General features: G+C 71.2%; 43 protein-coding genes and 1 pseudogene (1 of these 44 cut by a window edge). 19 read left to right on the forward strand and 25 right to left on the reverse strand.

The window, feature by feature from the left end:
- Positions 1-300, reverse strand: partial view of a DUF5937 family protein gene (locus DI272_RS00530; RefSeq protein ID WP_109493167.1) — the 5' end (the start) only. The gene continues 786 nt to the left of window position 1, outside the view; only the first 300 of its 1086 coding nucleotides appear in the window; the start codon lies at positions 298-300; its stop codon lies beyond the left edge, outside the window.
- A 102-nt stretch (positions 301-402) separates the two neighbouring features.
- On the opposite strand from DI272_RS00530, the gene DI272_RS00535 reads away from it, so the two are divergent.
- Entirely contained in the window at positions 403-1644 is a 1242-nt protein-coding gene (locus DI272_RS00535) for an MFS transporter (RefSeq protein ID WP_109493168.1), read from the forward strand.
- A 271-nt stretch (positions 1645-1915) separates the two neighbouring features.
- Here the strand turns inward: DI272_RS00535 and DI272_RS00540 are convergent, their stop codons facing one another.
- Together DI272_RS00540 and DI272_RS00545 are read right to left on the reverse strand one after the other, a co-directional pair.
- Positions 1916-3508, reverse strand: coding sequence for an oleate hydratase (locus tag DI272_RS00540; protein WP_109493169.1), 1593 nt, complete (start codon positions 3506-3508; stop codon positions 1916-1918).
- Between the two features lie 671 nt (positions 3509-4179).
- Positions 4180-5649, reverse strand: a complete 1470-nt coding sequence (locus DI272_RS00545; protein ID WP_109493170.1) for an MFS transporter — start codon at positions 5647-5649, stop codon at positions 4180-4182.
- Positions 5650-5795: 146 nt separating this feature from the next.
- On the opposite strand from DI272_RS00545, the gene DI272_RS00550 reads away from it, so the two are divergent.
- Positions 5796-6362, forward strand: coding sequence for a TetR/AcrR family transcriptional regulator (locus tag DI272_RS00550; protein WP_109493171.1), 567 nt, complete (start codon positions 5796-5798; stop codon positions 6360-6362).
- Positions 6363-6405: 43 nt separating this feature from the next.
- Here DI272_RS00550 and DI272_RS00555 read toward each other — a convergent pair whose 3' ends face one another.
- Both DI272_RS00555 and DI272_RS00560 read right to left on the reverse strand, forming a co-directional pair.
- On the reverse strand, positions 6406-7371 hold the full coding sequence (locus DI272_RS00555; RefSeq protein ID WP_219933833.1) for a phosphotransferase family protein: 966 nt from the start codon (positions 7369-7371) through the stop codon (positions 6406-6408).
- Between the two features lie 66 nt (positions 7372-7437).
- On the reverse strand, positions 7438-8436 hold the full coding sequence (locus tag DI272_RS00560; protein ID WP_109493172.1) for a hypothetical protein: 999 nt from the start codon (positions 8434-8436) through the stop codon (positions 7438-7440).
- Positions 8437-8658: 222 nt separating this feature from the next.
- Between DI272_RS00560 and DI272_RS00565 the strand changes: the two genes are divergently transcribed.
- Positions 8659-8943, forward strand: coding sequence for a hypothetical protein (locus DI272_RS00565; protein WP_258314401.1), 285 nt, complete (start codon positions 8659-8661; stop codon positions 8941-8943).
- A 129-nt stretch (positions 8944-9072) separates the two neighbouring features.
- Here DI272_RS00565 and DI272_RS00570 read toward each other — a convergent pair whose 3' ends face one another.
- Positions 9073-10842, reverse strand: coding sequence for a tannase/feruloyl esterase family alpha/beta hydrolase (locus DI272_RS00570; protein WP_109493174.1), 1770 nt, complete (start codon positions 10840-10842; stop codon positions 9073-9075).
- Positions 10843-11378: 536 nt separating this feature from the next.
- Between DI272_RS00570 and DI272_RS00575 the strand changes: the two genes are divergently transcribed.
- The 3 genes from DI272_RS00575 to DI272_RS00585 all read left to right on the forward strand — a co-directional run bounded on the left by DI272_RS00575 (position 11379) and on the right by DI272_RS00585 (position 15208).
- A complete protein-coding gene (locus DI272_RS00575) occupies positions 11379-12326 on the forward strand; it encodes a 5-dehydro-4-deoxyglucarate dehydratase (RefSeq protein ID WP_109493175.1) in 948 nt (315 codons plus the stop codon).
- A gap of 168 nt (positions 12327-12494) precedes the next feature.
- Positions 12495-13835: a gluconate:H+ symporter gene (locus tag DI272_RS00580; protein WP_109493176.1), complete on the forward strand. Its 1341-nt coding sequence runs from the start codon at positions 12495-12497 to the stop codon at positions 13833-13835.
- 35 nt (positions 13836-13870) lie between these two features.
- Complete coding sequence (locus tag DI272_RS00585) at positions 13871-15208, forward strand: enolase C-terminal domain-like protein (RefSeq protein ID WP_109493177.1); 1338 nt, start codon at positions 13871-13873, stop codon at positions 15206-15208.
- A 58-nt stretch (positions 15209-15266) separates the two neighbouring features.
- Here DI272_RS00585 and DI272_RS00590 read toward each other — a convergent pair whose 3' ends face one another.
- Positions 15267-15863, reverse strand: a complete 597-nt coding sequence (locus tag DI272_RS00590) for an isochorismatase family protein (RefSeq protein WP_109493178.1) — start codon at positions 15861-15863, stop codon at positions 15267-15269.
- Positions 15864-15959: 96 nt separating this feature from the next.
- On the opposite strand from DI272_RS00590, the gene DI272_RS00595 reads away from it, so the two are divergent.
- Entirely contained in the window at positions 15960-16952 is a 993-nt protein-coding gene (locus DI272_RS00595) for a GlxA family transcriptional regulator (protein ID WP_109493179.1), read from the forward strand.
- Positions 16953-17161: 209 nt separating this feature from the next.
- On the forward strand, positions 17162-17980 hold the full coding sequence (locus DI272_RS00600; protein ID WP_109493180.1) for an SAM-dependent methyltransferase: 819 nt from the start codon (positions 17162-17164) through the stop codon (positions 17978-17980).
- Positions 17981-17995: 15 nt separating this feature from the next.
- Here DI272_RS00600 and DI272_RS00605 read toward each other — a convergent pair whose 3' ends face one another.
- Both DI272_RS00605 and DI272_RS00610 read right to left on the reverse strand, forming a co-directional pair.
- Positions 17996-18916: a helix-turn-helix transcriptional regulator gene (locus DI272_RS00605; RefSeq protein WP_109493181.1), complete on the reverse strand. Its 921-nt coding sequence runs from the start codon at positions 18914-18916 to the stop codon at positions 17996-17998.
- A gap of 133 nt (positions 18917-19049) precedes the next feature.
- Positions 19050-19280, reverse strand: a complete 231-nt coding sequence (locus tag DI272_RS00610) for a DUF397 domain-containing protein (RefSeq protein WP_109493182.1) — start codon at positions 19278-19280, stop codon at positions 19050-19052.
- 193 nt (positions 19281-19473) lie between these two features.
- Between DI272_RS00610 and DI272_RS00615 the strand changes: the two genes are divergently transcribed.
- Both DI272_RS00615 and DI272_RS00620 read left to right on the forward strand, forming a co-directional pair.
- The gene (locus DI272_RS00615) at positions 19474-19935 is read left to right on the forward strand and encodes an ATP-binding protein (RefSeq protein WP_258314402.1); all 462 of its coding nucleotides are present in this window, start codon (positions 19474-19476) and stop codon (positions 19933-19935) included.
- 1 nt (position 19936) lies between these two features.
- Positions 19937-20464 carry a hypothetical protein gene (locus DI272_RS00620; RefSeq protein ID WP_258314403.1) on the forward strand — a complete coding sequence of 176 codons (528 nt, stop codon included), beginning with the start codon at positions 19937-19939 and terminating at the stop codon, positions 20462-20464.
- Between the two features lie 165 nt (positions 20465-20629).
- Here DI272_RS00620 and DI272_RS00625 read toward each other — a convergent pair whose 3' ends face one another.
- Positions 20630-21910 carry an LAETG motif-containing sortase-dependent surface protein gene (locus tag DI272_RS00625; RefSeq protein ID WP_109493183.1) on the reverse strand — a complete coding sequence of 427 codons (1281 nt, stop codon included), beginning with the start codon at positions 21908-21910 and terminating at the stop codon, positions 20630-20632.
- A gap of 194 nt (positions 21911-22104) precedes the next feature.
- On the opposite strand from DI272_RS00625, the gene DI272_RS44085 reads away from it, so the two are divergent.
- The 3 genes and pseudogenes from DI272_RS44085 to DI272_RS00635 all read left to right on the forward strand — a co-directional run.
- Positions 22105-22296: a hypothetical protein gene (locus DI272_RS44085; RefSeq protein ID WP_146238294.1), complete on the forward strand. Its 192-nt coding sequence runs from the start codon at positions 22105-22107 to the stop codon at positions 22294-22296.
- A gap of 103 nt (positions 22297-22399) precedes the next feature.
- Complete coding sequence (locus tag DI272_RS00630) at positions 22400-22888, forward strand: pyridoxamine 5'-phosphate oxidase family protein (protein ID WP_109493184.1); 489 nt, start codon at positions 22400-22402, stop codon at positions 22886-22888.
- Positions 22885-23470: pseudogene (locus tag DI272_RS00635) on the forward strand (permease); the annotation flags it as partial. The gene DI272_RS00630 and the pseudogene DI272_RS00635, both read left to right, overlap by 4 nt.
- 101 nt (positions 23471-23571) lie before the next feature.
- On the opposite strand, the gene DI272_RS00640 reads toward DI272_RS00635, so the two are convergent.
- Positions 23572-24222: a TetR/AcrR family transcriptional regulator gene (locus tag DI272_RS00640; RefSeq protein WP_109493185.1), complete on the reverse strand. Its 651-nt coding sequence runs from the start codon at positions 24220-24222 to the stop codon at positions 23572-23574.
- 195 nt (positions 24223-24417) lie between these two features.
- Here DI272_RS00640 and DI272_RS00645 point away from each other — a divergent pair, with 195 nt between their 5' ends.
- Both DI272_RS00645 and DI272_RS00650 read left to right on the forward strand, forming a co-directional pair.
- Positions 24418-25851 carry an MFS transporter gene (locus DI272_RS00645; RefSeq protein ID WP_109493186.1) on the forward strand — a complete coding sequence of 478 codons (1434 nt, stop codon included), beginning with the start codon at positions 24418-24420 and terminating at the stop codon, positions 25849-25851.
- Positions 25852-26308: 457 nt separating this feature from the next.
- Positions 26309-27157, forward strand: coding sequence for an esterase family protein (locus DI272_RS00650; protein ID WP_109493187.1), 849 nt, complete (start codon positions 26309-26311; stop codon positions 27155-27157).
- A 119-nt stretch (positions 27158-27276) separates the two neighbouring features.
- Here the strand turns inward: DI272_RS00650 and DI272_RS00655 are convergent, their stop codons facing one another.
- Complete coding sequence (locus tag DI272_RS00655; protein WP_109493188.1) at positions 27277-27714, reverse strand: VOC family protein; 438 nt, start codon at positions 27712-27714, stop codon at positions 27277-27279.
- A gap of 174 nt (positions 27715-27888) precedes the next feature.
- Positions 27889-28953: an NAD(+)/NADH kinase gene (locus DI272_RS00660; RefSeq protein ID WP_109493189.1), complete on the reverse strand. Its 1065-nt coding sequence runs from the start codon at positions 28951-28953 to the stop codon at positions 27889-27891.
- A 279-nt stretch (positions 28954-29232) separates the two neighbouring features.
- Here DI272_RS00660 and DI272_RS00665 point away from each other — a divergent pair, with 279 nt between their 5' ends.
- Entirely contained in the window at positions 29233-31155 is a 1923-nt protein-coding gene (locus DI272_RS00665; RefSeq protein ID WP_109493190.1) for an SMI1/KNR4 family protein, read from the forward strand.
- Here the strand turns inward: DI272_RS00665 and DI272_RS00670 are convergent.
- The 7 genes from DI272_RS00670 to DI272_RS00700 all read right to left on the reverse strand — a co-directional run bounded on the left by DI272_RS00670 (position 31141) and on the right by DI272_RS00700 (position 37183).
- Positions 31141-31956 carry a family 1 encapsulin nanocompartment shell protein gene (locus tag DI272_RS00670; RefSeq protein WP_109493191.1) on the reverse strand — a complete coding sequence of 272 codons (816 nt, stop codon included), beginning with the start codon at positions 31954-31956 and terminating at the stop codon, positions 31141-31143. The two genes, DI272_RS00665 and DI272_RS00670, sit on opposite strands and share 15 nt — an antisense overlap.
- Positions 31937-33049: a Dyp-type peroxidase gene (locus tag DI272_RS00675; RefSeq protein ID WP_109493192.1), complete on the reverse strand. Its 1113-nt coding sequence runs from the start codon at positions 33047-33049 to the stop codon at positions 31937-31939. The genes DI272_RS00670 and DI272_RS00675 overlap by 20 nt, the downstream gene beginning before the upstream one ends.
- Positions 33046-33498, reverse strand: coding sequence for a hypothetical protein (locus DI272_RS46125; protein WP_375138017.1), 453 nt, complete (start codon positions 33496-33498; stop codon positions 33046-33048). The genes DI272_RS00675 and DI272_RS46125 overlap by 4 nt, the downstream gene beginning before the upstream one ends.
- 26 nt (positions 33499-33524) lie before the next feature.
- On the reverse strand, positions 33525-34229 hold the full coding sequence (locus DI272_RS00685) for a YoaK family protein (RefSeq protein ID WP_109493193.1): 705 nt from the start codon (positions 34227-34229) through the stop codon (positions 33525-33527).
- A 207-nt stretch (positions 34230-34436) separates the two neighbouring features.
- Entirely contained in the window at positions 34437-35270 is an 834-nt protein-coding gene (locus DI272_RS00690; RefSeq protein ID WP_109493194.1) for an alpha/beta fold hydrolase, read from the reverse strand.
- A gap of 240 nt (positions 35271-35510) precedes the next feature.
- Complete coding sequence (locus DI272_RS00695) at positions 35511-36407, reverse strand: aminoglycoside phosphotransferase family protein (protein ID WP_109493195.1); 897 nt, start codon at positions 36405-36407, stop codon at positions 35511-35513.
- An 89-nt stretch (positions 36408-36496) separates the two neighbouring features.
- Positions 36497-37183, reverse strand: a complete 687-nt coding sequence (locus tag DI272_RS00700; RefSeq protein ID WP_109500600.1) for a TetR/AcrR family transcriptional regulator — start codon at positions 37181-37183, stop codon at positions 36497-36499.
- A gap of 53 nt (positions 37184-37236) precedes the next feature.
- Between DI272_RS00700 and DI272_RS00705 the strand changes: the two genes are divergently transcribed.
- Together DI272_RS00705 and DI272_RS00710 are read left to right on the forward strand one after the other, a co-directional pair.
- On the forward strand, positions 37237-38355 hold the full coding sequence (locus DI272_RS00705) for an NAD(P)/FAD-dependent oxidoreductase (protein WP_109493196.1): 1119 nt from the start codon (positions 37237-37239) through the stop codon (positions 38353-38355).
- 117 nt (positions 38356-38472) lie between these two features.
- The gene (locus DI272_RS00710; RefSeq protein WP_109493197.1) at positions 38473-39285 is read left to right on the forward strand and encodes an SAM-dependent methyltransferase; all 813 of its coding nucleotides are present in this window, start codon (positions 38473-38475) and stop codon (positions 39283-39285) included.
- A 75-nt stretch (positions 39286-39360) separates the two neighbouring features.
- Here DI272_RS00710 and DI272_RS00715 read toward each other — a convergent pair whose 3' ends face one another.
- Positions 39361-39576, reverse strand: coding sequence for a hypothetical protein (locus DI272_RS00715; protein ID WP_109493198.1), 216 nt, complete (start codon positions 39574-39576; stop codon positions 39361-39363).
- Between the two features lie 171 nt (positions 39577-39747).
- Between DI272_RS00715 and DI272_RS00720 the strand changes: the two genes are divergently transcribed.
- Complete coding sequence (locus DI272_RS00720; RefSeq protein ID WP_109500601.1) at positions 39748-40647, forward strand: NAD-dependent protein deacetylase; 900 nt, start codon at positions 39748-39750, stop codon at positions 40645-40647.
- Positions 40648-40677: 30 nt separating this feature from the next.
- Here the strand turns inward: DI272_RS00720 and DI272_RS00725 are convergent, their stop codons facing one another.
- The 4 genes from DI272_RS00725 to DI272_RS00740 form a co-directional block, all read right to left on the reverse strand.
- Positions 40678-41223: a kinase gene (locus DI272_RS00725; RefSeq protein ID WP_109493199.1), complete on the reverse strand. Its 546-nt coding sequence runs from the start codon at positions 41221-41223 to the stop codon at positions 40678-40680.
- A gap of 112 nt (positions 41224-41335) precedes the next feature.
- Positions 41336-43456, reverse strand: a complete 2121-nt coding sequence (locus DI272_RS00730) for a PQQ-dependent sugar dehydrogenase (protein WP_109493200.1) — start codon at positions 43454-43456, stop codon at positions 41336-41338.
- A 117-nt stretch (positions 43457-43573) separates the two neighbouring features.
- Positions 43574-44737, reverse strand: a complete 1164-nt coding sequence (locus DI272_RS00735; protein ID WP_109493201.1) for a sugar phosphate isomerase/epimerase — start codon at positions 44735-44737, stop codon at positions 43574-43576.
- A 206-nt stretch (positions 44738-44943) separates the two neighbouring features.
- Entirely contained in the window at positions 44944-46113 is a 1170-nt protein-coding gene (locus DI272_RS00740; RefSeq protein WP_258314404.1) for an inositol-3-phosphate synthase, read from the reverse strand.
- Positions 46114-46690 lie beyond the last annotated feature (577 nt).

A 46690-nucleotide genomic window follows, 5' to 3' on the forward strand; every position in this document is an offset into this window, starting at 1 on the left:
CACATACGTCTCGTCGTCGATCCGGTCCACGTCGTCCAACTCCTCGGCGAGGGTCGGTCGGGGGCGCGCGGGAATCAGGAAGTCGGCCTGCGAGGAGCGCCAGAGGAACTCGGCCTCCCTGAGCCGTTCGGCCAGCTCGGGTCGCAGTCCGGCCCAGACGTCCGCGGCCCAGCCGGCGAGCTGCGGGTGGTGCCCCGGTTCGGCCAGCACGTGCAGCATCGCGGTCAGCTCGGCCAGCGGGGAGGCGGCGAACCGCACGCGGTCGGACGAGAGACCGCTGATGTCGATCTTCAGCGTCATCCCGCCATCATCACCGTTCGAACAGCCTGGTAGGGGTGTCGATTGACGATGTGCGTCAACCGACGTGCTCCGCCCCGGCAGCCGAACGCACCGTCTGACGCCATGACAACCATCTCCGGAATCCGGCCCCGCGCACTCGTCCGCGCCTCAGGCGGGCCCCGCTATGTCGTCGCCCTGGCCGTGGACGCGCTGGGCACCGGCCTGCTGCGGCCCTTTCTCCTGCTCTACGGCGTTACCGTGCTGAGGCTGTCCGCTCCGGTCACCGGTGCCGCCATGACGGTCGGCATCGTCGCGGGTCTGGGCTGCATGCCCGCCGTGGGCCGATGGCTGGACCGCGGCGCACGCAGCACGGTCGTGGCGGCGTCGATGCTGGTGCGGGTGCTGGGTGTGGCGTTGCTGCTGGCCGCCCCGGCGGGGTGCGTCTGGCTCTTCGCGACGGCGGCGCTCTTTCTGGGCATCGGCAACCAGGCCTGGCCGGCCGCCCATGCCACGCTCGTGGCCACGGTCGCCCAGGGCCGGGAACGAGACACCGCTCTCGCGGGGGCCCGCGCCCTGCGCAACGCCGCCCTCGGTGTCGGCGCGCTCCTCGCGGCCGTTTGCCTGGCGGGCGGCACCACCGCACTGCGGGCGCTGGCGGCGGTCACCGCGCTCGCCTACCTCGCCGCGGCCGCGCTGGCGTGGTCGGTCCACGTGCACGCCCGTCCGGCGACGGGGGCCCCGGCCAAGGCCCGGCACGACGAGCCCGCGCCGCGGATGCTCGACCTCTTCGCCGCCAATGTGGTCTACGTCTTCTGCCTCAACGTTCCCGAGGTCGCGCTCCCGCTGGTCCTGGTGACGCAGCTCCACGCGTCGCCGGTGTGGTCGGCAGCCGTCTTCGTGCTCAACACGGCACTGGTCGTCACGCTGCAAGTGCCGGTGACCGTCCTCATGTCCCGTTTCTCCCGGCGGGCCGTGCTGGCCTTCTCCGGCGTGGTGCTGGCCGCGTCCTACCTCGGCTTCCTCGCGGCCGGTTCACTGGGGCCCGGCTGGGGCGCCCCGGCCATGGTCGCGGTGTCCGTGGTCTGCACCGTCGGCGAGATCATCTATGCCGGCAGTGCGACCGCGCTCGTCACCGCACTCGCCCCGGCCCATGTGCTGGGACGTGCCCTCGCCCGTTTCCAGCTCTCCACGGGCTTCGGCCTCGCCGTCTCCCCGGCGGTCATCACCACGCTCGCACCCCGCGGACCAGCCGCCCTCTGGGGCAGCCTCGCCGCAGCGACCCTGCTCTCCGCGGCCGGCGTCGCCACCGAGAAGGACCAGGGAACACGGCTCGCACGCTCTCCTCGCTGTCCAGCTTCCCGATGAGGACGTCGGCCGACAGATCCACCGGCGATACGCGGTACTCGGCACCCCGGAGGGCACCGCTCACTACCGGGTGACTCATGGCGGTGACAGCCACTCCCAGCTTGACGGGGGACGGGCGCGGCTCCACGGGGCCCTGCCGCCTTCGAGGAAGGCGAATTCCGGGTCTTCGTCGGCTTCGCTTTCCCGGTGCCCTCGGCGATCTGGCAACTCAGGGTTACCCCGCTCCCCCGAACCACCCGACTCGCTCTTCTGCGGCGTTCGACAACTCGCCTCAGCCGAACGCGGCCTTGAGGACGGTGAGTGCCGTTCGCGGGTCGGCGAGGGGCTGGTAGATGCCGGGGATCTCGTGGTCGTCGAGGCCGAGCAGGGTGTGGACCGCGTGCATCGCGCCGCGCACGGAGTACTCGACGGTGAAGACCACGTCTTGCGGGATCTCCGTGAACTGGCCCAGGAAGGCGAAGTTGGCCGCGCCGCGCGGGATCACCGGCGGCCGGTCGTGGGTGGTGCGTGGGGCGAACTGGCTGGTGATGTACGGCAGCATCACCGGGATCACGGTCGTGGTCGCCGCGACCTGCTCCTCGATGTCCGACAGGCCCAGATGGCCGAGGAGTTCGGTGAGGATCTCCCGGCCGGTCGCCTCGGCCATCGGCTTGCCGATGAAGTCGCCCTCGTTATCGATGAACAGGCCATAGCCCCAGAGGGTGTAGACATCCTCGGGCTGCCCTTCGAAGTGCGGGGCGTGCGGCACCACAAGGGACATGAGCCAGTTGGAGTCCTTGAAGGTCATCAGCGCGCCGGTGCCGGGCAGGTTGCCGGACAGCTCCTCGATGCGGTGCAGGAGCAGCGGGCTGCGCATGGTGAGGGTGAAGGACTCCCACTTCGCCTCGTCGACGTTACCGTTGAAGGCCGCCGGCCGGCCGAAGTCGTGGGCCTTGGCGGCGATCGCCTCCCACAACCGCCAGCCGCCGTCGCGCTTGTCGCGGATCAGAGCGGGGGCGCTGTCGTCGCTGCCGTAGGCCGCGTCGGCGGTCATCGACCCCAGAGTGAGGAACGCGTAGTCGGTGTCGGTGAGTTCGTGGACGTCCGGCTGTCCGGCGCGCTCGAGGTGCAGACGCCGAACTCGCCGGATGCCGTTCGCCTCCTCGGTGAAGTCCACGTCGGTGACCCGCACGCCGTGTTCGAAGACCACGCCGCCGGCCTCCAGCCAGGCGCGCAGCGGGCGGATGATCGAGTCGTACTGGTTCAGCCGGGTGCGGCGCACCCCGGACAGGGTGTGCATGCGCGGGAACTCCTGCATGAAACGCAGGAAGTAGCGCTTGAGCTCGATGGCGCTGTGCCAGTTCTGGAAGGCGAAGGTGGTGCGCCACATCGTCCAGAAGTTGGTCTCGAAGAAGTGCGGCGAGAAGAAGTCCTCGATCCGGCGGGCCCCGATCACGGTCTCGGGCAGCATCAGCAGCCGGGTCAGTTCCAGTCGGTCGCGGCTGTCGAGGCCGTAGTCGGCAGCGTCCAGGATCGTGGCGCCCTTGCCGATCAGGCGGGCCTTGGCGTCGGTGGGCCACTTGGCGTTGAAGTCACGGATCTCCTCGCGCACCGAGACGGTCGGGTCGGTGAGCGTGGGGATCGTCTCCAGGAGGTTCCACAGGCAGGTGTACGCCTCCTCCTCCAGCATGCGCCCGCCGCGGGTGACGTAGCCGGCGCTGTCGCCACCGCCGTCCATGGAGCCGCCGGCCACCGGCAGTTCCTCCAGGACGTGGATGTGCTCGCCGGGGAAGCCGCCGTCGCGGATCAGGAAGGCGGCGGCCGCCAGGGAGGCGATGCCGCCGCCGACGAGGTAGGCGTGCGACTGGTGCGGAGCGTCGGTCATGACGTCCCTCCGATCTGCCGCCGGTGTCTCACGGGCGGCCGGCAGTGTTCTCGGGCCGCGCCCGCCGGTGAGCCACAGGTGTGTGAGGTCGGCGGCGGGCGGGGCGGCGCCGGCTCGGTCCGGCCGAGCGTGACGCCCGTGCCGTCCAGTCAACTCGCGGGGTGTTCGAGCAGGCAGGGGCCAGATGTCCCTGCCGGCGCGCCGAGGGGCCCGGACCTGGTGCGGGTCGTCGACCCGACGGCCGCGCGGCGCGGTTCCACCCGGTCCTCGGGCTGAACGGTGCCCGCGCTCGCCGCCGCCCTCGCCGAGGCGGCGCAGGGAACTGCCTCGGCGAGGGCGGCGTATCTGAGCCCCCGCCCCCTCCACACCACCACGGCCATCGCCCTCGGCACCGGCGGTCAGGCCTCGCCGATCGCCGTACCGAAGCCGCCGGTCTTGCGGGAAGCCGCAACCTTCCCTGACCGGGTCCCCGATAGCTCGACGGCACCGGATCGTCTCCCGAACAACCTCAGTCCAGGTGTCGGAACCCTCCCGGACCGGGACCCCCGAACGGCTCGACGACGGCGAGTCTCCTCCCGATCAACGCCAGTCCAGGTGCCGGAGCCTTCCCGCACCAGGTCTCCCCATAGCTCAACGACGCCGGGCCGTCCCGACCAAGGTCGGTGTCGTCGTCAACGACCGCTCGTGGACACCTCGTTCGGCGTCCTGACGGACCCCGGGCCGGTGGCACGGTGCGGCGCCGCGGAGCCTTCCGCGGGCTGGGACCTGGCCAGCCACAGACCGGTGATCACGGCGGTGGCCAAGGTCACCGCGCCCGCGGCCACGAAGGCGTCGTCGAGTCCGGTCTCGAGGGAGGCGCCGCCGGACTGCCGGGTGCGGACGACGGCTCCGAGCACCGCCACGCCGAGCACCGCGCCGATCTGCCGGGTGGTGCTGCTGATGCCGGAGGCGAGGCCGCCTTCTTGCGGGCTGACCGCCTGGATGGCGGCGCCGGTCAGCGGGGACATGGTCAGGGCGAAGCCGACACCGATGACTCCCAGCCGCCACCAGACATTGCCGTAGCCGGTGCCGGCGTGCACCGTGCCCAGCGCCATCAGCCCGCCTCCGGCCAGGGCCAGGCCGATGGTGACCACGACACGGAAGCCGTAGCGGGCTGCGAGCCGGCCCGCGAACGGGCTGACGATCACCATGGCGAGGGAGACGGGAAGGGTCTGCAGGCCGGCGCGCAGGATCGAGCTGCCCTGGACGTACACGAAGAACTGGGAGAAGAAGAACGACGAGCCCATGAGCGCGAACCCCACCACGATCATGGCGGTGTTGGACACGGTGAACAGTCGCTGCCGGAACAGCCGCAGCGGCAGCATCGGCGCGGTGCGACGCGCTTCGACGGCGACGAAGGCGGCGAGGAGGAGCGCCGCGGCGGCGAAGCTGCCCAGGATGACCGGTGCGGTCCAGCCGCGCGCGCCACCTTCGATCAGCCCGTAGGTCAGGGCCCCCACCGCCAGGCAGGACAGCACCGTGCCCGGGACGTCGATCGCGGGGGCGTTCGGATTGCGGGACTCGCCGAGGCGGCGCAGGCCGACCAGCAGCAGGACCACGCCGATGGGCAGATTGACCAGGAAGACGGCGGGCCAGCCGAAGGCGTCGGTCAGCACGCCGCCGGCCACGGGCCCGGCAGCCAGGCCGAGTCCGCTCAAGCCGGCCCACAGCCCGATCGCCTTGATGCGTTCCTGCGGCACGGGATACGCGGCGGCGAGCAGGGCCAGCGAGGCAGGGCTGAGCGCCGCCGCCCCGACGCCCTGGAGCATCCGGCCGGCGACCAGCCAGCCGACCGAGGGCGCGAGGCTGCACAGCACCGACGCGGCGGTGAACACCGCCACGCCGGCCAGGTACACCCGCTTGCGACCGAACCGGTCGGCGAAGACACCACCGGACAGCAGCAGCATCGCGACCAGCAGCACGTACGCGTCGACGATCCACTGCAGACCGGTCAGTTCGGTGTGCAGCCGGTGCTGCATGTCGGGCAGCGCCGCTCCGACGATCGTGTTGTCGAGCAGCACCATGAACTGGCCCAAGCAGGTCACCGTGAGCAGCACGGCCCGGTCGGGGCGACCGCCTGCAGCCGCGGGCGATGCAGCCATGGGGATTCCTCTCCCTCGGTGGGTGCGCCTCGCCACGGCCGACGCGGCCGACCTCCGGGCGCCTTAACGCAGCCGTCGACTGCGTTAGGCGACTGTACGGAGACCTCACCCACTAACGCAAGTGGCAACTGCGTTAAGGTGGGGGAATGGAGGATCAACAGCGAGCCCGGCGACCCGGCGGGCGCGGCGCCCGGGTCGGCGCGGCGGTGCACCAGGCCGTCACCGACCTGGTCAACGAGCGCGGCTACGGCAAGTTCACCGTCGGCGACGTCGCGGCGCGCGCGGGCGTGGCCGACAGCAGCATCTACCGCCGGTGGGGCAACCTGGAGGCCCTGCTCGCCGACGTGGTGCTGACCCGGCTCAACGCCAGGTCACCGATGCCCGACACCGGGAGCCTGGCCGGCGACCTGCGCACCTACGCGGCCCAGGTGGCCCGCGAGATCACCGGGCCCGACGGCCTGGCGCTGCTGCGCCTGGCCGTCGCCCTGTCCGGCGACGGTGAGCAGGGCGTGCGGGCGCGCGACGATCTCCTCGCCGAACGCGCCCGGCAACTGGATTCCATGCTCGATCGCGCCCGCGAGCGCGGCGAGAACGCACCCGACGCGCTCGGCGTGCTGGACCATGTGATGGCCCCGATGTATGTCCGCGTCCTGTTCGGCCTGGGCCCGCTCACCCCGGACTATGTCGACGGACTGGTCGACCGCCTGCTGTGACCTCGGCCGATCCTCTGACCGCGCCCTGGACGGCGAGGTCGGTTCACAAGGACGAGGACCTGACGTCGGCGAGCAGGGGCGCGAAGTACCCGCCGTTGCCCTCGGCGAAGCCGGCGAGCATGGCGGCGGCGTCGGCGCGGTCGGTCTCGTCGGGTTCGTCGGCGGTCAACTCGTTCTGCAGGATCCACATTTCGAGCATGACGGAGTAGCCGAGGAGCACGTCAGGGCCGCCCGCCGCGTCCAGCTCCGCCACGGCGACACGACGGACCACGTCCCGCAGCGGTGCGCGCTCGTCGGGGTCGCCGGGGCCGAAGGCCATTTTGACGAGCTCGTTGAGGTCGATCGCGAGGGGTGCGACGACGGCGAACTCGAAGTCGAGCAGGGCGACGACCCGGCCCTCGTGCCACAAGGTGTTCGGGGTGCAGAAGTCGCCGTGGTTGAGTGCCGTGGCCGCCTTGGGCAGGGCGGTCCAGAAGCGCTCGAGCGCCCGGCCGAGTCCCTTGGCCTGCTGTGCAGTCAGCTCTCCGGCTGTGACGAGCCGTTGGAGCGCTGCCGACGCCTCGGCCGGGCTGTCGGGGAAGAACGGTGAACGGGGGCGGGCGTGGGGCGCGGCGGCGGCCACGTCGACACGGTGGATGTGACGGGCTCGTTCCCACATCTGCCCGACGGCGCGTGACCGGGCGGCGGGGTCCAGCGACGGCCACACCTCCTCCAGGTTCCGGCCGGGCACCCGGCGGGTCAGCACCCATGCGTGGCCGTTCCGGACGCCCGCGTCGATGACCGGCGGGTGGCCGATCTCCGGGGGCAGGAGGCTCACCAGCCGCCTCTCACGGAACAGGTCCGTCGTTCCCGGCCTGGTCGCGACACGTACGACAAGGTCATCGGTCAGCCACGTGGCATTGGTCCAGCCTCGGCCGCGCTCGGCACTGCCGAGGTCTGCTCCGTGTTCGCGGAGGACCGCCTCGGCCACGCGCCCGGGAACGGAGGTGCGGAAGTCGCCGTGTGTCACAGCGGCACGCTAACAAGATCCCGGTCGGCGAACGCATCACCGTGAAGCGTGCTCCGCCGCGGGCAGTCAGCCCGCGGCGGGGGCGGTGAGAACGTTGGTGCCCAACGGATCGATCGTGATCCCCGAGGGCCGATCCGGGCCGGAGGGCCACCAAGGGGCGCCGACCGAGGCCCACAGCACGGCGCCTACCCCGTCGGAGCCCTCGTCGGCCGGGCCGGCCGGCAGCGCGACGCGAACCCGCACGGTCCGTGACGCACCCGGTTCGAGAGCGAACACCTCGCTCTCGATGTACGTCCGTCCCGTCAGGTCCTCCCACCGCCCTGCGCGGTCGATCGACCAACGCACGTGCTCTGTGGAGGCGTTCTGTGTGCCGGGAGCCAGGGAGACCGCGACGCGCAGACCGGAGCGGGTGCGGTCGCCGGCCGAGTTGCGCACCCGCACCCGCCATTCCACCGCCGCGCCGCCCGGGGCGGCCCTGAGAAGGTCCGGCACCGTGACCGTGAGGTGCGTGGCGTCCACGGGAAGACGCAACCGCGCCGCGGTCGCCGCCGGATGGGCGGCCGGATTCCGGCCGTCCTCGGTGATCTGCGCGGACACCATGTCGTACGCGGCACGGGGCCGGTTGTTCGCGTACTCGTGCTGCTGGTCCGCGGCGAACAGCCGGAAGTCGATCCGGGTGAGCGTCTTGCCGCCCTGCCGGAGCGGAACCCGGGCGACGTACTCGCCGTTGTCGTCCTGCTCGTTGGTCCAGGAGAGTCTGACATCCCGCCACCGTCCGTCCTCACGGACCTGGAGCCGGTCGGCGACGGTGCCGACGTAGACCGCCAGGGAGCGGTGGTCGGCCTGCGCGGATGCAACTCCCGCCACCGATGCGTGGAACGGGAACGGTGGGCCGCCGGGGACCAGCGTGCGGCCGTCCGCGCCGAGACGGACGACCGGCCGGGACGCCGCCCCGCCCGCCGACGGCTCCCGGGTCGGCGAGGTCCGCGGGCCGCCACACCCGGCGACCGCCGTAGCGGCGGCGAGCAGCATCGCCGCCGTGCCGAGACCGAACGTCCGTGACATGGGCGATCCTCCGCGCCGGATGGTGTCCGCGACACCGTCTCACAGCCGATGCCCTGCCGCTCCTCCAGGTCGGACGCCATTCAGCCGGCGCGCTGTTGCCCTGCCGGCCGAGTCGGCCGTCGTCGACGGCGGGGACAAGGCGATGGCCATGGCCCAACGGCATTGCCGGGGTGTCGAGTTGCTGTGGTGGATGGCGTACCGCGAGTCACTATGATCTTGATCATGACAGTGCAGAACCCCGAAAAGGCTCCGTCCCGCAAGCAGCGGCTCCAGGAGAAGCAGCGCCGCCAGCTGCTGGCGGTCGACATGGTGGACAAGGCCGAGGTCAAGGTGCGCAAGGCGGAGTCCGAACTGGCCGTGGCGGTCACCGAGGCCGTCCGCGTCTTCGGTGACGAGAAATCCGCGTCAGAGGGACTCGACATGCCGGTCGAGGCCGTCCAGCGCTTCCTCGCCATGGCGCTGGAGGCCGGCGTCGACCCCGTCGACCAGGCGGACGCCGCGACCTGACCCCGTCTGCCCCGCACGGGGGGTGCCGGAGCGTGAACCGGGCGGGCTCCTCCGGCACCCCCGAATCGGGGGTCGCTGACAGGGGCCGGCTCCGCCACGGGCCGGGGCGGCCCGTGGCGGCGGGGTCCGCTACGCCGCGTCGGCCCGTGCGGTCAGCCAGGTGCGGGTCGGGCGGCAGACCAGCTTGCCGTCCACCGCCCTGCACCAGGTCTGGTAGTCGGAGGAGAACAGGCGCTTGCCGACCCAGTCGTAGGCGTTCGGGGCGGGGCTGGTGCGCGGGGTGCGGGCAACGAATTCGGACGCGTCGTCGACGCTGCCCGTGCCGTCGTAGCGGGCGACCGCGGGGTACGGGTAGACCGGCCGCGTGCGGGTCACCGTGCCGTCGGTGACGTTGGACGCGATGATCCTGCCGGGCTCCGTCGCGGTCTCCGCCCACGCCATCACCGGGGTCAGGACGTCGAAGGTGTTCGGACCGTTGCCGCCACCGCAGTGCGCGACGCCCGGGAACATGTAGAGCTTGGCGAAGCTGTCGGCCTGCCGGGCGCCGACCGTCTTCTTCAGGGCGTCGTAGTAGGCCAGCGTCCCCTGCGGTGAGATGTGCTGGTCGTTCCAGCCGTGCCAGAGCAGCAGCTTGCCACCGCTCTTCTCGAAGGCGCTGAGGTCGGGGTCGAGGGCGGCGAGGTAACTGGAGGACTGGACCGTCTTCCAGAAGTTCTCCAGGGTGAACTTCAGGTCGGAGAGCTGGAAGTCGGGGTTCGCCGCGTTGGTGTGGGCGAGGTAGCGGGTGAAGGACGTCACGAAGTTCTCGCTGGCGACGGTCTGCCCCTGCCTGGCCGGCACGAACAGCGTCCACTCCAGCTCCGAGCCCCATTCATGCGCTGTCGCGAGCTCCAGCTTGTGGCCCTGCGCGTCGGTCGCGCCGTCGTGCAGCCGCTGGACGACGCCCGCCTGAGCCTCCGTCAGGCACGTCGACGCGTCCGCGCACACGAGCGTCCTCGGGTCGAAACGGCAGGTGCGCGGGTCGTCGAGAATGCCGTCCGCCACACCGTCGAGCGCGTCGCACTCGTCCAGCACGGCCCGGTGGATGAGGGGCAGCTTGTCCGCGAGAAGGATGTAGTTGCCGTCCGCGTCCTTGTTGGTGAGGACGTTCCAGGCGTGGTGGAAGGTGTTCTGGACGACCATGTTGTTGGCGGGCGCGCCGGCGGCGATGCCGTCGAAGTCGTCCGGGTAGCGCTGGGCCTCCATCAGAGCCTCACGGCCGCCGTCCGAGCAGCCGGTGAAGTAGGAGAAGGCGGGCCGTTGACCGTAGAACCTGCCGATGACCGCCTTGGCCACCTGGGAGGTGACGTGCACACCCCGATAGGCGAAGTCGATCTGCGCCTGCGGATTGTCCAGTGCCCACGAGCCGTCGTTCAGCCCCTGGTGCCCCATGTCGGTGGTGGCGCTCGCGACGGTGCCGTCCTCGACGACCGGACAGCCCGACGCCTGGCCGTAGTTGATGTTCGCGCTGCCGCACAGGCCGCCGCAGCCGGTCTGCACGTAGCGCTGGGTCCAGCCGTCGACCGGCAGCCGCATGACGAGGGTGTTCGCCGGGGCGATGGTGCCGCGGACCTCGCAGTACGGGGCGGCCGTCCCGGTCGTCACGACCGTCGCGGAGGTGATCGTGACCGGGGCGTCCGTGACGCCGTCGAGGTCGAGGGAGGTGACGTCCGCGCAGTCCGTCACCGGCTGGACGGCGGGGAGAGCGGCGAGGCCTTGGGCGGTGGCGGCGACGGGGCGGGTGGCCACCGCGCCGCTCGCGCTCGCCGAGGGCACCAGGAAGGTCGCGGCCAGCGCCGCCACGGCCGCGCAGGCCGCCACCGCCGGTCTCGTGCGGCCTCGGACGAGGGACCAACGCATGAGTTACCCCTTTCGGTGCGGGGCGCCCGGCTCGGACGAGGGCGCCCACCGAGCGGGTAGCCTGACTCACGGCGCAGATATCGTCAACAATTTCGACAACAATAAGCGGGGTCGGCGCAAAGCAGCGGTCGGACGCCGCGTGCCCGGCGGGGAGCAGGGATCACACCAGCTCCAGTTCCACGGGGAACGGCGCGGGGGCCCAGCGGTTTGGAGACGACCTCGGGGTGGCGCGACTGCGCCGCGACCTCCGACACCAGGACCACCCCCGGACCCCGCCACTTCGACCAGGGCGAGCAGTTCGTGGAAGTAGCGGGCCTCATCGCAGGCCGTGCACGAGGTGGGCGTGCGGCCCAGAGCGGATGCACCCGATGACCTTCAGCCGTCGGCCGCAACTGATGGCCTTCGGCCGTGGACGTACCCGGACATCCTCTGGCCGTCCGCCGTACCGAATGGGTTCCGGCCATTGACCAAGCGCGGTCATCACCCTAACCTCCATCCTCATATGTAGATGACGTCCATATGTATGGAGTGGGTTCATGACATTGAACAGGGTGGCTCAGGACGCCGCTCGACGGCTGCGGGACGGCATGGCACGCGGTGTGCTGTCCTTCCCGCTGACCAGCTTCACCGACGACGGCAGCCTCGACCTGGACGCCTACCGCGCCTATCTGGCCGACCAGTTGGCCACCGAACCCGGCGCGGTCTTCCCCGCCTGCGGCACGGGCGAGTTCAGCGCGCTGGACGAGGAGGAGTACCGCCGGGTCGTCACCGCGGCCGTGGAGGTGGCCGACGGCCACGTCCCCGTCGTCGCCGGCATCGGTTACGGCTGGGCCCAGGCCCTGCGCTTCGCCCGCATCGCCGAGGACGCCGGCGCCGACGCCGCGCTGGTGCTCCCCCACTACCTCGTCAAGGCCCCGCAGGAGGGCCTGGTCGAGCAGGTGCGCCGGATCGCCGCGGGCACCGGCCTCCCGCTCATCGTCTACCAGCGCGACCATGTCGCCTTCAGCGTCGAGAGCCTGCGCCGCATCGCCGAACTGCCCACGGTCATCGGCCTCAAGGACGGCCACAGCGACCTGGACCAGCTCCAGCGCCTCACCCTCGCCGCCCCCGACCATCTGCTCTTCTTCAACGGTGCCGCCACCGCGGAGATCCAGGCCCGCGCCTACGCCACGGTCGGCGTCCCCGCGTACTCCTCCGCGGTCCACGCCTTCGCCCCCGAGATCGCCGACGCGTTCTTCACCGCCCTGCGAATCGGCGACGACAGCACCGTGGACGGCCTGTTGCGCGACTTCTACGTCCCCCTGGTCGAACTGCGGGACCGGGTGCCGGGCTACGCGGTCTCGCTCGTCAAGGCCGCCGCCCGGCTGCGCGGCAGGCCCGTCGGCCCGGTCCGCGCCCCGCTGACCGACCCCGGCCCGCAGGACCTCGCCGAGCTGGAGGAGCTCCTGGCGACCGGCCTGGCCCTGGCCGCAGCCGCTCGCTGAACCACCCGACGGCGTCTCGCCGTTCGCCGAACCATCCACCGGTCGGGCACCCTGCCCGGCCGTGCCGCGCCACCTCACCTCACCACGACAGACGGCCGCCGCTCCCCGGACGGGTGGCGGTCGTCATCTGCGCACCGTGCGAAGCACAGTTCAAAGGGGAACTGCTCCATGCCTCTCGTCGTCGTCGGAATCAGCGTGCTGGTCCTGCTGTTCCTCATGACCAGACTGAAGTTCAACGGCCTCATCGCCCTCCTGCTCGTGGCCGTCGGCGTCGCGCTCGTCCAGGGCATCCCGGCCGCGGAGATCGCTGACGTCCTCGGCGAGGGCGTCGGCGACCAGATCGGCGACACCCTCCTCGTCGTCGGACTCGGCGCCATGCTCGGCCGCGTCATGGGCGACTCGGGCGCCGCCCAGCGCATAGCCGGCCGGCTGATCAACGCCTTCGGCCCGCGCCACGTCCAGATCGCCATGGTCATCACCGCCATGCTGATCGGCGTGACGATGTTCTACGAGGTCGCCTTCGTCATCATCGTGCCGGTCGCCTTCACCATCGTCCGGGTCACCCGCAAGAACCTGCTGTGGGTGGGCCTTCCGATGTCGATCGCCCTGTCCACGATGCACAGCTTCCTGCCGCCCCACCCCGGCCCCACCGCCGTCGCCGCCACCTTCGACGCCTCCGTGGGCCACACCCTGCTCTACGGTCTCTTCTTCGCCGTCCCCATCGGCGCGGGCATCGCGCTGGTGTGGCCGCGGCTGCCGTTCGTCCGGCGGATGAACCCCTCGATCCCCCAAGGGCTCGTCACGGAGCGGGTGTTCGAGGAGGACGAGATGCCGGGCATGGGCTGGTCGCTGTTCGTCGCCCTGGTCCCGATCGTGCTGATCGCGGGGGCCGCCGTGGCCGACATGGCGGTGTCCGACGACAAGAACCCGGTCCTGCACGCCGTCGACTTCATCGGCTCCGCCCCGGTCGCCCTGTTGCTGACGCTGTGCCTGGCCATCTGGGCGTTCGGCCCGCGCATCGGCCGCAGCCTGGACGAGGTCAGCGCCTCCTGTGTCTCCGCGGCCAAGTCGATGGCGATGATCCTGCTGGTCATCGGTGCCGGCGGCGCCTACAAGGGGGTCCTCGTCGAGGGCGGGATCGCCGACTACATCAAGGACTTCACCGAGGGCTGGGACATCTCGCCGATCATCCTGGCCTGGCTGATCGCCGCGATCCTGCGCATCGCCCTCGGTTCCGCGACGGTCGCCGTCGTCACGGCCGCCGGTGTGGTGGCCCCGCTCGTCGCGGGCAGCGGCGTCCACCCCGAGCTGATGGTGCTGGCCGTCTCCTGCGGCTCCATCGCCTTCAGCCACGTCAACGACCCGGGCTTCTGGATGTTCAAGGAGTACTTCAACCTGTCGGTCCTCGACGCGATCAAGGCCCGTACGACCTACACGACCGTGCTGGCGGTCCTCGGCCTGGGCGGCGTGCTCGCCGTCGAACGCGCCCTGGACGCCTTCGGCATCTGACCCGACTCCTCTCCGACAATCCCAAGGAACCTCCGATGACCAGCGGAAACCAGCCCACCGTCACCGCCTTCGAGGTCTATCCCGTCGCAGGCCGGGACTCGATGGAACTGAACCTCTCCGGGGCACACGGCCCCTACTTCACCCGCAACGTGGTCGTCCTGACCGACTCCGAGGGCCGCACGGGCCTGGGCGAGGTACCGGGCGGCGCGAAGATCACGCGGACGCTGCGGGACGCCGAGTCCCTGGTCGTCGGCGCGCGCGTGGGCGACTACAAGCGAATCCTGCGCGAGATCGGGGACCGGTTCGGCGACCGCGACTCCGGCGGCCGCGGCCTGCAGACCTTCGATCTCCGCACGACCGTCCACGCCGTCACCGCCGTCGAGTCCGCCCTCCTCGACCTGCTCGGACAGCACCTCGACGTCCCCGTCGCGGCCCTGCTCGGCGACGGGCAGCAGCGCGCGTCCGTACGGGTCCTCGGCTACCTCTTCTACGTCGGCGACCCCGACCGCACGGACCTGGAGTACGTCCGTGAGCCCGGCGCCGACGTGGCGTGGCACCGCATCCGGCACGAGGAGGCGCTCACCCCCGACGCGATCGTCCGCCAGGCCGAGGCGGCCTACGAGCACTACGGCTTCCGGGACTTCAAGCTGAAGGGCGGGGTGCTGGAGGGCGCGGAGGAGGTCAAGGCGATCCGGCGGCTGAAGGACCGCTTCCCCGACGCGCGGATCACCCTGGACCCCAACGGCGCCTGGTCCCTGCGCGAAGCGGTCGAGTTGTGCCGTCCCCTGGTGGGCACCCTCGCCTACGCCGAGGACCCGTGCGGCGCCGAGGACGGCTACTCGGGCCGGGAGATCCTCGCGGAGTTCCGCCGGGCCACCGGACTGCCCACCGCCACCAACATGGTCGCCACCGACTGGCGCCAACTGACGCATGCCCTGGCCCTTCAGTCCGTCTCCATCCCGCTCGCCGACCCGCACTTCTGGACCATGCAGGGCTCCGTGCGGGTCGCCCAGTTGTGCAACGCGATGGGCCTGACCTGGGGTTGTCACTCCAACAACCACTTCGACATCAGCCTCGCCATGGTCACCCACTGCGGCGCCGCGGCGCCCGGCGAGTACAACGCCCTCGACACACACTGGATCTGGCAGGAGGGGCTGGAACGCCTCACGGTCTCCCCGCCCCGCATCGTCGACGGTGAGATCGCCGTCCCCCGGGCGCCCGGCCTCGGGGTCCGGCTCGACCGGGAGCGCCTCCTCGCCGCGCACGAGCTCTACCGTGAGAAGGCCCTCGGCGCCCGCGACGACGCGATCGGCATGCGCTACCTCGTCCCCGACTGGACCTTCGACAACAAGCGTCCCTGTCTGGTGCGCTGACGCAGGTACGGGCGGCCCGTCCGGCCCGGCCGCCCGCCGGCCAGGTCGGCGCGGCGTCTCAGCCCAGCTTCGACGCCGACGGTACGACCACCCCGTAGAGGTCCTCGATCGTGGCGAGCGCGCTGCGGTGGAGCTGTTCGGCGCCGACCTCGGCCACGGCGGTCCGCAGCGGGCGGGTCGCGGAGGCGTCGGCGACGACGGTGGGCCGGTTGCCGCGCAGGAACGCCCCCTGGGCGGTGAAGGCCACGCACATGTGGGTCATGAACCCGGCGATGACCACGTCCTTGCGGCCGGCGGCGTCGACCTGGTCACCGAGGTCGGTGCCGACGAACGCGTCGGGCACGTGTTTGACCACGACCGTCTCACCGTCGGCCGGGGCGACCCGGGGGTGGATCCGTCCGATCTCGGCCCGGATGTCGTACGGCGTGCCCTCGCCGCCGTCGTTGACCACATGGATGACCTTCGCGCCGGCGCCGCGGGCGCGGGCGAGGAGGTCGGCGGCGGCGTCCAGGGCGGGCTCCCATCCCGTCAGTTCCATCACGCCGCGGGTGTAGGTGTTCTGGTAGTCGATCATGATCAGCGTGGCATCGGCCAGCGAGGCGGGGGTCTGGTCGAAGCCGTTGAGGTCGCGAAGAGTCGTCGTATGCGTGGTCATGCCTCCACGCTAGGAGCCGCACACCATGGCGACAATGTCATGTAACTTGCAGATACGGACATCAAGGCGCCGGGCACCGAGCGGAGGCGGATCTGCATGAGTGACGTCGGCGAACGGCTCATCGTCGTCGTTCTCTTCGACGGGGTCGACCTGCTCGACGTCACCGGCCCCCCGGAGGTGTTCGCCCTGCTGCGCCGCGAGACCGACGACGAGCCGGGATATCGCGTCGTCCTGGCGGCCGAGACCATGGACCCGGTGACCACCGCGGCCGGGGTGCGGGTGCTGCCCGACAGCACGTTCCGCGAGGTGGCCCGGCGCAGGATCGACACCCTGATGGTGCCCGGCTCGGTCGAGATCGACAGCGAACGGCGGGTGCACGCACTGGCCGACCCCGCCGTCGTCGACCGGGTGAAGGAACTCGCCGGCCGGGCCCGGCGCGTCGCATCCGTCTGCGTGGGCGCCCATCTCCTCGCCGCCGCGGGCCTGCTGGACGGCAGGCGCGCCACCACCCACTGGTCGACCGCGCACCAGCTCGCCGCCGATCATCCGCACGTCGAGGTCGACGCCGACCCCATCTTCATCCGCGACGGCGACGTGTGGACGGGGGCGGGCATCACCGCCTGCCTCGATCTCTCGCTCGCCCTGGTCGCCGAGGACTTCGGTGAGGCGACGGCGCTGCGGGTGGCCCGGCAGCTGGTCATGTATCTCAAACGGCCCGGCGGACAGAGCCAGTTCAGCGTCCCCATCGAGCCCGTCTCCACCACGCGGCGCATGGCGGACCTACGGCATCACATCAGCCGCCATCTGGCCGGTCCCCTCACCCTCACCGACCTGGCCGAGTACGCACACGTCAGCGAGAGGCAGCTCACCAGGATCTTCAAGACCGAGCTCGGCACGACCCCCGCCGCGTACGTCGAGTCCGCGCGCGTCGAAGCGGCCCGCAACCGGCTCGAAACCACGGACGACACCTTGGAGCGGGTGGCGTCCGCATGCGGTTTCGGCACCCTCGACACCTTGATCCGGGCGTTCCGCCGCCGGCTCGACACCACGCCGACGGAGTACCGGAGCCGGTTCCGGCACCTGGTGTAGGCACCTCCGGCAGGGCCGGCCACTGTGGTGCTCACACGGCCCGGCTCGGTGGCGGAGCCCCCGACGGCGTGCGCGTGGCAGAACGCCCCCGTCTGCACCACAAGCTGGCCAGGACTTCGTCCATACGGTGGCTGCGTCAAGTGCCTTGTCTCTAGGATGTATTGCCTGGTGCACCGGTCAGCTCGGTGCCGTACGCGACTGGGGAGACGATGGAGTCCGGGAAGCGGTTGTCCACCAAGATCGACGCCACGGTTCCGACCGCCGCGCGCATGTACGACCACTATCTGGGCGGCAAGGACAACTACGCGGCCGACCGTGCCGCCTGCGAGGAGCTGGACAAGGTGGTGCCCAGCACCCGGGCACTCGCGCTGAACAACCGGCGTTTCCTCCAGCGGGTGGTGGCGACGCTGGCGCAGGAGTACGGCATCCGCCAGTTCCTGGACCACGGGTCCGGTCTGCCCACGCAGAACAACGTGCACCAGGTGGCCCAGCGCATCGAGCCGACCTCGCGCGTCGTGTACGTGGACAACGATCCGATGGTCCTGGTGCACGGCCGCGCACTGCTGGACCAGAACGACCGTACGGCCGTGATCCAGGCCGACCTGCGCGACACCGACGTGATCTTCTCCCACCCCGACACCCAGCGGCTGATCGACTTCTCGCAGCCGGTGGGCGTGCTCTTCAACTCGGTGTTCCACTGCATTCCGGACAGCGAGACGGACGGTCCGCTCGCGGTGGTGAAGCGGGTGACCGAGCGGCTGGTGCCCGGCAGCTGCCTGGTGATGTGCCAACTGGTCAGCGGGGACCCCGAGGTGCGGGACTTCGTCACCGACTTCATGGACAAGGCCACGCAGGGGCACTGGGGCCGGGTGCGCGAGGAGAAGGACGTCGCGCACTGGTTCGAAGGACTGGAGATCCTCGAACCCGGCCTGGTGGAGGTGTCCACCTGGCGGCCGGACAGCGAAGTGGCGCCGCGTCAGCAGACCCACGAATGGGTCGAGTTCGGCGGGGCCGGCCTCCTCCTCTGAGGAAGCGGCACCCGCTCAGCGGCCCCCGTAACGCAGTTCGACGGTCTCGCGCAGCAGGTCGAGCGAGTCACGGGGGCTGAGCGCGTCGTCGGCCAGCTGGTCCAGCGCCACGCGGTACTGCTCGGTCTCGTCGCGGTCCTCCAGGAACGTGGCGCTCCTGATGTGCTCCAGATAGACGATGTCCGGCAGATCGAGGCCGCCGAAGCGCAGGTATGTGACGGGTATGGCCGGTGCGGACGCGTTGGTCACGTCCAGGGGCACCACCTGCACGACGACGTGCTGCTGCTCGGCCATCGTGATCAGATGCTCCAGCTGTTCGCGCATGATGTCGCGGCTGCCCAGGACCCGCAACAGCACCGACTCGTCGACGACCGCCCACAGCTGCGGCGCGTCCGGCCGCTTCAGCAACTCCGCCCTCTTCATGCGCAGTTCCACGCGGCGGTTGACCTCGCGGCTCGGGGCCGCGGGCAGGCCACGCTCCACGACGGCGCGCGTGTACGCCGGCGTCTGCAGCAGTCCGGGGACGTACTGGATCTCGAACGTACGGATGGAATCGGCCGCTTCCTGCAGACCCACGAGCCGGTCGAACCACTCCGGCATCAAGCGCTTGTCGAAGCGCTGCCACCAGCCGGGCTCACCGGCACGCATCAGCAACTGCAGCAGGACGGACGCCTCGTACTCATCCGTACCGTAGAAATCCAGTAGTGCGCGGACGTCGACCTCGGTGGGTGGCCGGCGGCCCTTGCCCGCCTCGATGCGGGACAGCTTCGCCGGGCTGAACCCCACGGCCCGCGCCGCCTGCTCCTGTGCCAGGCCGGCGTCTTCGCGCAGGCCCGCCAGCTGTACGCCGACCAGCATCTTCAGCAAGGTCGGCGCCGGCTCGGTGCGGTGCAGGTACGGCTCGAGACGGGAGACACGCGGTGACTCGGCGGGCATCCTGACTCCTGGTGGACAGAAGGCAACAGCCTTCATTATCGCACCCGTTGAACCCGGCGCACACGTCCTGATCCGAGCCGGGCACGGGCGGCGCGCCTCACCTTTCACAACAGGTGATTCCGCTCACCGCCTTTCACACCAGGCCGTCGAACTCCCCGTCCTTCACACCGGCGAGGAACGCGGCGACCTCTGCGGACGTGTAGACCAGCGCCGGACCGTGCGGATCACGGGAGTTGCGTATCGCCACGCCTCCCCCGGCCAGAGGCGCGACCTCGACGCAGTTGCCCTCGGCGTTGCTGTGCCGGCTCTTGGTCCAGCGGACGCCCAGTGAACTCGCTTGCACCCCGTTCGGAACTGACGGCACAGCAGCCTCCTCGCACATGGCTGGCTCGATCCGCACGCGCAATTTCTCGTGAAATTGCACGGACGGGCTTTCGAGGTGGATAATAACTCCGTCGCCAACGTCCGTGCTGGCGCCCAGTCCTGACGTCCAGACGTCACCCACAGGAGATGCCGTGTCGCAGCCCGCGCACCCAGCACCCTGGTTTGGTTCGACAGTGCTCCCCGCACACCGGGCCGCACCGCTCGCCGCCGCTTCCGCCCCCACCCGCAGAAGCACCACCCTGCGCCTGCCCGGCAGCAGTGAGGGGTGCGCCCTCGCCCGCGAGTTCACCGAACGCATGCTGAGCGAATGGGAGTGGGACGGGTGCCGGGACGACGCCCTCACCGTCGTCTCCGAACTCACCGCCAACGCCGTGCTGCACGGTCGGAAGAACGGCTCGCCCGACGGCGCCGACTCCGACGTTTGGCTGCGGCTCACGCGCCGCGCGGCCCACTTGGTGTGCGCCGTGACCGACCAGGGCGAAGGATTCCCGCGCGCGGCGCACGCGCCGGACATGTTCAGCGAACACGGCCGCGGTCTGATGATCGTGGAGGCCCTCTCGCAGCACTGGGGCTGGACACGCCACGCGCCCCCGTACAAGACCGTGTGGGCCATGCTGCCCACGGGAGGCACCTGACATGCGGTCGCTGACCGAGCTCCGAAGCGGTGCGGCAACCGTCCAGGAGCCCCAGCAGGCCACGACACTCCGCGATGTCGGTCTCGTGTCCTGGGGCGAGATCGAGGACTCGTCAGGGTCCGCGGCCGCCATTCCCTTCCTGCTCGCGGCGATCGCCTCGGGGGACGAGGCCGCCGCGCACAACGCGCTGGACCGCCTGCGGCACCGGATCTGCCGCCACGGCTTCGTCGTCGGACAGGCAACGGCCGTCACGGTCCCCTTCCTGTGGGACCTGGCCCAGCGCCCGGAGACGCCGTGCCGTGCAGAGATCCTGGGCCTGCTGCGGAACATAGCCGACGCCCGGCAGTGGGAGACCACGGCGGCCGCCTACCCGAAGCTCCGCCGACTGCACGGTGATCACATCGAGTGGGAGTCAGCGGCCCGCCGCGCCGTGCGCGCCCAGCGCGGTGTGATCCCACGGCTCCTGGCCGAGCGCGACCACGAACTCGTGGACGCGACCAAGGCCCTCGCCTCCACGCTGGCCGACTGAGAACCATAAGGGCCGGACGCCGCGCACGCCCCGGAGCGACGACCGCCGCCCCCTAGGAGACGGCGGTCTTTGCGTACCGGGTCCCGAGGCCATGACAGCGGCCTCGGGACGGCAGGCGGGTTCGGAACACAAACCCTGGATGAATGGGGCGACTTCCGCCGCCCGTCAGTTCGTGCTCTGGGTCCGACGGCGGCGCACGATGAGGAACGTGCCGGCACCCACGGCCACCGCCGCCGCGGCCGTGCCCGCGAGGGGAAGTGCCGAGGAGGAACCCGTGTCCGCCAGATTGCCCCCGGTCGTCGACCCGCCGCCTCCGGTCGCCGACCCTCCGGTCGTCGTCGCGTTGCCGCCGGTCGTCGTGCCGCCGCTGTTCGACGACGACCCGCCGCCCGAGCCGCCGGAACTGCCCGAGCCGCCGGAACTGCCCGAGCCACCGGAGCTTCCCGAGCCGCCCGTCGCACCACCCGTGGAGCCGCCCGGTCCCCCGCCCGTGACGTCCAGCGTGATGTCGGCCTTGTCGTTGCTCTTGTCAGGATCGAACGGGCGCTTTTCGGTGCTCAGCGCCACCGAACCCTTGGCGTCAGCCACCCGCTTGTCGATCTTCAGCTTGAAAGTGTAGGTCTCCTGGCTGCCCTCATTGAGCGAGCGCATGCCGCAGACGTACGTCTGCTCCTCGGCCCGGCAGAACTGGCCGCGCTTGACGACCGACGTGCCGGCGGGAAGCGTGATGACCACGTGCACGGCCGGGTCGCCTTCCCTGGGCCACACCCAGGCGGGCCCGGCGTTGGTGAACGTCGCGTTCATCGTCACCGTGTCGCCGATGCCGCCCTTCAGCGCGGCACCCGTCACCTGGTAGTCGGCGGTGTTGACGACGGTGACAGGAACCGTCACGACCTCGCGGGAGCCCTCGGCACCGGCCTGCGCCTCGACCAGTTTCACCGCCGGTGCGGTTCCGGCCACCGGATCGGTGCCGTTGTCCTCAAAGCCGGGAGCAACGTCCCCGACACGCACCCGGAGTTCCTCGTTGAGCGCGCGGTCCAGTGCCTTGACGTGCAGCAGCGTCTCGGGGGTATAAACGGCGCCCGGCTCCACCGCCTGGTCGAACGCGCACGATGCCGTCCATCTCTCGGGCATCTCGTCGTACGGCCGGACGTGCTGGACGAGGCAGTTGGAGGGGACCTCGGCCAACTCGAGTCCCCGGCTGACGGAGTAGGACACCCACACCTGCTCGGTCGCCCCGGTGCCCTTGTTGGCCACGGTGACCGGCACGTCGAAGCCATCGCCCGGTTTCAGCCCGTCGACCGGGGTGACGCCGCCGACGACCAGTTCGGGAGCGGTTTCGTCGCCGAAGGCGGCGGGGGCCGTGGCCAGCGCGATCAGGCCGGCCGCCCCGAAGGCGGCGGCACCGGCACGACGGGCGCGACGGTTGCGTGGGGATACGGGCATGGGGAGATCCTCTGTCGGGACGCAGGTGAACCGACGGTGTCCTGGAAGCAGACAGTCCGCCGCTCCCTAGACTCCTGCGGGCCCCCGAGGGTTGCACGGCCGACGCCGCTGGGAGATCCGTCGAGAACACGTACCCGTCGCACGTCGCCGACGGTGACCCCACACGGTGCGCCGTCCCGTCGGAATCGACGTACGTGAATGCGCGAAGCCTGCGGGACGTGGTCGTCGGCGCGACGAAGCGGTCCTCGACACCGGGCCTCTTCCACTTCGACGCCCGCATCGGCTTCATGCCGTGCGCCGGAGGCTGTGCCGCGGTCCGGACACCGGGGGCCGCCCGCGTCAACTTCCCCGACCCCGAGGGGGGCCGCCGTTCAGGGCGGCCGTGACGGACACGGCAAAGATCTCCGAACTCGCCGACCGCCGGATGTCGAGAACGCGCCGATCGCTCCGTCCCTGGGTGGAAGCCGCAACCGAACCTGGAGGACAGCCATGCGAGCGGACGAGATCACCGAGATTCTCCGGTTGCCGAACAGCCAGGAGCTGCTGGCGCGCGACGTGGTCCGGCTGGCGTACGTGGCCAAGGACGGCACACCCAGGAACGTTCCGATCGCGTTCACCTGGAACGGTTCCGAGATCGTCATGTGCACCTCGAAGAACGCCCCGAAGCTGCCGGCGCTGCGCGCCAACCCGATGGTCGCCCTGACGATCGACACCGAGGTGCACCCGCCCAAGATCCTGCTCATCCGCGGCCGCGCCGAGCTGGAGGTCGTCGACGGCATCCCGGACGAATACCTGCAGATCAACGGCTCGTACGAGATGACGCCCGAGCAGCGCGTCGAGTGGGAGGCCGAGGTCCGCTCGCTCTACGACGGCATGGTCCGCATCGTGGTCACCCCGACCTGGGCAAAGCTGATCGACTTCGAGACCACCCTGCCGAGCGCGGTCGAAGAGCTGATCCGGCAACGGGCGGGTCGATGACCTGGGAGGTCACCTGGGCGCTGATCCTGGGCTTCGTTCTGTCCGCCGTCGTGCGGGCGGTGGGCCGCCGCCGCTCCACGGTCGTACGCCTCCTCGGCGAGGTCTTCGAGATCGCCTCGGCCAACCTGGTCATCGAACTGGGCATCGTCATGGCGCTGTTGATGGGCTGGCAGTTCAGGGCGGCCGAGTTCGCCGGCGGGCCGATCATGATCGTCGTACTCGCCGCGCTGTTCCGGCTCTTCCTCCGCGAGCGGCTGCTGCGTCAGGCCCGTGAACAGGCCGAGCGCGGGGTGACCGGCTCCATGGAAGGCCACGCGGCGATGGACATGTCCGTGGGGGGGCGAGGGCAGTTTCGCGCGCAGGCTGTTCTCACGGGACGGCTTCACGTCCGTGGCGCACATCTTCGTCATGGAGTGGGCGGCGATCCTGCGGGACCTGGTGGTCGGCCTGCTGATCGCGGGCGCGATCGCGACGTTCGTCTTCGGCGGTCTGGGGCTGATGCCCGACCAGGCCGACGCCACGATCCCGGAGGAAGGGATCACCTGGACCTACACGACCTGGCTCAACATCGTCTTTCTGCTGCGGCACGGGCCCGACGAGGCCACCCACGCGCGCGAACACTGATCGAGGCCGCGTGGCGCTTGCGGGCCACCGGGGCCGGCGATCCGCGCCCGGGGCGGTGGTCATCGGCCCTGTCCCGGGCTGTAGTGCCCTAGGAACATCTCCACTCCGCTGACGACGAGGCGGTCCGTGAGGTCGTCCTCGATCCGGGTGCCGTAGGTACCGAAGACCATGTGGGGGAAGACCAGCAGGGCGTAGAGCTGGATGATCGCCGCCTCCAGGTCGGGGATGACCAGCCGTCCCTGCTCGGCGAGTTCGCGCAGGGCGCCGGCGACGACGGGGTGATGGCTCTCCGGGCCGTGCTCCTGCCAGCCCCGCCCGAGTTCGGGGAAGCGGTGCTGCTCGGCGGCGACGAGGTTGCGCAGGGCGATGACGTCCTTGTCCGTCCTGACGGCGTGCACCCAGGCGCGGGCGGCATCGACGAGGGCCGTCCGGAGGTCCTCGGCCGCGGCCAGTCCTTCCAGCGCGGCCGAGGAGGCGTCGCCGAGGGACTCGTCCAGGGCGCTGCTGATGACCGCGCTGAACAGCGCCTCTTTGCTGCCGAAGTGGTTGTAGACGGTCACCTTGGACACGCCCGCTCGGGCGGCGATGGTGTCCATGCCGACACCGAAGCCGTCCCGCAGGAAGAGCTCACGGGCCGCCCGGACGATGGCCTGCCTCTTGAGTTCGGCCCGGGGGCCGCTGGGGCGCTGCTTGACGCTGTCCACGCTCATGGGCCCGATCCTAGCAATTGGCTGAACTGTACAGTTGAGTTCATATGAACTGTGCCGTACAGTTCAGCAAAGATCGGGGCGGTAGCCGTGGTCGGCGTCGGCGCACCCGGCGTCACCTCCGCATCTCTCCTCGCCCCCTCTCATACCGCTCCCACAGTCCGCGCCCGGACGACGCCCAGACGACAAGGACGCCTCATGACTCGACCCGCACCGAGCGCCGGCCACGCGCCGGACCGGCACCACCCGCCCGTCGATCCACGCCGCTGGGCGGCTCTGACCGTCATCTGCGTCGCCCAGTTCATGCTCATCCTCGACGTCACCGTCGTGAACGTCGCGCTGCCCGACATGGCCTCCGACCTCCACCTCGACCGGGCGGCGCTGACCTGGACGGTCACCGCGTACACCTTGTGTTTCGGTGGTCTGATGCTGCTCGGTGGCCGCCTCGCGGACGCTTTGGGCGCCCGCCGCACGCTGCTCGCCGGGCTCGCACTGTTCACCGCCGCGTCCCTGGTCACCGGGCTCGCCGACAGCGCGGCCATGCTGCTGGGCGGACGGATCGCCCAGGGTGTCGGAGCCGCCCTGCTCTCCCCCGCGGCACTCTCCATCGTCACCACCACCTTCCACGGCGCCGAACGCAACAAGGCGCTGGGCGTGTGGGCCGCCGTCGGCGGCTCCGGCGCGGCGGCCGGTGTCCTCATCGGCGGCGCACTGACCGACGGACCTGGCTGGCAGTGGGTCTTCTACATCAACGTGCCCATCGGCCTGGCCGTCCTCGCGGTTCTGCCGGCACTCGTGCCCGCCCGTGCGCCGCAGCCGGTCCGGCTCGACGTACCCGGCGCGCTCCTGGTCACCGCCGGCACCGGCTCATTGATATACGGCCTGGTGAAGACGGGTGACGCGGGCTGGGGCGGCACGGCCACGCTGGTGCCGCTGGCTGCCGCGGTGGTGCTGTACGCCGGCTTCGGCGTGGCCGAACGGGCGAGCCGGGCCCCGTTGATGGACCTGCGGATGTTCACTCGCCGCCCGGTTCTCGCGGGGGCGTTCCTGATGCTGGTCGCCACCGGGCTGCTGATCGCGTACTTCTTCCTCGGGTCGGTCCATCTCCAGCACGTCCGGGGCTTCAGCCCGCTGAAGACCGGTCTGCTGTTCCTGCCGGTGGCGGTGGCCACCGGCGTCGGGGCGCATCTCGGCTCCCGGCTCGTCGGGCGGGTCGGCAGCCGCGCGGTCGCCGTGACCGGCATGGTGATCGCCGCCGCCGGGTCCGTGCCACTGACCCGGGTGTCCGCCGCCGGCAGCGCATACACGGGCCTGCTGCCCGGCTTCGTCGTCGCCTGTCTCGGTCTGGGCGCGGTCTTCGTCACCGCCACCACCACCGCGCTCGGCATGGTCGACCGTCACGAGGCGGGTCTCGCCTCCGGAGTCGTCAACACCTTCCACGAAGTGGGCGGTTCGATCGGCGTGGCGGTCGTCTCCACGATCGCCGCCTCCGGCATCGACTCCGGCTCGGCCGGCGGCTTCAGGGACGCCTTCACCGCCTGCACGGTCGCGGCGGCCGCGAGCGCCGCGGTGTCCCTGGGGCTCGTACCGCGCGGCAGGCCGCAGCTGACCGGAGGGCCGCACGTGCACTGACGGGAAACACCTGGCGCGATACCCCTAAGGGGTATACAGCCCATGCCTGCGGGGCCCGAGAACACGGAGTTACCACAGGCGTCGAGGTGAGCTCTTTGCACTCGCACGCGACGCGCTGCCCGACCTGAACGACGCCCGCCCACAGTCCCGGGTGCTCGGTGCCGGTCATTGCCAAACGGACACGGGAAGCGCTGCTCCAGCGTTTCATCTCCCTGCGCTAACTGTGTCGACCGGGCAGGTGTCCGGTCTGCAAGTGGCCGTCCCCCTCGAGGTCGAGCGCGTGGGTGGGCAGCGTGTGTCCGAAGCACCTTTCGTTCGGATCGGTTCCGGACGCGTGAAGCACAGTGAGCGTCTCGTAGTCACTGGCCTCCGCCCGCGAACGGCCCCCTTATCCGCCACGAGGCACCGGCGACAAATCCCTTTGAGGAGACCCGTGATCTCTCCTAGGTTGGCCCGCGTGACAAACGAGGTGCCCTACCGGCCGCTCCCCGTGGACCAGTCGGACGTTCGCTACGCCCACGGGCCCGACTCGACCCTCCAACCCGGTGTACCGGTCGGCGAGACGCTCGCATTCGACTGGAACGACAGCGCGGTCTACCCGGGCACGTCCCGGAAGTTCTGGGTTCACGTGCCCGCCGCTTACAACCCCGCGCAGGCAGCGTCGTTGATGGTGTTCCAGGACGGATGGTGGTACCTGGACCCCGAGGGAGAGGTCCGCGGCGCGATCGTCCTGGACAACCTCGTCCACCGCGGCGACATCCCGGTCACCATCGGTGTGTTCGTCGACCCCGGCGTCTTCCCCGACGCCGAGGACTCCAAGAACCGCAACACCGAGTACGACGCGTTCGACGACCGGTACGCCACGTTCCTGCTCGACGAGATCATCCCCGAGGTCACCCGGCGGTACACGATCGCCGCGGACCCTGACCGGTGGGGCATCTGCGGTAGCAGCAGCGGCGGCAACTGCGCCTTCACCGCAGCGTGGCTGCGCCCGGACAAGTTCCGCCGCGTCATCGGCTACCTGTGCAGCTTCGCGCAGATGCCGGGCGGCAACCCCTACCCCGACCTGATCGCCCGCCACGCGCGGGGCCCGCTGCGCGTCTTCCTCCAAGCCGGCCACCGCGACCTGGGCTGGAACGAGCCCGAGAGGAACTGGCTGGCCCACAACCTGCGCGTCGCGGCCGCCCTCGCGGAAGGGGGCTACGACTTCCGTCTGGTCCTGGGCGACGGCGGCCACAGCCCCAACCACGGCGGGGTTCTCCTCCCCGACGCACTGCGCTGGCTGTGGCGGGCCGACGAGGCCTGAACGCCACCGGTGTTCGGCAGCCGTGCCCGGCTACTAGCTGCCGTGTACGCCGGGGCGGTGTCCCGGCCATCGCCCACGAAGCCAACTGTGACACTCGCCGTGGCGGCCGTTTCTCCCTCTCAGCGCAGTTGCTCGGCCAGTCCGACGATGATCCCCTCCGGGCCGCGGAGGTAGCAGAGCAGATTGCTGTCCTCGAACTGGGCGATCCCACCGACGAGTTCGGCACCGTGAGGGCGCAGGCGGGCAACGGTGTCCTTGAGGTCGTCGACGGCGAACATGACACGGTGCGTGCCCAGAATGTTGTGCGGCCGGTCACGCTCGGTGCTGATCGCCGCGGGGCTGAGGTACTTCGCCAGTTCGAGCCGGCTGTGACCGTCCGGGGTCCGGAGCATCGCGATGTCGCAGTGGACACCGTCGAGTCCGGTGCACTGGTCGGCGAAGGGGCCCTCGGCCTCGCCCCGGCCTTCCAGCTCCATACCGAGTTCCACGAAGAAGGCGACTGCGGCATCCATGTCCTCGACGACGATGCCGACGTTGTCCATCCGCTGAATCGCCATGCTGATCTCTCCCTCTCATCCGTACGGCCCGTGATGGCCGCTGACATCCCTGGGACGGAGCCGCCGGGACGTTCTCGACATCCTCACAGGCCCGATTCGAGAAACATCGGCATCCGCACCGGGACGGGTGTCCCCTCGCCGGCTGATTTCGGCGGAGCCGGGCGACCATACGGTTCAGCGGGCCGCCGCGGGCGGCGGCAGTCGTAGGCCGGCGAGGTCCGGCGGTACCGGGCTGTCGGGCCGGAAGAGCGGTGAGGCCGGGCCGTCCTGCGCGGTGGCGGGCGCGTCGGTGAGACGGAACCGGTCCCGCAGCCGTCCGTAGAAGTCGGTGGGGTGCAGCCGGATGAGGCGCACCCGCTCCGGCGCGCGGAAGACGCCGATCCAGTCGCCGGGCTCGAGGACTCCGCGCAGTTGGCCGTCGACACTGACCACGGCGCGACCCGAGTGCGGCAGCACGCGCAGGGCGACCGGCTCGTCGGGCGCCGCGACGATGCTGCGGTCGAACGTCATGTGCGCGGCGATCGGGGTGAAGACGAGGGCGTCCATGTGCGGCGAGAGCACGGGGCCTCCCGCGGCGAAGCTGTAGGCCGTGGAGCCGGTGGGGGTGGCCACGGCCAGGGCGTCGGCCGAGTAGGCGGCCAGCAGCCGCCCGGCGAGGTAGACGCCGGCGCTGACCTGGTGGTCCCGGACGAGTTTTTCCAGGACGATGTCGTTGAGCGCGTGGACGTCCAGCCGAACGCCCCAGCCTTGTCCTCCGGCGCTCTCCGGACGCACGTGCGGTGCCGGCAGCGCCGGGCCGTGGCCGTAGCGCGTCAGGACCTCCAGCTCGCTCGGCATCTCCAGCGGCCGGGAGGCCCGCATCGTCAGGGTCATGCGCTCCTCGACGGAGGCGTGGCCGTCATGCACGGCGTCCAGGGCGGCCACCATCTGCGAGACGGAGACCTCGGTGAGGAATCCGACCTTGCCGAGGTCGACACCGAGCACGCTCGCACCGCTCCTGACCGCGATACGGGCGCCGCGCAGGAAAGTGCCGTCCCCGCCCAGGGTGACCACCAGGTCCGGGTTGCCGGCCGCCTCCGCCTCTTCCTGGCCGTGTCGCCGCCCGTGCTCGGCGCCCCACACATCGATGTCCGTGCAGCGGATGCCGTGGGACGCGCTCCACTCGCGCACCGTCCGCGCCGCCGCCCGGGCCTCGTCCCGGCCCTGATGCACGACGAGACCGAGACGACGAACGGGCATGAGGTCCTCCTGGTGGGATGGCACAGCGCCGATCCGGGGCAGGCAGGTCAGCTCTTTCCAGCCGAAATGCCCCGAACGCGGATCTCCGGGGAGCGTACCGGCCCGCACCGCGGCGGGCATCGTGATGCGACGTGGCGATGTCGTGGCCGTGCCGGGAGCTGGGTGAGGCCGTCGGGCCGGGGCGTTGCCCTACGTCATGGGACCGCGCCCGCGGCACCTGCTGACCGCCGACAAGCCGCTCGGGCGGGCGTTGTCAGTGCCGGATGACACCATCCGACCATGAGTGACGAGTCTTTCAACTGGCGTGAGTTCCTCGGACGTTGGCAGCAGGAGTGGGTTCCGCGGGCGGACGCCGACGAGGACGAGGAGGAGACCGCCGCGGGCCCGGGCAGGCCCGGGGCGGACGAGGCGGCGATCGCTGCGGCCGAGGAGCGGCTGGGTCGCCGGCTGCCGCCCTCGTACCGGGAGTTCCTGACGGTGAGCGACGGCTGGCACGTGGACCAGACGGCCGGGGTCTACCAGCTCGGCGGGGCGGCGGACATCGACTGGTTCCGGGACCCGTACGACATGAGCCTGATGTACGAGGAGAATCTGGGCGACCATCCGCGTTCGGAGGAGGTGCTCCTGGCCGGGATGTGGCGCCGCGCGCTCCGCCTGGAGACGGACTCCGACATGTCGAACGCGTTGCTCGATCCGGGCGACGTCGACGAGGACGGCGAGTGGGCGCTGTACGTCTACAAGGGCTGGGGCGGTGAGATGCCGCAGCGCTACCCGTCGTTCCGCGCGTACATGGAGGCGATGTACCGCGGTTTCCACGCCGACCGGGTGGAGCGACCCGACTTCGTGAACGCGACCACGCGCGCCCAGGACGCCCATGTGACGGAGGCGCGCCTGCTGGCCCTGCGCGGCCGGTTCGAGGAGGCGCTGCCGCTGCTGGAGGAGGCGTTCTCCTTCGGACGCCCCGGGAGCGCGGTCCTGCTGAACCAGCTCCGGCATCTGCTCGCCCCGCACAGCTCCCAGGGCTACGGCGATCTGGTGGCGGACCCGCGCTACCTGCCGGACATCCTGCCCGTGGAGGCCATGTCGCCGGCGCGGGGCGAGTGGCTCTCGAGCGGGGACGACCACTGGCTCGGGATGATGAGCGCCCGCGGGGTCGCGCGGGAGGCCGCCGAGACCGTACTGGGCGCGCTGCGAGACGGCACGTATCGCTACGCGCCTCCCGGTGCGTGGGGCCAGGCCGTGGCCGAGGCCCGCGAGTCGGCCCGCTGGGGGGCGTACGACGGCGCGTGGCGGGTGCTGCGTGAAGCGCTCCCCTGCTGGGAGTCGCCCGGGCCGTCGCTGATCGCCCCGCTCGGCCTGCTCGCCGATCCGGTTCTGGGACCGCTGATCACCCCGGAGCGCGGGCGGGAGCTCCTGGCCACTCCGCGGTCCGGCGAGACCGGGCCGGTTCCGGAGCCGGTGCCCGATCTCGATCCGCCGGGTCTTGCGTGGCTGACGGAGCCTGCGGCGAACCGGCAGCCTCTGGACGGCTACCGCTGTGTCTGGGTCCAGGGCGTCGACCCGGCCCGGATGCCCGCCCTGATCGGCGAGGAGGGCGCCGGACTGAGCGCGCCCACGGACCCGCGCACGGCGTCCTGGCGCGCACCCCAGCCGCATGAACGGGAGGGTGTGGAACTCTGGGAGGACCGGGCCGTCGTCGCGGTCGGCCGTACCGCCGAGGGGTGGGCCTTCGCCTTCGACGGCTCCTCGCACCGCCGCCTGCACGCGCGGTTCGTGTCCCCCGCCCCGGCAGCCTCCGCGTCGGGCCGGGCGGTGGTGGTGTGGCGCGACGCGACGAGCGGCGCCCCGGGTGACCGTCCGGCCGCGTTCCATGTGTCGGTGGCCGAACACGGCGCGGAGCTCTACGCGTTCACCGTGCGCGGCACGGAGATCCACGGCTCCGGGGCGATACCCGGCGCCCTCGATCCCGCACGGCTGTTCCGCCCCGAGGACACCGAACCGGACCGTGAGCTGCGGCTGCTGGAGGCCCTGCACACCGAACTCGGGCTCTCGCTCCCCCGGTTCGCGCTGACCCGGGGCAGGCTCCACACCTTCACCACCCGCTCCTGGACCCGGGCGCCCCGCGACGGCGAGGGCTTCGCCTACGCCTACATCAGCCGCGGCCGAAGCGGGGTCCGGGATCAGGGATCAGGGGGCGGGTGACCCGGCGGCGGTCAGGGACACGACCGCCTCGGCGGTGTGGACGAAGAAGGTGAGGGTTTCCTCGAAGTACAGGGTGACGGTCATGGCGTCGTGGGAGAGGTAGCCGATCGAGACGTCCTGGCCGAGCCGCAGTTCGAAGTCGCCGCCGCGGGCGGACAGGAGGAACGCTCCGTCGATGGCCGGTGCCCAGACGATGTCGCCGTCCAGGAGTGCGGCGAGGTGGCGCAGGACGGGATAGCCGTGGTCGGAGGTCTCGCTGACCGCCGTGTGGGCGTCGGCGCTGAGCGCCAGGGTGTAGGGGCCGTCCACGCCGGCCAGCCGCAGGGCCGTCACGGCCCGGCTGATCACGTCGGGGTAGGCCCGTACGTCGGCGGGCAGGGCGAGGGGCTGGTGGGAGGAGTCCGCGCGGAGTCCGCTGATGCCACCCGCGGCAAACCCCTCGAAGACCGCGCGGTCCTCGGCGAAGGCAAGCTGCCGTGCGGCGTCCTTCAAGGGTTGCCAGTCGGCGTCCTTGGCGCCGCGGGCGACGGCGTCGACCTGTGCGCGGTCCAGCGTGAAGGGCACGCGCAGCTCCACCAGCGGCTGGAAGCGGCGCCTGCGCGCCTGGATGCCGTCCGCCGGGGCCGTCACCTCGTCCAGATGGCCGGTCCCCACTCCGGCCAGGCCCAGGCCACCCGGTTCCGGGACGTCGACGATCCGGCGGCCCGCCACATGCCGGCGAAAGGTCCGGCGGGCCTCCTCCTCCAGGTCGGCCCAGGCGGCGTCGGAGAGCGGCGCCAGTTCACGGTGCAGGTTGTTCATCGACGGGACTCCGTTTCATACTGCCGATTCCCAGGGACGTGTCGGCGGATCGGGAAGGGGTTTCGGAGGGCGGGAGGACGACGGCCCGGGGCAGCTGCGAGGCGGTGCCGGGGCTCTGGGGCGCCTCGGGGAGGTCTTCCAGGAAGTCCGCGGTGGGCGCGAAGAACAGACCGCCCGTCACCGCGGTGGAGAAGCCCAGGATGCGGTCGTGCGCGGCCGACTCCGTGCCCAGGAACATCCGCTCCAGCATCGTCTCGGTCACGTCGGGGCTGCGGGCGTAGCCGATGAAGTACGTCCCGAACTCGGCGCGTCCGACGGCGCCGAACGGCATGTTGTCGCGCAGGATCTGGCGTTCGGTGCCGTCGGGGTCCGTGACCGTGGTGAGTGCGACATGCGAGTCGGCGGGCTTGACGTCGTCGGCCAGTTCCACGTCGGAGAGTTTGCGCCGTCCGATCACCCGCTCCTGCTCCTCCACGGACAGCGCCTCCCAGGCCGCCATGTCGTGCAGGTACTTCTGCACGACCACATAGCTGCCGCCGGTGAAGTCCGGGTCCTCGTCCGCGACCAGGACCGCAGCCCGGGCGGCGGCGCCGGTGGGGTTCTCCGTGCCGTCGACGAAACCGAGCAGGTCGCGCTCGTCGAAGTACTTGAAGCCGTGCACCTCGTCCCGCACGGTGACCGAGCCGCGCAGCCGGTCCATGATCTCCGCGGCCAGCGCGAAGCACAGGTCCTGGCGGGCCGCCCTGATGTGGAAGAGCAGGTCACCGGGGGTCGCGGGGGCCCGGTGGGCTTTTCCGGCGAGTTCCCGGAAGGGGTGCAGGTCTGCCGGTCGCGGGCCGGTGAACAGCCGGTCCCAGGCGTCGGAGCCGATGGCGGTGACACAGCTGAGCCGGCCCTCCGGCTGGGCCCGGAAGCCCACTGACCGGGTCAGCCCGGCGACGTCGGACAGCAGGTCGCGGACGGTGTCCTCGCCTCCCTGATCGACCGTCACCACCAGGAAGACGGCCGCGCTGGTGAGCGGCGACAGCACCTCCTGCGGCTCCGCCCCGGCAACGGCCCACGCGGCACCCCGCTCGGCGGGTTGCCCGGTCATGAGGGGTCCTCGGTGTGCGGAGTGACACGGACCTTGATGTTCTTCGTCAGGGGCTGGTTGCTCTGGGTGCTGTAGTCGCTCGCCGCGACCAGCACGTTCATCTCGGGCATGTATCCGGCGGCGCTGCCGCGGGGCATGTCGAGGCTGCCGGGGGCGATGCCGCGGTAGCGGTCGTTGTCCAAGTGGCGTCCCTGGTCCTCCAGGGCGAAGTCGGACCCCGTCATGTTCTCGCAGATGTCGGGCTTCAGGCCGTCCACCAGGGCGCGTTCGCGGATGGGCACCTGGGAGACGCTCTTCGCCGCTCCCCAGCCGGCCGCCGGGTGGTGGTAGGGCCGGTGTGCGGGTCTGCTGTCGTCGGCGGGGCCGTCGCCGCCGGTGGCGGAGCGGCCGGCGCTGTCGTCCCCGGGGGAGGCGGGGGCAGCGGTGGGGTGCACGTCGGGTGCGGTCATCTCGTTCTCCTGCGGGCGGGGTGGTGTCAGGTGTGCGACGACAGCGGGGTCAGGGACGGTGAGGGCACCCAGGTGGCCGCTAGGGCGGCCGTGACGAGCAGGGCGGGCAGCAGCGGCGTGCTCCAGCTCAGCCAGCGGTGCAGGGCTCCACCGGCGGCCGCGCCGGTGATCAGCAGCAGCACGGTGGTCACGTCGCGCGTGCGAAGGCGTCCGGCGGTCGTCCAGCCGGCGATGGCGGAGGTGAGCAGGCCGGTCAGGTAGGCGGTGGTGACGTCGCCGCCCGTCGTGACCCGGACACTGGCGTTCTGGCAGCCCATCGCGGCGGCCGTGAGGAACAGCAGCAGCGCATGCCCGCCGGTCGGTGCGGTGCCGTGCCGCCACAGCCAGCCGGCCGCGACCAGCCACAGCAGCGCCGCTTCCAGCAGCAGTCCGGCCCGGATGCCTCCCGACGGGATGCGTCCGCGGCCGGCCGAGACGAGGCTGCCCACCGACGCGCCCACGACATAGCCGAGCAGGGCCACGGCGACCGCGCGGGCGGCGGCGAGGTGGGCGCTGCCCAGATGGAGTCCCAGCAGTGCCGAGTTGGCGGTGACGACGCTGGTGAAGACGCCGTTCAGCGCGAGGAAGCCGAACGCGTTGGTGGCGCCCGCCGTCAGCACCAGCAGCCACCGCACCGGCCGGTCCCGGCCCGGCCAGGGCGGTGGCGCGGTGGCCTGCGCAGCGTCCGGCATCGTCTTCTCCGTCTTCCTACGGTGGCGTGGACGCCGGACGCCCGGCCGGAACCGGCGCCGGGGGCCGGGCGCACACGGTCGCCGGCCGGACGAGCCCTCGTACCGGCAGTGATCACCCGGAAACCGGCCGGGCCGGGGCCGCGTACCGGCGCCGCTCACCCGGTCCCCGACCGGACCAGGGCCGCGTACCGGACCGCTCCCCCGGGGTCACTTGGCGAGGAAGTCCAACAGCGCCTGGTTGACCTCCTCGGGGTGGGTCCAGGCGATGTTGTGCGGGCCGCCCTCGACGGTGACGAACGTCAGGTCCTTGATCAGGCCGGGCAGCCGCTCGGCGGTCGCCTCGTAGGGCAGGATGCGGTCCGCGTTGCCGTGCACCAGCAGCGTGGGCACGTCGATCTTCGGCAGGTCGTCGCGGAAGTCGGTCAGCCAGGTGTCGACACAGGCGTAGGCGGCGTACGCGGACGCGGCGACCGCGACGTTGAAGCTGTTCTGCCAGGCCTGGTCGCTGATCCGGGTCCCGGCGTAGGTGTCGACGTTGTAGAAGTTGTCGAGGAAGTCCTTGAAGTAGGCCGGGCGGTCCTTGAGCACGGCCTCCTTGATGCCTTCGAAGACGGAGCCGTCGACCCCCTCGGGGTTGTCGTCGGTCTTGAGCAGGAAGGGCGGGATCGCGCCGAGCAGCGCCGCCTTGCTGACCCGTGCCGAGCCGTAGCGGCCGAGGTAGCGGGTTACCTCGCCGGTGCCCATGGAGAAGCCGACCAGGGCCACGTCCTGGAGGTCGAGGTGGTCCAGCAGGGCCTTCAGATCGGCGGCGAAGGTGTCGTAGTCGTAGCCGATGGTCGGCTGGCTCGATTGCCCGAAGCCTCGGCGGTCGTAGGTGATGACCCGGTATCCGGCTTCCAGGAGCACGCGTTCCTGCTTCTCCCACGAGTGCCCGTTGAGGGGGTAGCCGTGGATGAGGACGACCGGCCGGCCGGTGCCGTGGTCCTCGTAGTAGAGGTCGATGGAGTGGCTGTTCTCCTGGCCCACTGTCACGAAGGTCATCAAGATCACGCCTTTCGGGGTGTTGTCAGCCGGTGATGTGGTTCAGCCTCACAGTCCTGTGCCGAACCCGCATCACATGAATGTGTGAAGGGACTTGAGTCCGCCGGGTTCCACCAATAGGCGCGAAAAGGGCATATCAATAGTTATAGGTGATGCGGGGTGATTCTTCAGAAGCGAGACGGCTGCGAGGTCGGGGTCCGCGAGGGGGCGCGTCGAACGCCCCGCAGAACCCGGCGCACCTCAAACGCCCCGCAGCGCCCTGTCGAGTGCGGCCCGGCCGACAGGCCCCCAGTGCGGTTTGCCGCCCGGAAGCCCCCGGTCCCCGTTCTGCCCCATGAGCATCAGGAAGAGGCTCTTCATCGCGGCCAGTCCGCGGGCCCGCCGGATCGCGGCCTCGTCCGCGTGCGCATACGTGTCGAAGAAGCGTGCGGCCGTCCCCGCGGGGAGCAGTACCCATGCGGCGGCGAGGTCCCACGCCGGGTCGCCGGCGAACAGGTCGCCGAAGTCGACGATGCCCGCGAGTGTTCCGTCCGAGACGACGACGTTCGCGGGATGGAGGTCACCGTGCACCCACATCGGCGGGCCCTGCCATGCGGGGGCCGCGACGGCGTCGTCCCACACCTCCCGCACGTCGGCGGCGATGTCGTCGGGGACGACGGCATGGAAGAAGTCGTCGAAGCCGCCCGTGCAGTCCCGGGGGTGGGCGCCGCGGTCCGTGGCGACGGGCGCGTCGGGGGGTGCGGGTACATGGAGTGCCCGCAGGAAGCCCGCCAAGGTGTCGGCCGCGTGGGGGCCGCGGCGGATCGTGCCGTGGTCCAGCGGTTCACCGGGCACCCATGTCATCACCGTCCAGTGCTTGGGGAAGCGCTCGGACGGTTCACCGCACCGCACCGGCGTAGGCACCGGGAGCGGCAGGCGCGGCGCCAGCTCGGGGAGCCACCGCCGCTCCTTCAGCTGGAGCTCCGGGGTGCGGTCCATGCGCTGCATGCGCACGGCCAACTCGTCGCCGAGACGCCACATTTGGTTGCCCCAGCCGCCCGGCACCTCGTGGAGGGCCAGGTCCGCAAGGTCGGGATGCTGCTCGTGCAGCAGCTCGCGGACCAGGTCCGCGGTGATCTCGATCTCGGTGCCGGTCATGCGACGTCACGGTACCGAGGTGGCGGGCAGAGCGGTGCCCACCCCCGGTGCATCGTGCTCGATGCCGCCGCTCGGTGGCGAAAAAACGATCACGGCTGGACGAGTTGGGCGGCCACGGCGTCGAGGACCCAGTCCAGGCCGGTCGCGAAGGACGTCTCGGCGTCCACGTCCGTGCCCTCGTGCACGGCTTTGGCCAGCGCCGGGAAGCGGCCCGTGGCCAGCATCCTCGTCACGTGGGGGCCGTTGGCGCGCTGCCAGTCGCGCTTGGACAGGCCCGTGGCGCGCTCGGCCCGCAGGGCGGCGATCTCACGTCTGATCGCGCCGGTGGTGTAGGCGCTGACGGTCTCCACGGCGCGCAGGACGGTGTCGATGTCGGCGAGGCCGTCGAGGGCGGCCAGTCTGGCCTCGGTCACGGCGAGGCCGTTCGGGCCCAGGGTGGGCCGGCCACCGAGGAGGTCGGCCAGCCACTCGTGACGCAGGACGGTCCGCCTGGTGCGGTGGGCGAGGACGCGCAGTGCCTCCCGCCAGTCGGCAGGTGCCGTGTCGGGGAGGATCTCGGCCTGGACCTCGTCCACCATGAGGTCGAACAGCTCCTCCTTGCTGGCGATGTATCCGTACAGCCGCATCGGCCCGGCGTTGAGCCGGGCGGCGACCTTGCGCAGGGACACCTCCTCCAGCCCGCCCTCGTCGGCCAGCGCGACGGCCGCGGCGACGATCCGCTCACGGTCGAGGGGTACGGGGCGTGTCGGCCGCTCCGGCCGGTCCCACACAGTCATGGTCACACCGTTTCGTTGCGATGCGGCGTAGCGGGGAAATACAGTGTATCGCCATGAGACAGCGTATCGCCGTGGTCGGCGCCGGCCCCGCAGGCCTCACCTTCGCCCGTGTCCTGCACCGCCACGGCCGTCAGGTCACCCTCCTTGAACGCGATCCCGCCCCCGACGCCCGCCCCCCGGGCGGCACGCTGGACCTGCACGCGGGGCTGGGCCAGCTCGCGCTGGACAAAGCGGGGCTGCTGGCGGAGTTCCAGGCGCTGTCCCGTCCCGAGGGCCAGGCCATGCGCATCCTGGACACCGACGGGACCGTCCTGCGCGACTGGCTGCCCCGTCCGGACGACCGGGCCAACCCCGAGATCGACCGCGGGCAACTGCGCGACCTGCTGCTCGGCCCGCTCGACGTCCGGTGGGGCCGAGGTGTGACCCAGGTGGTGCCGGGTGCCGCGGACGGTGTGCTGGTCCGTTTCGAGGACGGGCGGGAGGAGGCGTACGACCTCGTGGTCGGCGCGGACGGCGCCTGGTCCAGGACCCGGCCGGCCGTCTCCCCGGTGACACCGCACTACACCGGCATAACCGCGGTCGAGACCTCCCTCGACGACGTCGACACCCGCCACCCCGACCTCGCCCGGCTGATCGGCGACGGTTCCCTGGCCGTGTACGGCGTGAACCGCGCACTCGTCGCCCAACGCAACAGCGGCGGCCACGTCAAGGCGTACGCACAGTTCCGCGCGCCCCTGGACTGGCACGGAGACCTGGACCTGACGGACACCGAGGCCGTGCGCGCGAGCCTGCTCTCCTTGTTCGACGGCTGGGCTCCCGGTGTCCTCGACCTCCTGCGCCACGGGAGCGTGTTCACCCATCGGCCCCTCCACGTCCTGCCCGTGCCCCACACCTGGACCCATGTCCCCGGGGTGACACTCCTGGGCGACGCCGCCCACCTCATGCCCCCGCTGGGGGCCGGCGCCAACCTCGCGATGCTCGAAGGCGCCGAACTCGCCGAGTCCCTCTGCGACGACGGGGGCGATCCGGACGCGGCCGTCCGCGCCTTCGAGGAACGGATGTGGGTCCGGGCCGGCAGGTGGGCCGAGATGACGACCGCTGGGCTGGAACGCCTGGTCAGCCCTGATCCGGCGTCGGCCCTCGCCCTCTTCGACGAGGTGCAGCCGTCCTGATCACAGGGTTGGGGGCCGGTCGGCTGCGTTCCCCGAACAGGTGGGCGAGCAGCGGGAGTTCGGGCATAGATTGGGCGCAGGATGATCCACGCCTCGGCTGAAAGACTGACGCGACTCATGACCGAACCCGTCACCACGCCCGAACCGGCGGAGCAGAAGATCGACACGTCGGTGCCGCACTCGGCGCGCATCTGGAACTACTGGCTCGGCGGCAAGGACAACTACCCCGTCGACGCGGCGGCGGGCGACGCCTACACCGCCGTCTTCCCCGGCATCGTCACCATCGCCCGCAGCAGCCGCGCCTTCCTGCGCCGCACCATCGCCCACCTGGTCACCGAGGCGGGAATCCGCCAGTTCCTCGATGTCGGCACCGGCCTCCCGACCGCGCAGAACACCCATGAGGTGGCCCAGCGGCTCGCTCCCGAGGCGCGGATCGTCTACGTCGACAACGACCCCTCGGTCCTGGCACACGCCCGTGCCCTGCTGCGCTCCACCGACGAGGGCGCGACCGCCTACATCGACGCCGACGTCACGGACCCGGACCGTATCCTCGCCGCCGCCGCGAAGACGCTGGACCTCGGCCGGCCCACCGCGCTCATTCTCAGCAACATCCTGGGGCATGTCGCCGACCACGATCAGGCCCGCTCCCTCGTCGCCCGGCTCATGGACGCCCTGCCCTCGGGCAGCTATCTCGCCGTCAATGACGGCTCGCTCGGCATCGACCCCGTCTTCGAGCAGGCGCAGGACGCCTACAACAGCAGCGGCGCGGTGCCGTACAACCTGCGCACCGCCGAGGAGATCACGGCCTTCTTCGACGGCTTGGACCTCATCGAGCCCGGAGTCGTGCCGGTCACGCAGTGGCGGCCGGAGGCCGGTGCGCCCGCTCCGGAGGTCGTGGCCGAGCACGGAGGTGTGGCCCGCAAGCCGTGAGACGTGCAGTGCCGGCCCCTGGTCCGCGCCGTCGACAGCGTGGACCAGGGGCCGGCGGGGGCTGCTTCCGACGTGTCAGAGGATCACGCCGAGTCCGAGGAACAGGCCGAGGCCCAGGCCGTCGTAGTGATGGTGGTGGACGTGGTCGCCCGGGCCGTCGTGCGCCGGGACGGCCTTGACGGCCGCCGGGACGTGCCCGGCCGGGGCGGCTTGGGCGGCGCCTGCCAGGGGCAGGACCGCGACGCAGGCCAGGGCAGTGGCAGCGGCGGACTTGGCGATGAACGTGCGCACAGCAACTCCTTTGTCGACTGACAGCGTTGTCCTCGACGCTAAGCAGGGCGGGCGGGCCGCGCGCGTTGGATCATGACCGACGGTGACGAAGACCCTCGACGCCTCCGCGCCGAGCGCCTCCACCCCGTGCTGCCGACGCCGACCGCGGCCCGGTTCCGTACGCTGGCGGACATGCGGATGCGCCCGACACTCCACTGGACCCCTCCCCCCGACCTGCCGCCGGGCACCACGGACCTGCGTCCGGTGACCGAGGCGCTGCGGGCCGGTGGGGTCGTCGTACTGACGGGGGCGGGTATCTCCACCGAGTCGGGCATCCCCGCCTACCGGGGCGAGGGCGGAAGTCTCAGTCGGCACACCCCGATGACCTACCAGGACTTCACCGCCGATCCGCGGGCCCGGCAGCGGTACTGGGCGCGCAGTCATCTCGGGTGGCGCACCTTCGGTGGTGCCCGTCCCAACGCCGGACACCGGGCCGTCGCCGCGTTCGCCCGGCACGGCGTGCTCACGGGAGTGATCACCCAGAACGTCGACGGTCTGCACCAGGCCGCCGGCAGCCGGGGAGTCGTGGACCTGCACGGGCGACTGGACCGGGTCGTGTGCCTGTCCTGCGGAGCCGTCGGCGCGCGCCGCGACCTCGCCGTGCGGCTGGAGGCGGCCAACGCCGGATTCAGTCCGACGGCCGCGGGGATCAACCCCGATGGTGACGCCGACCTGACCGATGACCAGGTCGCCGGCTTCCGCGTCGTACCCTGCGTGGACTGCGGCGGGGTCCTCAAGCCGGACGTGGTCTTCTTCGGTGAACCGGTGCCGGTCCATCGCATCGAGCGGTGCCGGCAACTGGTCGACGAGGCGTCCTCGCTGCTGGTGCTGGGCTCCTCGTTGACGGTGATGTCCGGGCTCCGGTTCGTGCGCCATGCGGCCCGCGCCGGCAAGCGGGTGTTCATCATCAACCGGGACCCGACCCGGGGCGACCCGTTCGCCTCGGCCCGCGTCGCGCTCCCCCTGGGAAGCGCCCTCACGGCCGTCGCGGACGAGCTGGACATCGCCGTGGACGGGCAGCCGGTCGCGTAGGAGGTCCGGGACGACCGCGTCCCGTCGTGGTCAGCGATCGACCGGGGGCAGGTGGGCCAGGCCGGTGTCGGTCATGATGCGGTCGACCGTCCGGTGCAGGGGGCTGTCGGCGCCGATGACGGTCTCGACCCCGCCGGGCAGCAGATCGCGCGGCCGGTACCACTCGCGCAGTTGTTCCGGACCGACCTCGTCGCGGATCGGCTTGGTCGCGTGGCGGACGAGGGTCTCGTCGAACCCCACGTCCAGGTAGTAGGCGTGGCTGGGGCCGCGGTGGTCGGCGCACAGCCGGGCGAGCATGTCGCCGTAACGGTCCGCGTACAGGATGCCCTCGACGACGACGTGGAACCCGGCGTCCAGGGCGTAGCGGGCGGTCAGGTCGATCAGCCCGATGTTCGCGGCGCCCGGCCGGTCCCGTTCCCGCAGCACGGTCCTGCGGAGGTTGTCCTGGCCGACCAGGGCCAGCCCCCGGCCGAACCGCTCGCGGAGGCCGGACGCGACGGACGACTTGCCCGCGGCGCTGTTGCCGCGCAGAAGTACCAGCCGGGTTTCCGCCGTGCCCACCCTCACGGCGGTCACGGTACCGGGGGCAGGTGCGGCGGGTGTGCCGAAGCCCCGGGTTGCCGGGAAACGTGTCCGGCGGGGCGCCCTGGAGGGGGCGCCCCGCCGTGGTGGTGCCGGTGTCAGCCGGTCAGTCGGCCGGTGTCAGGGCGACCTCGGCGCTGCCCGACAGGGACGGCAGGCCGTCCGGGGGCGTGTCGGTGTAGGTGGCGTTGAAGACTGCCTTCAGGTTGTCCGAGCCGGCGTGACCGCCGTCCACGAACGTCTTGAACGAGCCGGAGCAGCCGTTGCTGGAGGACAGCGGGTGGCCGTGTGTGTCGTGGCCGAGGATGAACGAGACGGTGACCTTCGCGCAGTTCACCGGCTGGTCGTCGGTGACGGTGACCTGCCAGGTGACCGTGTCGCCCCAGTGGAACGGCGTGCCGCCGTGCGGGGCCGGGTCGGTGGTGAGGGAGACGACCGGCGCCTTGTTGCCGACCACGACGGGCACCGACGCGGAGGCCGAGCGGCCGGTGCTGTCGGTGACCTTCAGCGTGGCGTCGTAGACACCGTTGGCGTCAAAGGTGTGCTTGGGGTTCGCCTCCCTGGAGTCGACGGTGCCGTCGGCGTCGAAGTCCCAGGCGTAGCGCAGGGCGTCGCCGTCGGCGTCCTTCGTTCCGGCGCTGGAGAACTGGACCGTCAGCGGGCTGGTGCCGTTGGTGACGTCCGCGGCGACCTTGGGCTCCGGGGTGCGGTTGCCGCGGGTGAAGTCGATGCGGGAGAGCTGGGCCTCGGGCAGTTCCGCGAAGTACCCGGTGCCGTACTCCAGGACGTACAGCGCGCCGTCGGGGCCGAATTCGGCGTCGATCGGGCCGTCCGTGACGATCCCGGGGATCGCGTCCTCGATCTTCTGGACCTCGTTGTGCTTGCCGAGGGTGATGGCCTTCATCTGGTCGCGGGTCCACTCGTAGAAGAGCGGCTTGCCGTCGAAGTACTGGGGCCAGCGGTTCTCGGCGGTGTTGCGCTTGTCGTAGCGGTACGCCGGACCGCCCATCGGGCCGATGCCGCCGGTGCCGAGCTCGGGGAACTCCGCGGAGGCGCCGTAGCCGTAGACGATCTCCGCGTCCTCGACCGGGGGCAGTTCGCTCAGGCCGGTGTTGTGGCGGGAGTCGTTGACCGGCTTGGCGCAGTCGAAGGCGCCGCTGGAGGTCTTCGTGGCGAAGTCGTAGTCCTGGTAGGGCATGTCCTGGGTCACGCAGAACGGCCAGCCGTAGTTGGCGGGGCGGTCGATGACCATCCAGCGTCCGTGGCCGGCGGGGCCGCGGCCCGGGTTGGCGGTGTTGGCGTCGGGCGAGTAGTCGCCGACGTAGACCTCTCCGGTCTTGTCGTCCACGCCGAAGCGGAACGGGTTGCGCAGGCCCATGGCGTAGATCTCGGGGCGGGTCTTCGCGGTGCCCGGGGCGAAGAGGTTGCCGTCGGGTATCGCGTAGCCGCCGTTGCGCTTGACCTTGATGCGCAGGACCTTGCCGCGCAGGTCGTTGGTGTTGCCCGCGGTGCGGCGCGCGTCGTAGGCGGGGTTGCGGTCGGGGCGGTCGTCGAGCGGGGCGTAGCCGTCGGAGGAGAACGGGTTGGAGTCGTCGCCGGTCGACAGGAACAGGTTGCCCTTGTGGTCGAAGTCGATCTTTCCGCCGACGTGGCAGCAGATGCCGCGGTCGGCGGGCACGTCGAGGATCTTCTGCTCGGTGCCGTAGTCGAGCTTGTTGCCGACCAGCTTGAACCGCGAAAGGCGGGTGACGCCCTTGTACTTGGCGAAATCGGCGGCCGTACCGAACTGCGGTGCGTCGCCTTCGTTGACGCCGGGGGTGGCCGGGTCGTCCATGGGGGTGTCGAGGCGGGGCGAGTAGTAGAGGTAGACCCAGTGGTTCTTGGCGAACGCGGGGTCGATGGCGATGCCCTGCACGCCTTCCTCGTCGTGCTGGTAGAGCCCGGCGGGGCTCTTCTTCATGTCGGCGGCAAGGAAGTTGACGCCGCTCCTGGGGTCGTGGATGCGGACCTCTCCGGTGCGTGCCGTGTGCAGCACCCGCCGGTCGGGCAGGACGGCCAGGGCCATGGGCTCGCCCGGGCGGTCGTTGAGGGTGACCTTCTGGAAGTCGGACGAAGCCGGGGGTGCGGGGTCCGATGGGTGGGCCTGGGCCGCGGGGAGGGGCAGGAGGCCGACGGCTCCGGCCAAGGCCGCCGTCCCTATGAGGGTGACGATCCGTCTGTTACGCACTCAGAACTCCTTTGGTCCGACCAGCGGGTGAAAAGCAGGGTGGAATGCGTGATGTGAGCGCTGGGGTGCCCCGCCCGACCAGCAAGTCACCGGGCGGGCACCACTGGTGATGTCGCGTCAGTTGCAGGCGCGCAGGGCCGCGAGGTTGTCGTAGCCGATCCGGGCGAACTCCAGGGACTGGCCGGGAACGGTCGCGCTCGGTGCGTTGTCCTGCTCGACCATCGGGTTGTGGTAATTCTTCGCCCCCACCCGGGTGAAGAACTTCCGGTAGTCGATGTCGCCCGTGCCGAACGGCACCATGTCGTAGCCCAGGCCGCTCTGGAGGTTGACGACGCCGTCCTTGGCGTGGAAGAGCGGGAAGCGGTTGGTGTTGCGCACCACGAGGGCGGCCGGGTCGAAGACGTCCTCGCGCTGCGAGCCGTCGTGGGCGGTGTAGGTGTGGAACTTGTACTGGGCGACGTGTGCCCAGAACACATCCAGCTCCAGATAGACGTTCTTGCGGTCCGTCACCGTCAGGAAGTACTCCAGCTTCCGGATGCCGGAGCTGCGGGTCGGCCGGCCCTGGTCGTCGAGCGGGCCGCCGTCGAGCAGGAAGTCGTAGGCCGCGTCGTGGTTGTGGGTGTAGAGCTTGATGCCCTCACCGCGGGCGACGGCACCCAGCGTGTTCCACTTCTCCGCGGCCACGTCCCAGTCGGCCCGGTAGCGGGTGTTGGTGGGGTCGGCGCCGGTGCCCATGTGTTCCATGCCGAGGATGTTGGCGATTTCCAGGAAGCGCTTGAAGGTGTCCAGGTCGGACGGCGTCAGCGGCCAGGACGGCGGGATGTAGCCGTGGCTGCCCTGCGCCCGCAGACCGTACTCGTCGAGCCACGAACGCAGGAGCTTCGCGCCCTGGACGGTGCCCAGATCGGCGCCGCCGGGCGCGTTGGCGTGCTGGCCGTAGCCGGCGAACTCCACCTGCCGGTAGCCGAATCGCGACAGCTGCCGGAACACCTCGCGGAATCCGGAGGGCAGGTCGGAGGCCAGCGGGTCGCGGCCGATCGCGTCGCGGACGGTGTAGAGGATGATGCCCCGCTTGTGCGGCGGCACCAGCGCGGAACGGCCCCGGTCACCGTCGGCGGCCGCCGGGCCGTCCTGCGCCAGGGCGGGCGCGGCGCCGAAGACCGGGGCGGCGATCGCGGCGGCGGTGGCGGCCGTGCAGGTGCTGAGGAAACGGCGGCGGCTGACGCCGAGAGTGCGGCGCAGGGCGTCGCCGGTGACGGCTTCGTCGTTGAACGCGGTCACAGTGGTTCTCGCTTTCGTTGTCGCGGTGCTGCGTGTGCCTGGCGGACGCCGCCTCACCAGAGGCCGGCGAGCCGCAGGAGAAGGGACTTCACTGCGGTGGCCGCTGGGCGGCCGGACACTGCGCGCGGGGGGTGGAGTTCAGGGCGAGCGGACCTTCGTCGTCGCTCGTGGGGCGGCGGGCGCGGCTGCGGCGGGTGCGGGAGGAGTCAGGAAGGACGACGGCGAACGGGCATCTCCCGCAGGCGGTCGGCGAACGACAGCAGCGCGGTGAACTGCTCCGCCAGGCCGGCCGGGCCCGCGTCAGGGTCCTTGAAATAAAAGCCCAGTTCCGGGAGCGGGCCGGACAGACCCGCCTCGTGGGCACGGGCGACCAGGCGGGCCAGGTCCAGTACGAGCGGTGCGGCCAGCGCCGAGTCGCAGCCCTGCCAGACGGTCTGAAGGATCATGCGCGAGCCGAGGAAGCCCTCGAACGCGACGTGGTCCCAGGCGGTCTTCCAGTCGCCGAGCACGGGTACGTCGTCGATGTGCACCTCACCTTGCGGTGTGTGTCCGAGGGTGTCGGCCAGCACACGTTCCTTCCCGGCGTTCTTCGCCGCGGCCGCCGCGGGGTCGGCCAGCGCCGCCCCGTCCCCGCCGCCCAGCAGGTTGGTGCCGGACCAGGCACGTACCGACAGGGCGCGTTGGACGAACATCGGGGCGAGCGCCGCCCGCAGCAGGGTCTGGCCGGTCTTGCCGTCCCGGCCGGCGTGCGGAAGCCCGGCCGCCGCGGCCGCCTCGGTGAGGGCCGGGGTGCGCAGCCCGGTCGACGGTGTGAAGTTGACGTAGGGGCAGCCGGCCCGCACGGCGGCCGCCGCGTAGAGGGAACTGGCCGGCAGTCGTACGGCGTCGGGTGCGGGCTGCGGCTCCGTGGAGGAGACGTTGACGACCACCACCCGTGCCAGGGCGTTGCGCTCGCGGAACGCGGTGAGGTCGGCGGCGAAGTCGGCGATGAGTTCCGCGTCGCCGCGCCGTTCGTCCGGGAGCGGGCCGCCGGGTCGTATCTCGTCGTCGGCGGCCTGGAGTTCGGCGCGTACGGCGGGAGCGAGCCCGTGCGGCAGGACGCCGCCCTCGGTGAGGTGTTCGGCCCGCTTGGGCAGCGGGCAGTGGACGGTGTCGTGGCCGCCGAAGACGAGCGACGACAGGGCCGGCAGACCGGTTCCGTCGAACGCGGGTGTCTCGGTGACCATGCCGGTCGGCGCGTGCAGTCCGGCGGTGACCGCCGCGCATCCTGCGACGGCCGTGGTGGCGACCGATCCGCGGGCTCCGACGAACCAGACGCCGGTGCGCGCGGTCCGCTCCCCCGTCCGGGGCTGCGATGCGTTCCCGTCGTTGTGCACGGGCTGCCTCCCTGCCATGTCGATGTGCCGATGTGGTGTGCGGGACGGTGCGTCGGGGTCCGGGGACCTCTCGGCCACCGCCGGCATCGGGTGGCTTTGGCCGCGGCCCGGGAGAGCTGCTCCGTGCGGGGCGCGGTTACGGCGTGCGGGTGGGCGGCGCGAGGCCGCGGGGATGAACTGCGGGATACCTGGGGGCTCTTGGCCCCGCGCGGTGCGGGACGTCCTCGGTAGGTCGGTCTCGGGGGTCGGGGTGCCGTAGGACCTGAAATGCGGCGTCAGTGTCGAACCACTGTGTGGTTCCTGTGCACGAAGGGACCGTAGCCCCGTTCGTCCGTGGCCGGAACCCCTTGTGCACGAAGAAGGCGAACTTCTTCCTGGATCAGGACAAAGAAAGGGCGGGGGCACCCCTGACCGGCCCGGCGGCTCACCGCCGCCGGGCACGGCTCTGATCGGCTCGGAAGAGGAAAGGGACGGCAACCGCGTTTCGACGGTGGCTAGTTGTCGCCACCTGCGAAGGCGGCGTCGAAGGAGGCGGTCGGGGGTTCGAAGTCGTAGGCCTTGAGGTGGCGCAGTGCCT

Source organism: Streptomyces sp. Act143, from assembly GCF_003143935.1.
In the GTDB taxonomy this organism is placed as follows: domain Bacteria; phylum Actinomycetota; class Actinomycetes; order Streptomycetales; family Streptomycetaceae; genus Streptomyces.

Excerpts from the sequence above, each read along its gene's own strand:
- DI272_RS00690 (WP_109493194.1), bottom strand. The coding sequence starts at position 35,270 with ATGACCTTCGTGACAGTGGGCCAGGAGAACAGCCACTCCATCGACCTC.
- DI272_RS00645 (WP_109493186.1), top strand. The coding sequence starts at position 24,418 with ATGACTCGACCCGCACCGAGCGCCGGCCACGCGCCGGACCGGCACCAC.
- DI272_RS00720 (WP_109500601.1), top strand. The coding sequence starts at position 39,748 with ATGCGGATGCGCCCGACACTCCACTGGACCCCTCCCCCCGACCTGCCG.
- DI272_RS00570 (WP_109493174.1), bottom strand. The coding sequence starts at position 10,842 with ATGCGTTGGTCCCTCGTCCGAGGCCGCACGAGACCGGCGGTGGCGGCC.
- DI272_RS00670 (WP_109493191.1), bottom strand. The coding sequence starts at position 31,956 with ATGAACAACCTGCACCGTGAACTGGCGCCGCTCTCCGACGCCGCCTGG.
- DI272_RS00565 (WP_258314401.1), top strand. The coding sequence starts at position 8,659 with ATGACAGTGCAGAACCCCGAAAAGGCTCCGTCCCGCAAGCAGCGGCTC.
- DI272_RS00590 (WP_109493178.1), bottom strand. The coding sequence starts at position 15,863 with ATGACCACGCATACGACGACTCTTCGCGACCTCAACGGCTTCGACCAG.
- DI272_RS00595 (WP_109493179.1), top strand. The coding sequence starts at position 15,960 with ATGAGTGACGTCGGCGAACGGCTCATCGTCGTCGTTCTCTTCGACGGG.
- DI272_RS00705 (WP_109493196.1), top strand. The coding sequence starts at position 37,237 with ATGAGACAGCGTATCGCCGTGGTCGGCGCCGGCCCCGCAGGCCTCACC.
- DI272_RS00675 (WP_109493192.1), bottom strand. The coding sequence starts at position 33,049 with ATGACCGGGCAACCCGCCGAGCGGGGTGCCGCGTGGGCCGTTGCCGGG.
- DI272_RS00700 (WP_109500600.1), bottom strand. The coding sequence starts at position 37,183 with ATGACTGTGTGGGACCGGCCGGAGCGGCCGACACGCCCCGTACCCCTC.
- DI272_RS00560 (WP_109493172.1), bottom strand. The coding sequence starts at position 8,436 with ATGTCACGGACGTTCGGTCTCGGCACGGCGGCGATGCTGCTCGCCGCC.
- DI272_RS00710 (WP_109493197.1), top strand. The coding sequence starts at position 38,473 with ATGACCGAACCCGTCACCACGCCCGAACCGGCGGAGCAGAAGATCGAC.
- DI272_RS46125 (WP_375138017.1), bottom strand. The coding sequence starts at position 33,498 with ATGACCGCACCCGACGTGCACCCCACCGCTGCCCCCGCCTCCCCCGGG.
- DI272_RS00620 (WP_258314403.1), top strand. The coding sequence starts at position 19,937 with ATGCGGTCGCTGACCGAGCTCCGAAGCGGTGCGGCAACCGTCCAGGAG.
- DI272_RS00695 (WP_109493195.1), bottom strand. The coding sequence starts at position 36,407 with ATGACCGGCACCGAGATCGAGATCACCGCGGACCTGGTCCGCGAGCTG.
- DI272_RS00580 (WP_109493176.1), top strand. The coding sequence starts at position 12,495 with ATGCCTCTCGTCGTCGTCGGAATCAGCGTGCTGGTCCTGCTGTTCCTC.
- DI272_RS00630 (WP_109493184.1), top strand. The coding sequence starts at position 22,400 with ATGCGAGCGGACGAGATCACCGAGATTCTCCGGTTGCCGAACAGCCAG.
- DI272_RS00605 (WP_109493181.1), bottom strand. The coding sequence starts at position 18,916 with ATGCCCGCCGAGTCACCGCGTGTCTCCCGTCTCGAGCCGTACCTGCAC.
- DI272_RS00540 (WP_109493169.1), bottom strand. The coding sequence starts at position 3,508 with ATGACCGACGCTCCGCACCAGTCGCACGCCTACCTCGTCGGCGGCGGC.
- DI272_RS00600 (WP_109493180.1), top strand. The coding sequence starts at position 17,162 with ATGGAGTCCGGGAAGCGGTTGTCCACCAAGATCGACGCCACGGTTCCG.
- DI272_RS00660 (WP_109493189.1), bottom strand. The coding sequence starts at position 28,953 with ATGCCCGTTCGTCGTCTCGGTCTCGTCGTGCATCAGGGCCGGGACGAG.
- DI272_RS00535 (WP_109493168.1), top strand. The coding sequence starts at position 403 with ATGACAACCATCTCCGGAATCCGGCCCCGCGCACTCGTCCGCGCCTCA.
- DI272_RS00665 (WP_109493190.1), top strand. The coding sequence starts at position 29,233 with ATGAGTGACGAGTCTTTCAACTGGCGTGAGTTCCTCGGACGTTGGCAG.
- DI272_RS00625 (WP_109493183.1), bottom strand. The coding sequence starts at position 21,910 with ATGCCCGTATCCCCACGCAACCGTCGCGCCCGTCGTGCCGGTGCCGCC.
- DI272_RS00575 (WP_109493175.1), top strand. The coding sequence starts at position 11,379 with ATGACATTGAACAGGGTGGCTCAGGACGCCGCTCGACGGCTGCGGGAC.
- DI272_RS00585 (WP_109493177.1), top strand. The coding sequence starts at position 13,871 with ATGACCAGCGGAAACCAGCCCACCGTCACCGCCTTCGAGGTCTATCCC.
- DI272_RS00640 (WP_109493185.1), bottom strand. The coding sequence starts at position 24,222 with ATGAGCGTGGACAGCGTCAAGCAGCGCCCCAGCGGCCCCCGGGCCGAA.
- DI272_RS00545 (WP_109493170.1), bottom strand. The coding sequence starts at position 5,649 with ATGGCTGCATCGCCCGCGGCTGCAGGCGGTCGCCCCGACCGGGCCGTG.
- DI272_RS00655 (WP_109493188.1), bottom strand. The coding sequence starts at position 27,714 with ATGGCGATTCAGCGGATGGACAACGTCGGCATCGTCGTCGAGGACATG.
- DI272_RS00550 (WP_109493171.1), top strand. The coding sequence starts at position 5,796 with ATGGAGGATCAACAGCGAGCCCGGCGACCCGGCGGGCGCGGCGCCCGG.
- DI272_RS00685 (WP_109493193.1), bottom strand. The coding sequence starts at position 34,229 with ATGCCGGACGCTGCGCAGGCCACCGCGCCACCGCCCTGGCCGGGCCGG.